At 56.7% G+C, this 57671-nt stretch carries 45 protein-coding genes, 2 tRNA genes and 4 rRNA genes (1 of these 51 only partly in view); 23 read left to right on the forward strand and 28 right to left on the reverse strand.

The features are described 5' to 3' along the window. Positions 1–167 precede the first annotated feature (167 nt). The 7 genes from RHM55_RS15330 to RHM55_RS15360 all read left to right on the forward strand — a co-directional run bounded on the left by RHM55_RS15330 (position 168) and on the right by RHM55_RS15360 (position 7539). Complete coding sequence (locus tag RHM55_RS15330) at positions 168–458, forward strand: c-type cytochrome (protein WP_322177187.1); 291 nt, start codon at positions 168–170, stop codon at positions 456–458. Positions 459–504: 46 nt separating this feature from the next. Next, the gene (locus tag RHM55_RS15335; RefSeq protein ID WP_322177188.1) at positions 505–1131 is read left to right on the forward strand and encodes a c-type cytochrome; all 627 of its coding nucleotides are present in this window, start codon (positions 505–507) and stop codon (positions 1129–1131) included. Positions 1132–1328: 197 nt separating this feature from the next. Then, positions 1329–1970: a thiol:disulfide interchange protein DsbA gene (gene dsbA / locus RHM55_RS15340; RefSeq protein WP_322177189.1), complete on the forward strand. Its 642-nt coding sequence runs from the start codon at positions 1329–1331 to the stop codon at positions 1968–1970. A 12-nt stretch (positions 1971–1982) separates the two neighbouring features. Further along, positions 1983–2861 (forward strand): endonuclease/exonuclease/phosphatase family protein, encoded by an 879-nt coding sequence (locus RHM55_RS15345; protein ID WP_322177190.1) that lies wholly within the window; start codon positions 1983–1985, stop codon positions 2859–2861. Next, the gene (locus RHM55_RS15350; RefSeq protein ID WP_322177191.1) at positions 2858–4948 is read left to right on the forward strand and encodes a diguanylate cyclase; all 2091 of its coding nucleotides are present in this window, start codon (positions 2858–2860) and stop codon (positions 4946–4948) included. The genes RHM55_RS15345 and RHM55_RS15350 overlap by 4 nt, the downstream gene beginning before the upstream one ends. A gap of 113 nt (positions 4949–5061) precedes the next feature. Beyond that, positions 5062–5838 (forward strand): N-acetylmuramoyl-L-alanine amidase, encoded by a 777-nt coding sequence (locus RHM55_RS15355; RefSeq protein ID WP_322177192.1) that lies wholly within the window; start codon positions 5062–5064, stop codon positions 5836–5838. Positions 5839–5925: 87 nt separating this feature from the next. Next, positions 5926–7539, forward strand: a complete 1614-nt coding sequence (locus tag RHM55_RS15360) for an EAL domain-containing protein (protein WP_407074611.1) — start codon at positions 5926–5928, stop codon at positions 7537–7539. A gap of 10 nt (positions 7540–7549) precedes the next feature. Here the strand turns inward: RHM55_RS15360 and RHM55_RS15365 are convergent, their stop codons facing one another. Together RHM55_RS15365 and algB are read right to left on the reverse strand one after the other, a co-directional pair. Then, positions 7550–9337 carry a KinB sensor domain-containing domain gene (locus tag RHM55_RS15365; protein ID WP_322177193.1) on the reverse strand — a complete coding sequence of 596 codons (1788 nt, stop codon included), beginning with the start codon at positions 9335–9337 and terminating at the stop codon, positions 7550–7552. A gap of 10 nt (positions 9338–9347) precedes the next feature. Continuing rightward, on the reverse strand, positions 9348–10694 hold the full coding sequence (gene algB / locus RHM55_RS15370) for a sigma-54-dependent response regulator transcription factor AlgB (protein ID WP_322177194.1): 1347 nt from the start codon (positions 10692–10694) through the stop codon (positions 9348–9350). 229 nt (positions 10695–10923) lie between these two features. Between algB and RHM55_RS15375 the strand changes: the two genes are divergently transcribed. The 5 genes from RHM55_RS15375 (at position 10924) to RHM55_RS15395 (ending at position 15753) form a co-directional block, all read left to right on the forward strand. Further along, entirely contained in the window at positions 10924–11772 is an 849-nt protein-coding gene (locus RHM55_RS15375) for a BON domain-containing protein (protein ID WP_322177195.1), read from the forward strand. A gap of 208 nt (positions 11773–11980) precedes the next feature. Continuing rightward, positions 11981–12262, forward strand: a complete 282-nt coding sequence (locus RHM55_RS15380; protein WP_322177196.1) for a hypothetical protein — start codon at positions 11981–11983, stop codon at positions 12260–12262. A gap of 61 nt (positions 12263–12323) precedes the next feature. Then, a complete protein-coding gene (locus tag RHM55_RS15385) occupies positions 12324–12488 on the forward strand; it encodes a DUF1328 domain-containing protein (RefSeq protein WP_322177197.1) in 165 nt (54 codons plus the stop codon). Between the two features lie 556 nt (positions 12489–13044). Continuing rightward, positions 13045–14376 carry a glutamate/aspartate:proton symporter GltP gene (gene gltP / locus RHM55_RS15390; protein ID WP_219063277.1) on the forward strand — a complete coding sequence of 444 codons (1332 nt, stop codon included), beginning with the start codon at positions 13045–13047 and terminating at the stop codon, positions 14374–14376. A 138-nt stretch (positions 14377–14514) separates the two neighbouring features. Continuing rightward, the gene (locus tag RHM55_RS15395; RefSeq protein ID WP_322177198.1) at positions 14515–15753 is read left to right on the forward strand and encodes a nucleoside recognition domain-containing protein; all 1239 of its coding nucleotides are present in this window, start codon (positions 14515–14517) and stop codon (positions 15751–15753) included. Here RHM55_RS15395 and RHM55_RS15400 read toward each other — a convergent pair. The 9 genes from RHM55_RS15400 to RHM55_RS15440 form a co-directional block, all read right to left on the reverse strand. Further along, positions 15726–16370, reverse strand: coding sequence for an ABC-type transport auxiliary lipoprotein family protein (locus RHM55_RS15400; protein WP_322177199.1), 645 nt, complete (start codon positions 16368–16370; stop codon positions 15726–15728). The two genes, RHM55_RS15395 and RHM55_RS15400, sit on opposite strands and share 28 nt — an antisense overlap. Next, on the reverse strand, positions 16367–17305 hold the full coding sequence (locus RHM55_RS15405) for an MlaD family protein (protein WP_322177200.1): 939 nt from the start codon (positions 17303–17305) through the stop codon (positions 16367–16369). Before RHM55_RS15405 ends, RHM55_RS15400 begins: the two co-directional genes overlap by 4 nt. A gap of 2 nt (positions 17306–17307) precedes the next feature. Beyond that, positions 17308–18126, reverse strand: a complete 819-nt coding sequence (locus RHM55_RS15410; RefSeq protein WP_322182967.1) for an ABC transporter ATP-binding protein — start codon at positions 18124–18126, stop codon at positions 17308–17310. A gap of 5 nt (positions 18127–18131) precedes the next feature. Beyond that, positions 18132–19298, reverse strand: coding sequence for an ABC transporter permease (locus tag RHM55_RS15415; RefSeq protein WP_322177201.1), 1167 nt, complete (start codon positions 19296–19298; stop codon positions 18132–18134). A gap of 11 nt (positions 19299–19309) precedes the next feature. Continuing rightward, a complete protein-coding gene (locus tag RHM55_RS15420) occupies positions 19310–20419 on the reverse strand; it encodes a DUF5924 family protein (RefSeq protein ID WP_322177202.1) in 1110 nt (369 codons plus the stop codon). Positions 20420–20536: 117 nt separating this feature from the next. Next, positions 20537–21922 carry a M16 family metallopeptidase gene (locus RHM55_RS15425; RefSeq protein WP_322177203.1) on the reverse strand — a complete coding sequence of 462 codons (1386 nt, stop codon included), beginning with the start codon at positions 21920–21922 and terminating at the stop codon, positions 20537–20539. A 57-nt stretch (positions 21923–21979) separates the two neighbouring features. After that, entirely contained in the window at positions 21980–23632 is a 1653-nt protein-coding gene (locus RHM55_RS15430) for a Na/Pi cotransporter family protein (RefSeq protein WP_322177204.1), read from the reverse strand. 237 nt (positions 23633–23869) lie between these two features. Continuing rightward, entirely contained in the window at positions 23870–24637 is a 768-nt protein-coding gene (locus RHM55_RS15435; protein ID WP_322177205.1) for a TerC family protein, read from the reverse strand. A 93-nt stretch (positions 24638–24730) separates the two neighbouring features. Continuing rightward, positions 24731–26038, reverse strand: coding sequence for a CitMHS family transporter (locus tag RHM55_RS15440; RefSeq protein WP_322177206.1), 1308 nt, complete (start codon positions 26036–26038; stop codon positions 24731–24733). Between the two features lie 348 nt (positions 26039–26386). Here RHM55_RS15440 and RHM55_RS15445 point away from each other — a divergent pair, with 348 nt between their 5' ends. Continuing rightward, positions 26387–26788: a GFA family protein gene (locus tag RHM55_RS15445; protein WP_322177207.1), complete on the forward strand. Its 402-nt coding sequence runs from the start codon at positions 26387–26389 to the stop codon at positions 26786–26788. Between the two features lie 22 nt (positions 26789–26810). Here the strand turns inward: RHM55_RS15445 and RHM55_RS15450 are convergent, their stop codons facing one another. The 10 genes from RHM55_RS15450 to RHM55_RS15495 form a co-directional block, all read right to left on the reverse strand. Then, positions 26811–28772, reverse strand: a complete 1962-nt coding sequence (locus RHM55_RS15450; protein WP_322177208.1) for a DUF4105 domain-containing protein — start codon at positions 28770–28772, stop codon at positions 26811–26813. Continuing rightward, positions 28769–29089, reverse strand: coding sequence for a DUF2388 domain-containing protein (locus RHM55_RS15455; protein WP_322177209.1), 321 nt, complete (start codon positions 29087–29089; stop codon positions 28769–28771). Before RHM55_RS15455 ends, RHM55_RS15450 begins: the two co-directional genes overlap by 4 nt. A gap of 34 nt (positions 29090–29123) precedes the next feature. Beyond that, complete coding sequence (locus RHM55_RS15460; protein WP_322177210.1) at positions 29124–29429, reverse strand: DUF2388 domain-containing protein; 306 nt, start codon at positions 29427–29429, stop codon at positions 29124–29126. Between the two features lie 104 nt (positions 29430–29533). Then, complete coding sequence (locus tag RHM55_RS15465) at positions 29534–29851, reverse strand: DUF2388 domain-containing protein (protein ID WP_322177211.1); 318 nt, start codon at positions 29849–29851, stop codon at positions 29534–29536. 339 nt (positions 29852–30190) lie between these two features. Continuing rightward, positions 30191–30406: a DUF1127 domain-containing protein gene (locus tag RHM55_RS15470; protein WP_219063263.1), complete on the reverse strand. Its 216-nt coding sequence runs from the start codon at positions 30404–30406 to the stop codon at positions 30191–30193. A gap of 318 nt (positions 30407–30724) precedes the next feature. Beyond that, positions 30725–32218 (reverse strand): acetyl-CoA hydrolase/transferase family protein, encoded by a 1494-nt coding sequence (locus RHM55_RS15475; protein WP_322177212.1) that lies wholly within the window; start codon positions 32216–32218, stop codon positions 30725–30727. Between the two features lie 203 nt (positions 32219–32421). Further along, complete coding sequence (locus RHM55_RS15480) at positions 32422–33858, reverse strand: NAD(P)(+) transhydrogenase (Re/Si-specific) subunit beta (protein WP_322177213.1); 1437 nt, start codon at positions 33856–33858, stop codon at positions 32422–32424. After that, a complete protein-coding gene (locus RHM55_RS15485) occupies positions 33855–34178 on the reverse strand; it encodes an NAD(P) transhydrogenase subunit alpha (protein ID WP_322177214.1) in 324 nt (107 codons plus the stop codon). Before RHM55_RS15485 ends, RHM55_RS15480 begins: the two co-directional genes overlap by 4 nt. 11 nt (positions 34179–34189) lie before the next feature. Next, complete coding sequence (locus RHM55_RS15490; RefSeq protein ID WP_322177215.1) at positions 34190–35311, reverse strand: Re/Si-specific NAD(P)(+) transhydrogenase subunit alpha; 1122 nt, start codon at positions 35309–35311, stop codon at positions 34190–34192. Positions 35312–35736: 425 nt separating this feature from the next. Further along, the gene (locus tag RHM55_RS15495) at positions 35737–36657 is read right to left on the reverse strand and encodes a LysR family transcriptional regulator (protein ID WP_322177216.1); all 921 of its coding nucleotides are present in this window, start codon (positions 36655–36657) and stop codon (positions 35737–35739) included. A 161-nt stretch (positions 36658–36818) separates the two neighbouring features. Here RHM55_RS15495 and RHM55_RS15500 point away from each other — a divergent pair, with 161 nt between their 5' ends. The 8 genes from RHM55_RS15500 to rrf (RHM55_RS15535) all read left to right on the forward strand — a co-directional run bounded on the left by RHM55_RS15500 (position 36819) and on the right by rrf (RHM55_RS15535) (position 45264). Continuing rightward, complete coding sequence (locus RHM55_RS15500) at positions 36819–38000, forward strand: acyl-CoA dehydrogenase (RefSeq protein ID WP_322177217.1); 1182 nt, start codon at positions 36819–36821, stop codon at positions 37998–38000. Positions 38001–38046: 46 nt separating this feature from the next. Continuing rightward, a complete protein-coding gene (locus tag RHM55_RS15505) occupies positions 38047–39267 on the forward strand; it encodes a CaiB/BaiF CoA-transferase family protein (protein WP_322177218.1) in 1221 nt (406 codons plus the stop codon). A 579-nt stretch (positions 39268–39846) separates the two neighbouring features. Continuing rightward, positions 39847–41385: ribosomal RNA gene (locus RHM55_RS15510) — 16S ribosomal RNA — on the forward strand. An 83-nt stretch (positions 41386–41468) separates the two neighbouring features. Beyond that, a tRNA-Ile gene (locus RHM55_RS15515) sits at positions 41469–41545 on the forward strand. A 30-nt stretch (positions 41546–41575) separates the two neighbouring features. After that, positions 41576–41651: transfer RNA gene (locus tag RHM55_RS15520), tRNA-Ala, on the forward strand. Between the two features lie 236 nt (positions 41652–41887). Then, positions 41888–44778: ribosomal RNA gene (locus RHM55_RS15525) — 23S ribosomal RNA — on the forward strand. Between the two features lie 146 nt (positions 44779–44924). Further along, a 5S ribosomal RNA gene (rrf, locus tag RHM55_RS15530) occupies positions 44925–45040 on the forward strand. 108 nt (positions 45041–45148) lie between these two features. After that, positions 45149–45264 (forward strand): 5S ribosomal RNA (gene rrf / locus RHM55_RS15535). The 16S, 23S and 5S rRNA genes sit together here with 2 tRNA genes alongside, the layout of an rRNA operon. A 71-nt stretch (positions 45265–45335) precedes the next feature. Here rrf (RHM55_RS15535) and RHM55_RS15540 read toward each other — a convergent pair. From RHM55_RS15540 to RHM55_RS15560, 5 genes are all read right to left on the reverse strand, one after another. Next, complete coding sequence (locus tag RHM55_RS15540; protein WP_322177219.1) at positions 45336–45821, reverse strand: SRPBCC family protein; 486 nt, start codon at positions 45819–45821, stop codon at positions 45336–45338. A 21-nt stretch (positions 45822–45842) separates the two neighbouring features. After that, positions 45843–49316: a non-ribosomal peptide synthetase gene (locus tag RHM55_RS15545; protein ID WP_322177220.1), complete on the reverse strand. Its 3474-nt coding sequence runs from the start codon at positions 49314–49316 to the stop codon at positions 45843–45845. Further along, entirely contained in the window at positions 49313–50269 is a 957-nt protein-coding gene (locus RHM55_RS15550) for a diiron oxygenase (RefSeq protein WP_322177221.1), read from the reverse strand. Before RHM55_RS15550 ends, RHM55_RS15545 begins: the two co-directional genes overlap by 4 nt. Further along, a complete protein-coding gene (locus RHM55_RS15555) occupies positions 50266–51042 on the reverse strand; it encodes a DUF3050 domain-containing protein (protein WP_322177222.1) in 777 nt (258 codons plus the stop codon). Before RHM55_RS15555 ends, RHM55_RS15550 begins: the two co-directional genes overlap by 4 nt. Positions 51043–51753: 711 nt before the next feature. Then, positions 51754–52527: a GntR family transcriptional regulator gene (locus RHM55_RS15560; RefSeq protein WP_322177223.1), complete on the reverse strand. Its 774-nt coding sequence runs from the start codon at positions 52525–52527 to the stop codon at positions 51754–51756. 310 nt (positions 52528–52837) lie between these two features. Between RHM55_RS15560 and lapG the strand changes: the two genes are divergently transcribed. Beyond that, positions 52838–53548, forward strand: a complete 711-nt coding sequence (gene lapG, locus RHM55_RS15565) for a cysteine protease LapG (protein WP_369124889.1) — start codon at positions 52838–52840, stop codon at positions 53546–53548. Between the two features lie 8 nt (positions 53549–53556). Next, on the forward strand, positions 53557–55503 hold the full coding sequence (gene lapD, locus RHM55_RS15570; RefSeq protein WP_322177225.1) for a cyclic di-GMP receptor LapD: 1947 nt from the start codon (positions 53557–53559) through the stop codon (positions 55501–55503). A gap of 58 nt (positions 55504–55561) precedes the next feature. Here the strand turns inward: lapD and RHM55_RS15575 are convergent, their stop codons facing one another. Both RHM55_RS15575 and RHM55_RS15580 read right to left on the reverse strand, forming a co-directional pair. Further along, complete coding sequence (locus RHM55_RS15575) at positions 55562–55900, reverse strand: tryptophan synthase subunit beta (RefSeq protein ID WP_322177226.1); 339 nt, start codon at positions 55898–55900, stop codon at positions 55562–55564. A gap of 98 nt (positions 55901–55998) precedes the next feature. Continuing rightward, a protein-coding gene (locus RHM55_RS15580; protein ID WP_322177227.1) for a retention module-containing protein crosses the window boundary here: on the reverse strand, positions 55999–57671 show its 3' portion. Its footprint extends 5170 nt past the window's final position; 1673 of the gene's 6843 nt are visible here — the last part of the coding sequence; its start codon lies beyond the right edge, outside the window; it ends in the stop codon at positions 55999–56001.

Raw genomic sequence — 57671 nt, forward strand, 5'->3', positions numbered from 1 at the left:
CGGCAAGAGCGCGGCAAGCAGTGTCGTTTCCGTTTCAGTAGCGCCAGTATATAATGCCGCAGATTTTGTGTGCGCTTTGTCCCACCGTAGGATGAAGTTCACGGGAACGAGTGGTTTGAATTGCGCATTAGAACGCAGCACGTTCCCAACCCTGAAAAGGTCGTTTTATGAAGAAATGGCTGCTAGCTGCCGGTGTCTTGATGCCGTTTTTCAGCGCTCAGGCTACACAGGATCCGGAAGCTATGTACAACCGTGCTTGCGTGGCTTGTCATGCCGGTCAACTGCCAATGGCGCCGAAACCTGGCGACCGGGCAGTTTGGGCGCCTAGACTGTTGCAGGGTATGGATACGCTGGTGCAACACGTTACCCAGGGTTTCAAGGCAATGCCGCCGCGTGGATTGTGCATGGACTGCAGTAGCGAGGATTACCGCGCAATCATCCAGTGGATGAGCGAGTAACCCCGATACATAACTCTTTCACCCTTAGCCGTAGTTGGATTAGCTGATGAACAAATTAATCGTGAGTCTGCTGTTGACCTTGGGCATCTCTGGTATGGCCCAGGCCGCCGGTGCTGTTACCGGTGTTGTTGGCGACGCTGCTGCCGGTCAGGCAAAAGCGGCTGTGTGTGGCGCTTGTCATGGCCCGGACGGCAATAGTATGGCGCCTAACTTTCCGAAATTGGCAGGTCAGGGGCAGCGCTATCTGCTCAAGCAAATGCATGACATCAAGGATGGTAAGCGTACGGTCCTGGAAATGACCGGTCTGCTGACCAACCTGCAAGACCAGGACCTGGCTGATATTTCAGCTTACTTCTCCAGCCAGAAAGGCAGCGTAGGTGCTGCTGATCCGAAGTTGGTTGCTGCAGGCGAAGCGTTGTTCCGTGGCGGTAAACTGGAACAGGGCATGCCTGCCTGCCTCGGTTGCCACTCACCCAATGGTGCAGGTAACGTGGCTGCCGGCTTCCCGCACCTGGGTGGTCAGCACGCTACTTACGTGGCAAAACAGCTGACCTCGTTCCGTGAAGGTGATCGCACCAACGACGGCGATACCATGGTAATGCGTACCATTGCTTCGAAGCTGAGCAACAAGGACATCGCAGCGCTGTCGGCCTACATTCAAGGTCTGCATTGATCGCGGCCTGATCAGTCTGCGAACGGCTTACACTTTTCGCAATGATTTGAGGCTCTCCTGCATGGACGCAGGGTCAAAAAGGGTGGCTACGGCTGCCCTTTTTCGTGGCTGCCAGCGTTACACTAGCGAACTCAAGCCTGTCCGCCCGGTCCAACACTGGTCGCGCCAAGGCGACTTTATTTGCCCAGGAGTAAAGCATGCGTAATTTGATTCTCAGCGCCGCTCTCGTTACCGCCAGCCTGTTCGGGATGACCGCTCAGGCTGCCGAGCCTATCGAAGCCGGTAAACAGTATGTCGAGCTGAGCAGCGCTGTTCCTGTTTCCGAGCCTGGCAAGATCGAAGTAGTTGAAATGTTCTGGTACGGCTGTCCACACTGCTATGCCTTCGAGCCGACCATCAACCCATGGGCAGAAAAACTGCCTGCCGATGTGCACTTCGTGCGTCTCCCCGCCATGTTCGGCGGCCCGTGGGACGCTCACGGCCAATTGTTTTTGACCCTGCAGTCCATGGGCGTTGAAAACAAGGTTCACTCTGCCGTGTTCAATGCCATCCAGAAAGAACACAAAAAACTGACCACTCCAGACGAAATGGCTGAATTCGTCGCGACTCAAGGCGTTGACAAGGACAAGTTCCTGGCCACATTCAACTCCTTCGCGATCAAGGGCCAAATCGCAGCAGCAAAAGAACTGGCCAAGAAGTATGAAATTACTGGCGTTCCAACCCTGATCGTCAACGGCAAATACCGCTTTGACCTGGGTTCTGCTGGCGGTCCTGAGCAAACATTGCAAGTCGCCGACCAGTTGATCGCCAAAGAGCGCGCTGCTGTTGCTGGCAAATAAGAGGCGTTAGCCATGCGACGCTGGGGAACAGAACGCGTTGTTGGCAGGCACGATGCGCATGTCAACGAAGACCACCTGGAAACAAGCGGCTTGCCGGCCGATGGTCGGTTGCGCTTGCTCAGCTTCAACATTCAGGTCGGTATCAGCACCGAGCGGTACCGGCACTACCTGACGCGCGGGTGGCAGCATCTGCTGCCGCATACCGGGCGAGCAGGCAACCTGCAAAAGATCGGTGATCTGCTCGGCGACTTCGATCTGGTCGCGCTGCAGGAGGCCGATGGTGGCAGCCTGCGATCAGGTTATATCAATCAAGTCGAACACCTTGCCCAGCTCGGGGCCTTCCCGTACTGGTATCAGCAACTCAATCGTAACCTCGGGCGTTTTGGCCAGCACAGCAACGGTGTGCTCAGCCGTTTGCGGCCGTGGGCGATAGAAGATCACCCGTTGCCAGGTCCTGCCGGGCGCGGGGCCATCCTGGTCCGTTTTGGCGAAGGTCCGGAAGCATTGATCGTGGTGATGATGCACCTGGCACTGGGCGCACGCGTTCGCACCCGGCAACTGGCTTACATTCGCGAGTTGATTGGTGATTATCGCCACCAGGTGTTGATGGGCGACATGAACACTCATGCCACCGACTTGCTGGAAAACTCACCGCTTCGGGACTTGGGCCTGTTGGCGCCGCAGATCGAAGCGACGTTCCCCAGTTGGCGCCCTCAGCGCTGTCTTGATCATATTTTGCTCAGCCCCAGCCTGACGCTGGAGCGAGTGCAGGTCCTGGCTCAACCCATCTCCGACCATTTGCCCGTTGCCGTGGAGATCCGCCTGCCTGCATCGTTAACGGGTGATTCGCTGCCTGTGGCCAGCACGCCTCTTCGTGGAACCCTTGGATGAGCGAAGAAGCAGAACGCTGGAAAGAAAAGTACCTGAAAAGTCTCGAACAACAGGAAAAGCTTGAAAATCGCTGGAATGCGCGACTCGATCTGCTGCGGCGTGGCCTGGTGCGCAGCAGCCTGGCCGCTGAAGGCAGTGATCGCGCCGTTGATCACTGCATGAAAGAAATGCGTGAGGTCGTTCGCAAGGATGACATGGATGCCGCCCTCGCCGCGCTTCTCCCCCGGCTGGAAAAAGCCGTGCTCGATTCGGAGCAGCGCCGCGAAACCAGAGTCGGGCAGATGGGCACGGCCTTGAACTCATTAGTTGCCCAGTTGCAGAGTCTGCCCTTGCCTCGAGAGGTGAGTCGCCCGCTCAAGAGTTTTGCCAAGCAGTTGGATGAGCGCGTTTCTCAGGCGCGTGAACTGCCACTGTTGCTCGCCGAATTGAGCGCGTTGCAGGGCAAAGCGTTGACCCTGCTGGAAAACTCTGAAGAGACAAACTCACGGCCGGGACTCCTGCAGCGGTTGTTTGGTGGTCGCGAGGCTGCCAATACCGGCACGGAGCCGATGCCCGAGGCTGCGATGGGCTCGGTATTGGCGTCTGTCGAGTCGGTGATGCTGCCTGCCGAAACGCGGATTGAAAGCACAAAGGTCCCTGAGCACGCTCAAGTGGTGCAGGTCGCCTCACCCGTGCCTGCCGCTCCTGCAACCGGTCAGCGTGTTGATGACCCGGTAGAAGAGGCGCCTGAGCCTGCCGCGATAACGGTGCCAGTGCCTGCGGCTGTCAGCTCGACGCCAACGGTCGCGGCGCCTGCAGTCCTTGATGCCCGTGCGCCAACCGAGGCGCCAGTTGCCGCAGAGGTTGCGCTCGTTGTCGAAGAGGTGTTTGTCGCACCGGAGCTGATTGAGCAATTGCCAGTCGCGCTGCCTGAGCGCCTTCCAGACGCCGTCGATAGCGGCGCGCTGGCCGCTGAGCCGGTGGCTGAGAGCGTGCCGCAGCTCGATCAAGAGAATGTCGAGCAAGACGTCACCTACGACCTCCCGGCTACTCCAGAGCCAACTTACAGCTCTGTGGCGACACATATTGAAGAAACACTGCTGGGCCTGCTTGACGACCTGACCTTGCCGGAGCGTCACCAGCCTCAAGCACAGTCGATGCGAGAACGTTTGGCCAAGGGCCTGAACTGGTACGAATTGTTGCCGCTTCTAGATGACCTGGTCGTGCTGATGTTGGCGATCACGGACAGCGGACAGCATGAGTTCGAGGTGTACCTCAAGCAACTCAACGAGCGGCTTGAGTCATTTCAGAGCAGCTTGCAGGCCGCCAGTGAGGGCCAGGCCGACAGCTGCTCTGTTGCCCGCGACATGCAAAGTGAGCTGCGTGAACAGGTCGATGGCCTGCAAAGCAGCGTGCAGGACGCAGCCGACCTGAACAGCCTCAAGCAGGTCCTAGAGAATCGTCTGGAGGGCCTGCTGGGCACGATGGATCAGCATCAGCAGCAGCATGACGAGCGGGAGCAGGAAGTCGCTGCACGGCTGCAAGGCCTGGCGAACCGGGTCGCGACCATGGAACAAGAGGCTCAGGGCTTTCGCGTGCACCTTGAGGAGCAGCGGCAGAAAGCCTTGGTCGATCCGCTGACGGGCCTGCCCAATCGTGCCGCCTGGAGTGAACGGCTGGAGCAGGAGGTCGGTCTTCGGCAAAAAAATGGCAATGAGCTGCTGCTGGGGATGATTGATCTCGATTACTTCAAAAGGATCAATGACAACTACGGCCACCTGGCGGGCGACAAGGTGCTGAAGATCATCGCCACAGAACTGCGCAAACGTCTGCGGCCCGGCGACTTTATCGCCCGTTTTGGCGGTGAAGAGTTTGTTCTATTGATCCCGCATACCCCCATGCCTGATGGTGTGGCGTTGATGGACAAGCTGCGCAGGGCCATCGAGGCCTGCCCGTTTCACTTCAAGGGCGAGCCGGTAACGGTCACCATTTCTGTGGGGATCACTGCTTTTGGGGTGGGTGAGCGTAGCGAGTTTGTGTTGAAGAGAGCGGACGAAGCGTTATACCGCGCCAAGGATGAAGGCAGAAACCGCATCGAATGCGGCTGACAGGCCCCGTGTCGAGTAATGACTAAATATTGCGTAACGCTGCTTTACTAAAGCGTTTTGTCAGCATTACGTTATGCTATTGCATTACTTGCCTATGCGTGTTCCGACCTTCCATGAAATTGCTCACCGCTTTGGTTTTGTTCATCTTCCTGACCGCGTGCACCAGCAGTGGTCCGAAGCTCGACACCAGTCACCCCTCCGCCAACCATGACAGTCGGGTCCAGTTCGTCATCGTGCACTACACCAATGCGTCGTTGGAGCGTTCCTTGGCGCTATTGACCCATGGCGAGGTCAGCAGCCATTACCTGATCGGCGATCAGTCGCGCCCCACGGTCTACAAACTGGTCGATGAAAACCTTCGCGCCTGGCATGCCGGCGAAAGCGAGTGGCAGGGCCGAACCTGGCTCAACTCCAGCTCCATCGGAATCGAAATAGTCAACCCGGGTTTCCGCGATACGCCCACTGGCAGGCTTTGGTACCCCTATACAGAGGGCCAGGTCCAGGCGTTGATCGTATTGCTCAAAGACATCGTCAAACGCAATAACATCGATCCTCGACACATCATTGGACACAGCGACATCGCTCCTCTGCGCAAGCTCGATCCGGGCCCATTGTTTCCATGGAAGCGTCTTGCGGATGAAGGGCTGGGTATCTGGCCGGATGCACAGAGGGTGGCTCAGCGCCAGGCGTCGATGATGGACAACCTGCCGAGCGTTACCTGGTTTCAGCAGCAGTTGGCGCAGCTGGGTTATGTGACTCCCCAAACGGGCGAGCTGGATGTGGCTACACGTCACGTGTTAGCGGCGTTCCAGATGCACTATCGGCCGGAGCGATTCGATGGTCAGCCGGATGTGCAGAGTGCAGCTATCCTGCAAGTGCTCAATCATTAACGCTAAAAACAGCCGGCCCGTCTGATAGGGCAGGTTATTTTCTGAGTTGTTGCTATACCTCAGTGATATTCATTTGGATAGACATTGATGTCGATGGCTGCTGCACGCACTCTGATCTTTCGTCCCTGGCTGCTGGCCTTACTGGCGGCATTGATCAGTGCTGTCTTGTTGTTAGTCGGCAGCTTTGGCTTGGTCATGCATCAAGCCAGGCAGGATGAAAGAGAACAGATGAATGCTCAGGGCGAGCGCTTTTTGGTGCGTCTGGAGCAAATGTTCGGCCAATTGCGCGAAGGTCTCGATCAGCTGGAGGCCCAGCCTTTGCGCAGCTGTAGCCCGCAAATGCTGGAACTGCTGCGTCAGGTCAGCGTCAGCTATCGGTTCGTGTATGACGCCTCGTTTGTCGGTGGGTCGCAGCCGTGTTCGAGTCGGGGGGGGCAAAACCTGGTCGATTCCCCGCGCGCTCCGGATATTCGCGGGCCTACCTATGACTATTGGCTCAATACGTCTGCCCAGCCCGATGACAATCTGGCTGCGTTGATGCTGGGACGAGGCGATTTCCGGGTGTTGACCTCTCGGGGGCACCTCACCGATGTGGTTGATCTGCCCGTCGATGGCAGTCTGTTGGTGGTGCTTGATAAAGGCGCCAGGGCCATACCGGTGTTGGGGCCTGCGCAGGCATGGCCACCGACACCGGACTGGTCGGCCGACACCCTGCAAACCTTGGTCACCACCCCCACTCAGCTTATTTACCGGATGCCCACGCAGAGCCCGGAATACCAGCTTGTACTCATCACTTCGCGCACAGGGCTACAGCCGCAAACGAGGGGTGCCTGGTGGTTGCTGATCCCGGCCAGTCTCCTGATTGCGCTGTGCATCGGTGGATTGGTGTTGCAATTGGTGCGTCAGCGCCAGTCGTTGGGCGGCGAGCTTCATGGCGCGTTGCGTCGGGGCGAATTGCAGGTGCTTTATCAGCCAATATTCGATCTCAACAGTCGCCGCTGCGTCGGTGCCGAGGCTTTGGTGCGCTGGCGTCGGCCGGATGGCAGTTTGACCAGCCCGGATCTGTTCATTCCACTGGCGGAGAACACCGGGCAGATTCGGCAAATCACCGACTTTGTTCTTCAACAATTACTGGAACAGTTAGGCCAGTTATTGCGCGCGAATCCGCATTTGTACATCTCGGTGAACCTGGCCGCATGTGATGTCATGGCCCCACGCATTGGTCGGGTAGCGGCCAGATTGCTGACGCTGCATCGGGTGGCCGCGCGTCAGATTGCGTTCGAGGTGACCGAGCGCGGGTTGATTGATGTCGTGGTGGCACGCGATCACCTGCAAGCACTGCGCGACGTCGGCCATCAGGTATTGATCGACGATTTTGGCACCGGTTATTGCAGCCTTGCGTACCTGCAAACCCTGCCTGTGGATTGCCTGAAAATCGACAAGGCATTCATCGACGCGCTAGGGCACGATGCGGCGAGCAGCGGTGTCGCGCCGCACATCATTCGCATGGCTCACGCCCTGCAGTTGCGCGTGATCGCCGAAGGGATAGAGTCAGAAGCGCAGGCCGTGCTGCTCAGCAGTGAAGGCGTGAGCTATGGCCAGGGCTGGCTGTTTGCGCGGCCATTGAGCGCAGCCAAATTTTCCGAACTGGTTACCGGCGGGCGGCGAACACTCTCCCGCCGCAACGATGATGAGGCCTGAGACCTCACGCCTAGATCGGCAATGCCATGTAGAACTGAGTGCCCTGCCCCGGTCGCGAATAGACGCCCATCCGGCCACCGTGCAATTGCACGATTTCCTTGCACAGTGCGAGACCTAGCCCTGCCCCGCCTTTCTTGCGCCCGACCTGAACGAAGGGTTCGAAAATCCGCCCTTGCTGCCCATAAGCGATGCCTTCACCGTTGTCCTCGATGCTGACGATGACACGCTCGCCGTGGCGCCGTGCCTGCAGGCGAATCAGCCCGTTCTGCGGGGTATGGCGTAGCGCGTTATCCAACAGGTTATCCAGTACGCGCTCAAGCTGCGTCTTGTCGGCGTTCACGCGTGGGAGCGGCTCCTGAATCTCGACCAGCAACGCGATATTCTGCTCATCGGCTTGTTCGGCGAAACGCTGGCGCGCCAGCTCGAGCAGATCATCAAGGGCGCAGGGGGCGAGGCTGAGTTTTTGCAGACCATTCTGGTAACGCGAGAAATTCAGTAGATCGTTGATTAACTGCATCAAACGCTGCATTTCTTCATTGACCGTATTAAGCAGGTCGGCTTCACGCGAGTCCGCGGCAAAGTGCACGCGCTCTTGAAGCAGGCCGAACGCCATGTGCATGCCGGTCACGGGGGTGCGCAATTCATGGGAAGCGCGCAGTACGAACTCGCTGCGTACCCGCTCGAATGCACGTTGTTCGGTCACGTCGCGCAGCACCATCACCGCGCCAAGGATATGGCCCTTGGTATGGCTGACGGGCGTCAAACTGTAGGTCAGCAGCCGTGACTCGCCATCGACCTCAATGGCCAGGTCGTCGGGGACACGATCCAGACTTCCGCCGCGCAGCGTCAGGTACAGCTGTTCGTCCAGCTCAGGGCGCTGCAAGGCCTCGCCCAACCCTTGACCGAGTCGGTTTTCGTCCCAGCCCAGTTGGCGTTGGGCTACTGGATTAAGGTGCTCCAGACGGCCTTGCCGGTCAATCATGAGCAACCCGTCATCGATGCTGTCAAGCACTGCTTGCAGGCGCTGCTGACCCGCGAGCAGCTCATCGATATTCGTCGCCTGATGCTGGCGCAAGGCTTCGGCCATGATCCCGAAACGTCGAGTCAGCAGGTTCATTTCCGCCGCCGAAGAAATCGGCAGCGTGACCTCGAAATTGCCTTGGCCGATATTGTCGGCGGCCTTGGCCAGTGCCTCGATAGGTGCGCCGAAACGCTGAGCAATACCGTGGGCGGTAATAAAACCGATACACAAGACGGCAATGCCCACCAATCCCAGCAGGGCGGCAATCCAGAGAGCCCTTTCTCGGGCCGTACTCTGGGTTTGATTGATGTTTTCCAGTGCTTGCCTATGGGCGTCGATCAACCCGTTGCGCAGGACATCGAAACTGTTAGTCAGCGCCACATTATCGCGGACCTCGGCGGGTTGACGTTGCGATTGCTCGAAATCCTGAATAAACCGCTGATAATCGATGCGGGCCTGAGTAAAACCGTTTTGCAGATTGCTTTGCGCTTCGTTTTCGATGCCTTGGGCCAACAGCGCTTGAAACTGCTGGCGAGCCTGCAAGACGGCGGCTCTATCGGACTGTCCTTTGAGCATCATGACCAATTGATCGCCGAGGTTCTTGCGCAACTTCAGGCCCAAGTCGAGGGTGATGAAGTTTTGCTGGACCAGCGACTCCTGGGCTTTTGCCATCTGCATCACGCTGACGAGCCCGAGCAGCAGTCCCAGCAGCGCGACCGTGATCAACGCCGAAATGCTCAGGAACAACCGGGTACGCAACTTCATCGTGAACTTCATGAATTGAGATTCATAGCGTGTACTGCTTGCGTTTGCGGTACAGCGTCGAGGCATCGATACCCAGGGTTTTAGCGGCTTGGTCAAGCGTGTCGCTGGTCGCCAGAACGGCGCCGATGTGGGCTTTCTCCAATTCGTCCAGGCTCAGCGCAGCGCCGATCCGTGGTGCGTTATTGGTCGGCTGCTCGGCCATCCCCAAATGACTCACCTCCACGCGTTCTTGAGGGCAAATGATGCTGGCCCGTTCGACCACGTTACGCAGTTCCCGAATGTTGCCGGGCCAACGATAATTGAGCAGGGCTGCCCGCGCCTCTTCGCTGAAACCGCGTCCGGGACGGGCGTACTCCTTGACGAAGCGGGCAAGAAACCGGTCGGCGAGGGCCAGAATATCTTCGCTACGTTCACGCAGCGGCGGCAGATTCAGGGTAATGACGTTTAAGCGATACAACAGGTCTTCGCGAAAACGGCCATCGCGCACCATGTCTTCAAGGTTGAGGTTGGTTGCCGCCAGAATTCGCACATCGGCTCGACGCGTGACCGGGTCGCCAACGCGCTCGTACTCTTTGTCCTGGATGAAACGCAGTAGTTTAGGTTGCAGCGTCAGCGGGAAATCGCCGATCTCGTCGAGGAACAGGGTGCCGCCATCGGCCTGGTTGACCCGGCCCAATGTGCTTTCGCTGGCGCCGGTAAATGCACCACGGCTATGGCCGAACAGCTCGCTTTCCATCAGTTCGGCGGTCAGCGAGGGGCAGTTGATCGTGATGCAGGACTTCTTCGCCCGTTTGCTCCATGCGTGAATCGCACGCGCCAGCTCGCCTTTTCCAGTGCCGGACTCGCCGAGAATCAGGATGTTCGCATCCGTATTCGCGACCTGACGCGCGGTTTCCAATACGGCCATCATCGACGGGCTGTGAGAGTCCAGGCCGTCCTTGGGCTTGCGCACTTCACCTTCCAGCGCTTCGAGCCGCGCGGACAGTTGACGGATTTCAAGTTGCTTGGCGGTGGCCAGTCGCAGTTGATCCGGGCTGCAAGGTTTTACTAGGTAGTCGGCCGCGCCCGCCTGAATCGCATCGACGGCGGTATCGACGGCTGAGTGGGCGGTGACGATCACCACGCGCATCCACGGCGCCTGGATGCGCATTTGCGCCAGCACGTCCAAGCCATTGTCTTCACCCAGGCGCAGGTCCAGAAAGCACAGGTCGAATACCTGGCGCTGAAGCAACGCCTCTGCCTGGGCCGCGCTGTTGGCGGTGGCGACGGTATAGCCTTCATCTTCAAGGCAATAGCGAAAGGTGCGAAGGATCGCGGACTCGTCATCCACTAAAAGAATACGGCCTTGATGCTCAGTGGCTGTGTCCATATTCCTACGCTCCTTTAAGACTGTTCTTAGTTAGTCCCGGAAAAATCGGGCAAGTTGCATGGTTAATTCTGCTTGATTCGGCGGTCTGCATGGTAGCTATCTGTTAGTGATGTCGTCATCGGCCTGATTTATATGCGTTTTAGCGTCTCAAACGTGCTGGCACGAGGCTTGCGACACTCCCGCGACTATCGTCACAAACAACCTGCGCAGACATTGATGGAGAATCGTTATGCACCCGCTGAAGAAGATTGCCCTGGCCACCGCTACGACCGCAGTACTGGGGTTGACCCCTATGTTTGCGCAGGCCGCTCAGGAAGATCTGGCTACTCAGCTGACCCAGGCGCGGCAGGAAGGTTCGATCTGGACCGCGTTCGCTCTTAACCGCCATTTGAGCCCTTTCAAGATCGACGTCACGGTCGAGAAAGGGACTGCGGTGCTCAAGGGCAAGGTTGAAAATGACGTTGATCGTGAGTTGGCTGAACAGATAGCGCTCGACACCAAAGGCATAGACAAGGTCGATAACCAGCTGGAGGTAGACCCAAATGTCGCTGCTGAGCCAGGCACTAAAGCCAAAATCGCTCAGCGTTTTGAAGATGCAACACTCACCGCGACGGTGAAATCAAAACTGCTGTGGAACAGCGTGACCCAGGCGCTGAGTATTCAAGTGGATAGCAAAGACGGGGTGGTCACGCTTAAAGGCCAGGCCCAAAGCGCCGAAGCCAAGGAGCTGGCTGGCAGGCTGGCGAGCAACACCGATGGGGTGACAGAGGTTAATAACCTGATCAGCCTGAGTGCCAGTGACCCCTCGGTGCCCAAGGTCCAGCCTGGCGCAACTAACGCCGGCGAAGTGATCAGCGATCTCTGGATTACCAGCAAGGTTAAATCCAGTTTGATCTACAGCCGTAACCTTGATGGATTGAACATCAAAGTCGATACCAAGGATGGCATGGTCAGCCTGAGCGGTGTGGTCGCCAATTACGCCGAAAAACAACTGGCGGTCGAAATCGCGCGGAATATTCGTGGCGTACGCGGTGTTGATGCCGACGCGTTGAAAGTCATCACCCGGACGGCGGGTTAGTCCCATCGTGCAGAACGCACGATGCCCATGGGGCCGTCGTGCAGGATGCTTGCAAGTATGCGGCTGTTATTTATTTAAATACTTGATAAGTAAGGTTTTTTATAGATAAAGAAGCTGGCATGCAGGCTGCAGAAGGTTACGTAACAAAGGCTGAGCAGTACGCTCGCCCAACAAGATCGAACAGCCACTCAGGTGGAGGAGTTTCAGGATGAACAGCCCGCGTATCGCTCAACTGCGTATTTCGCCTCTGCCTATTCAGCAGGGTTTGTTTGTCAGCCTGGCGCTGCTCGTCACTTTGATTGTCGGACAACAATTTGAGCGTTGGGACAGTCACCGGAATGTGCATCAGATCAAACAGCCTTTCATGACCGGCAGCACCTACACCAACGTGAGCGCCGCAGCCCCGAAAGACGTTGCCCTGAGCTTGCAACCGGTCGAGGGGGAAGCCTCTGTCAGTGAACGACCTCATCCACAAAGCTGGGTGTTCTAGGCATGTTGTCCTGGAAGCCTGAAATATACGCAAGAAAAAACGCAACGTAAGGAGAATCACCATGTTGAGTTGGGCAATCACGTTCTTGATCATTGCTATCGTCGCTGCCGTATTGGGCTTCGGTGGTATCGCTGGCACCGCTACGGGTATCGCGAAGATTCTCTTTATCGTGTTCCTGGTGCTTTTTGTCGCTTCGTTCTTCTTCGGTCGTCGCGGTCGAGGTTGACGCGCTTTTTCACGCCTGTATGCCGCGACACAATCAGGGTCTAATCAGGAGAGCGCTGTGATGCAAGTCCGTGATTTTCATTCAGAAATGAATTTCGCGGACTTGCCGAGCGCTTTATTTTTCGACCATCGATCTAAAAATTTCCAGCAGAAAACTCCCCCGCTTTAATACCGAATTACCTTTTTATTCGCTCATGCCCCGGGTTGGATTTTTAAATCTCTTTTCGCTACAGGCGACGCTTTAGCCAGTCTGGCGCCGAAAAACGGTATTTATTCCCGCCGCGTAAATGACCTTGTTCAATCTGAAACCTGGGTTTCATTTGACGTACCTCATGCCGATTCGGCATGAGGTAGGCGTTTACGGCATTAGACGTCGCGTCTTGTCCTCGGAATAGTTGCGCCCTTTTTCGCCTGCTAAAGAGCTGGGACGCCCAACTGCGGAAACCTTCTACTGGACAGCCCTCAAGCCATCTTTGTCCTCGATGCGGCCTTCAAAAAAAGCCAAGTCAAATGCCTTGATGGGGGATGTCCACGCCACTTGATATAAGGGTAATGACATGAAGAAGGCAAAGCTGAGCCTCGCCTGGCAGATCCTCATCGGTCTGGTTCTGGGGATTGCAATCGGGGCACTGCTCAACCATTTCAGTGCTGAAAAAGCCTGGTGGATCAGCAACGTTCTGCAACCAGCGGGTGACATATTCATCCGCCTGATCAAGATGATCGTGATCCCGATTGTGGTGTCTTCACTGATCGTTGGTATCGCGGGTGTGGGTGATGCTAAAAAACTGGGACGCATCGGCCTCAAAACCATTCTCTATTTCGAAGTCGTCACTACCATCGCCATTCTGGTAGGCCTGGTGTTGGCCAATGTGTTCCATCCGGGCACAGGCATCGACATGAGTACCTTGGGCACCGTCGATATCTCCAAGTACCAGCAGACGGCCTCCGAGGTGCGGCACGAGCATGCGTTCATAGAGACCATCCTCAACCTGATCCCGTCGAACATCTTCGCCGCCATCGCTCGCGGTGACATGCTGCCGATCATCTTCTTCTCGGTATTGTTCGGCCTCGGCTTGTCCAGCCTGCAATCAGACCTGCGTGAGCCGCTGGTAAAGATGTTTCAGGGCGTCTCGGAAAGCATGTTCAAAGTTACCCATATGATCATGAGCTACGCCCCGATAGGTGTGTTTGCCTTGATCGCGGTCACGGTCGCTAACTTCGGTTTTGCGTCCCTGCTGCCGCTGGCCAAGCTGGTGATCCTGGTTTACTTCGCCATCGCTTTTTTTGCCTTCATGGTGCTGGGTCTGATTGCCCGCCTGTTCGGGTTCTCGGTGATCAAGCTGATGCGCATCTTTAAAGATGAGCTGGTCCTCGCCTACTCCACCGCCAGCTCCGAGACCGTGCTGCCGCGTGTGATCGAGAAGATGGAAGCCTACGGCGCACCCAAGGCTATTTGCAGCTTCGTGGTGCCAACCGGCTACTCGTTCAACCTTGATGGCTCGACCCTGTATCAGAGCATTGCGGCGATCTTCATTGCTCAGCTTTATGGCATTGACCTGTCGATAGGGCAGCAATTGATGCTGGTCTTGACCCTGATGGTCACGTCCAAAGGGATCGCGGGCGTGCCGGGCGTGTCCTTCGTGGTGTTGCTGGCAACGTTGGGTAGCGCGGGTATTCCGTTGGAAGGTCTGGCCTTTATCGCCGGTGTCGACCGGATCATGGACATGGCCCGTACGGCGCTGAACGTGATCGGCAATGCCTTGGCGGTGTTGGTGATCTCGCGCTGGGAAGGCATGTATGACGATGCCAAGGGCGAGCGCTACTGGAACTCCCTTCCGCACTGGCGCAGCAAAGAGCCGCTGCCAGCGGGTGAAACCGTCATTGACTGATCACTGACGCGCCGCACTGACAAACCCCGGATTTCCGGGGTTTTGTCTTTTTGACGTTCCTGCCGCAATACGGCCAGCCCCATTTGTTGTTAACCCCTGTCGCCGCTATCATCGCCGCATCTTCTGAGGGACTTACTGATGCTCAATGGCCTATGGCTTGGCTTTTTTGTGGTGGCGGCGGTCTCGGCGCTGGCGCAGTGGCTGATTGGCGGGAATGCCGGGATCTTTGCAGCGATGGTGGAAAGCATTTTCGCCATGGCCAAGTTGTCGGTCGATGTGATGATCCTGCTGTTCGGTACCCTCACCCTCTGGTTAGGGTTTCTGCGCATTGCGGAGAAGGCCGGGATCGTCGATTGGCTGGCCAAGGTACTGGGTCCGTTGTTCCGCCATCTGATGCCTGACGTCCCGCCTGGTCATCCGGCGCTGGGGCTGATCACCCTCAACTTCGCTGCCAATGGCTTGGGTCTGGACAACGCCGCCACACCTATTGGTCTCAAGGCCATGCGTGCGCTGCAAGAGCTGAACCCCAGCAAGACCACGGCCAGTAACGCGCAGATTCTGTTTCTTGTGCTCAACGCTTCGTCCCTGACCCTGATGCCGGTGACGATCTTTATGTACCGGGCTCAGCAAGGCGCGGTGGATCCGACGCTGGTGTTCTTGCCGATTTTGCTGGCGACCAGCGCCTCCAGCCTGGTCGGATTGCTGTCGGTAGCGTTCATGCAACGCTTGCGGTTGTGGGACCCGGTGGTCCTGGCGTATTTGATTCCCGGTGCACTGCTGCTGGGCGGTTTCATGACGCTGCTCGCCGGGCTGTCGGCTACCGCGTTGGCAAGCCTGTCGTCGATCCTCGGTAATTTGACGTTGTTTGGCCTGATCATGGTGTTTCTGCTCATTGCCGCGTTCAAGAAAGTGAAGGTGTACGAGGCCTTTGTCGAGGGCGCGAAAGAAGGCTTCGATGTCGCCAAGAACCTACTGCCCTATTTGGTAGCGATGCTCTGCGCGGTCGGTGTATTGCGTGCGTCAGGTGCGCTGGATTTCGGCCTTGATGGCATTCGGCATCTGGTGCAATGGGCGGGGATAGACTCCCGCTTCGTCGATGCCCTGCCCACTGCAATGGTCAAACCGTTCTCTGGCAGCGCCGCACGGGCGATGCTGATCGAGACCATGCAGACTCAGGGCGTCGACAGCTTTCCGGCGCTGGTGGCCGCGACGATTCAGGGCAGCACTGAAACCACCTTCTACGTGCTGGCGGTCTACTTCGGGTCTGTCGGTATCCAGCGTGCGCGGCATGCGGTGGGTTGCGCACTGCTGGCGGAACTGGCCGGGGTCGTTGCGGCCATCCTCGTTTGCTACTGGTTCTTCGGCGCCATGGCGTAATGCTTTTGACCCTGCTCAAGGGTCCATTGCACCAGTTGCGCCGCTAGCGTATCGCTGGCCTGACTGAAACCCGCCACCACCGAAGGTACCTGTTTGTCAGTGACGGGTTGGTGTACGTCGAAACGGCGGCTGGCGACGATACGTTTGTCCTCACTGACCAGTCGCGCATCGAGACGGACGACCACGTCGATGACCTGTCCATGGTATTCGCTCTGGAACGCCTGTAGCTCGCCGCTCAGCTCAAAATCCGCCTGCAGGTTACTGTCATCGGTGCTGAGCGACTGCACGCGGCCATCGCGCGTAAAGGCGTCAAGCAGTCGGTTACGCAGTGCCACCGGGGCCGGATCGCTCCAGCGCGCGCCCTTGTAATTACTGATCAGATCCCCCTGAGGCACGACGGCGATTCGCGGGCTGTCCAGCGCCTCGCTAGCTCTGGGCCGGGCCACCCGTAGCGACCAGGCAAGCGGTGCTCCGTGGGCGGCTTGCGGTGCTGATTGCGACGTGGTCAATCGGTAGACATCGGACGGTTCAGCTTGTGGCAGGATCGAGCACGCGCTCGACAGCAACAATGCTCCGGCAACGGCGAAACGACCGAGTGAGTGATGGGCAAGCCTCATGGCTCGAACTCCTTGTTCTTGTCGCGGCCCAGAAGGTAACCGCTCGGATTGGCTTCCAGGCGGCGGGAAATTAACCGGAACGAGGTCAGCGTGTCGCGCAATTCGCGCACGGCCGGGCCTAGTTCGCTGAGTCCTTGCATGCCGCTGTCGAGCGAATCATGGTTATTTTTGAGCAGGTTGCTGATGGTCAGGCTGCTTTGCTCGATGGATTTCATCGCCTGTTCGGCGCTGTTGAACATCTGTTTGCCGTCATTGTTGAGCAAGCCGTTAGCGTTGCGCATCAACAAGGCGGTTTGCTCCAGCGTTGCACTCGCTTGCTTACCGACCTGCGCCAGTTGGTTGAGGGCCTGGCGTATATCGTCGCGCTGCTCGGCGATGACGCCGGTGGTTTGTTCCAGATGCTGGAGGGTCAGGCTGAGGCTTTTCGCGTTGTCGGGCGAGAACATCTGGTTGGCGTTGTGCAGCAATTCATTAACGCCGCTCATCAGGTCGCCGGTGTCGTTCAGCAGTCGGGCGATGGGCGAGGGCTTGGCGAAAATAACAGGAAGTTTACCGTCGACGCCCCGCAATACATGGCTTTCTGGCGTGCCGCCACTGAGCTGGATGATCGAGGTGCCCGTAATCCCGGTCAGGGCCAGTTTGGCTTGAGTGTCTTCCTTGATCGGGGTTTCGCCCGCGATACGGATCCGCGCCAGCACTCGCCGCGGATCCTCGGGGTCCAGGCGCAACTGCGCCACGTCGCCGACCTTGATTCCGCTGTATTGCACGCCACTGCCGTTCGACAGGCCCGTCACGGCCTCGTTGAACACAACCTCATACTCTTTGAACTCGGTGTCGACACTGGATTTTGCCAGCCACAGGCTGAACAGCAGCGCTGCGGCGACCACTATCACGGTGAATAAGCCAATCAGCACATGATGGGCACGGGTTTCCATCGTTAGACCTCGTTCTGCTGTGTGGCGGCTGAAAAGGCCGCTCGGCCGCGCGGGCCATGGAAGTATTCATGAATCCAGGCATCGTTCGTGGCGGCGACTTTATCGATCTGATCGACCACTAATACACGCTTTTGCGCCAGCACCGCGACCCGATCAGTGATGGTGTAGAGGGTGTCCAGATCGTGTGTGACTAGAAATACGCTCAGGCCCAGCGCATCACGCAGGGTCAGGATCAATTGATCGAACGAGGCGGCGCCAATCGGATCGAGACCCGCAGTCGGCTCGTCGAGAAACAAAATGTCCGGGTCCAGGGCCAGAGCCCTGGCCAGCGCGGCGCGTTTGATCATGCCGCCAGACAACGTCGCCGGGTATTTGTGTGCGGCCGACAACGGCAGTCCGGCCAGCGCCAGTTTCACGCTCGCCAAGTGTTCCGCGTCATTGCGGCTCAGACCTGCGTTCTCGATCAGCGGCAACGCGACGTTCTCGGTCACCGTCAATGAAGAAAACAACGCGCCTTTCTGGAACAGTACACCGGAGCGTCGCTCGACCAGGGAGCGGTCTTTATCTGACAGGTGTCGCAGGTCTTGGCCAAATACCCGAATCGTGCCTTCGTTCGGCCGCCGCAGTCCGACAATGCTGCGCAGCAATACGGACTTGCCACTGCCCGAGCCTCCGACCACGGCCAGAATTTCGCCCCGCCGCAAGTCCAGGTCGAGATTCTCATGCACGATCTGGCTACCGAATCGGTTGCACAGGCCGCGCACCTCAATCACCACTTCGTGCGGCGTACTTGGGGTCGGGCTTGCAACAGGGTTTGTCATTGGGGTCACCAGCCCATCTCCATGAAGAACAGCGCGGCCACGGCATCCAGCACGATGACCACAAAGATCGACTGCACCACGCTGGATGTGGTGTGAGCCCCGACTGATTCGGCACTGCCACTGACCTTGAAGCCTTCCAGGCACCCAATGGAGGCGATCAGGAAGGCAAAGAATGGCGCCTTGACCATACCCACCAGGAAGTGCCGAACGCTAATGTCCGATTGCAGTAGCGAGAGGAACATCGCTGGCGATATATCCAGCGACACTGCACACACCACGGCACCGCCGATAATCCCGGAGAGCATCGCGAGAAAGGTCAGGATCGGCAGCGAAACCAATAGTGCTAATACGCGAGGGACCACCAGCAGCTCGACAGGGCTCAGACCGAGGGTACGGATAGCGTCTATTTCCTCGTTGGCTTTCATCGAACCGATTTGCGCGGTGAAGGCACTGGCCGTTCGCCCGGCCATCAGGATCGCAGTCAACAACACGCCGAACTCACGCAGGAAAGAGAACGCCACCAGATCCACGGTAAAGATGCTGGCACCGAATTTTTGCAGTACCGTCGCGCCAAGGAACGCCACCACGGCGCCGACCAGGAAGGTCAGCAGCGCCACGATAGGCGCGGCATCAAGGCCGGTCTGCTCGATGTGCGAGATCACCGAGGTCATCCGCCAGCGTTTTGGGCGAAATGAATTCAGCACCAGTGTCTCTAGAACCAGGCCAACAAAACCAAGCAGTTGCAGGGTGTCCAGCCAAACCGCATCCACCGCCTTGCCGATGCGCATGAGTAACTGAATGCCCACCGCCTCTTCCGGCTCTTTGGCAGGTATACAAAAATCATGCATCGAGGACTGAATGGTTTGCAGCAAGGCGCGGCTGGCGGTTGGCAGTTCCGGGGCGTCCACGGCCAGTTGTCCCAGCCGGTCTGCGCCCAGCAACTCCACCAACAACGAAGCGCCTGCGGTATCGAGGGCGCTCAGCAGAGTCAGGTCGACGGGGGTCGTGGCGTCGTACTGCCCGAACAGCGCGCTCGTCTGCTGCTTGAGGTCGCGGTAATGTGCCAGCGTCCAGTCGCCCGAGATTCGCAGGCTCGGGGGGCTGCTCGACGTGTCAACGAGGGCGATGCCAGCCGAAGACGGCGCACTGCCGGCCAGAGAGGGTGTGGTCATAAGCTCCGAGCTTAGTAGGTTTGCCCTGGATTGGATTGCGCTGGATCATCGGCTGAGGGTTTTATACCCAGAGGGTCGCCAGCCGAGTGCGTGACAGGTGCCTGCTCGGTGTCTGTGACGAGAAACCGCAGCACACCGATCATCTGACCATCTTCAGTCAGCACCCTCACCTGCCAGCGCCCGGTGGGGTCGGCCGGGAAATTCTGTTTGCGGGTCCAGGCACGATAGCCTTCCTTGCGCCCACCGTGGATATCCAGGGCGATTCGATCGACCTCTTTACCGTTTTGTCGCCAGACATGGTAAATCCGTTCATCCAGCCCGCGCGGTGCATTGATTGCGGTGTAGGCATACAACCCACTGTTGCGTACCTGGCGGGCGCTGACCTCTTTCAGGCTTTCACCCGGCGTCCGGTTCTGGTTATCAAAATCAGTGCTGACCGCGACTTCAGTCAACCACAAGGTCGCCGGTGGTACCCACGAACGCAGAAACCAGCCAGCGCCGCCGATAACCAGCGTCACTGCCAGTAATAACACGCCGCGCCGCCAATGGTTGATCGGGAAGCTCGACACCAGGCTGGGAAATGACAGCAGCATGGCGATACCCAATGACAGCTTGTAACTCTCGGCGGTGGTCAGGTGCAGAATGATCGGTAACGCGGTGAGCAGCGCGGCGAATAAGGTCAGCGTGTGCAGCGCAAGAAACAACCAGCGCTTGGGCGCCAGCCATTTGTAATACAGCGGGTCAGTGATCGAAATCAGTGCCGCCGCGCCCAGTAGACTGGTGAACACCAGCTGGCCGCTGTTCCAGGTGGTGGTAATGAAGAAAAACGGCAATACGAAAAACAGACTTTCCTGGTGGATCATCTGAGTGCCATAGCGCAACAGCGGCGGCGGAATTTCGCGTTTGAAGATTTTAGTGAACAGCTGCATCACGCTGTTCTCGAACATCAGCCACAGCCAGCTGACCAGCATGATGACCGCAATCCAGGTGGCCAGAGCTTCTTGACGATCTACCAAAATGAAGCTGCTGATACCTGAAGCAAAACCGAAGAGCGCAATCAACCCTGGATAGCGCTTCATCAAATCCAGTATTCGCGTTACGTAATGGTTCCAGTCAGGCATTCGGCAGTTCACTGTGTATGTAGGAAAAATCCTCGACAGGATACCAATGCTGTTCGGTTAGCGGTCATCCCCGTGCAGGCTGTGTGAAAACTCCAGGCTCAATCCCCGTCAGCGAATTCATTCGCGAGCGCGGACCGCCCGGTATCGCCACAACAACAGCATCAGGGTAAACAAAACAAGGGTCCCCGCCACCATCTCATACAATCCGTTGTAACCCAGCAACGGTTTTTCCACGCGGACATAGCCCGGCTGCGCGAGCAATTGACGCATCGCCCGGTTGGCGGTATCGAGACTGACGGCCCTGATCTGCTTTGCTGGGTCTGTCAGGTGCCCATCCTCGTAGTCGTTCAACGATCCCCAATAGTAATCGGCCAGCGCGCTATTGCCCTGGGCAGCCCACGCCTGTTTGTCGATGGCAGCCTGTTGCAGGCGGGAGAAGGTCGCGGGGTCGAGCCCGTCTTTTTGCAGGTGCTCGCTCAATTCACGCATTACGCGTTCTGCCTGATCGACATCATCACGGCCAAGGTCCGCGTTCAGGCTGAGAAAACCGGTGTCGCCGAAGACTTCCCGTTCGCTCCAGGGTCCGTAAGAAAGGCTGTGCTCGAGCCGCAACTGGCGGTAGAGCGCCCAATCCAGATAGCTTTTGACCAGCTCCCAGGTCTCATCGTGCTGCTGTTCAAGCTGCGGCTCAGGGAAAAACCAGTGCAGACGCGCGCCCTCACCCACCCAGCCTTTTATCAGGCTGCGTTCGGTTTCTGCGGTATGGCTGATGTGCGCGAGCGGGATGTGTTCGCTCGGTTCGGCTGCGATGAGTTGGCCGTAGGTGCGCACCAGATAGGCCGGCAGGAGCCGGTCCAGATCGCCGACGATAATCAGCGTCATGTTGTTCGCGGCATACCAACTGTTGCGTATTTTCTCGACCTGCTTGAGGGTCAGCGACTCGACATCGGGTCGTTCGGCACATTTGAGGCCCAACTCGACCGCCAGTTGTTTACTGGCGTTGTGACCGAGGTCTTGATGATCGAGCCAGCGTTGCAGGTGCGAGTAATGGCCGCCGTCCTCGCGCTCGACGATACGTTTGGCGGTGTTCAGGGCATTTTCATCGATGCGACTGCGGGTCAATACGGCCATCAACAAATCAAGAACCTTACGCTGGTTTCTCGCGGGCGCTTCGATCACAAAGGTCGTGTCGGCACTGCTGGTGAAAGCGTTCCACTCACCGCCCAGCGCCTGCATGCGCTCCTCAAGCCCCCCTTCCCCTTGATCATCAATACCGCTGAACAAAAGATGCTCAAGCAGGTGCGGTAATTCCTTGTTGGCGCAATTGAAGTCATCGAAGCCAATACCGACGACCAGTCGAATAGCGACATGGCCTTTTTCATTGCCCGGCTTGAGCAGTAATTGCAGGCCATTGGGCAGGTCGTAGCCTTCGACTTGATAACGGTCGAAGGCTATTGACGGGCTGGCAGTCAGAAGCAGGCAAACAAACAGCAGACAACGCATAAAACGAGCTTCCTTGCGGGCCGATATGTTTAACAGACTTCAATGAGCCGAGGTCGTTCACATTGGTTGGTCGGGCAAGGGTTCGCTGGACAGTGCACCCGTTTCCGCGGTTTCGAGGACGGCATAGGCGCTGCTGCAGAACAGCGAGTTGAGCCGTTTCATGTCGCCAATCATCTCCAGGTGCAGCGAGCTGGTTTCGATACTTTGCACCACTTTGCGTTGTAAGCGACTGACGTGGGCATGTGCCAGACGTCGCTCCTGAGCGCGGAAGCGGCGCTTCTCACGCAATAATTGGCGGGCGCTTTCGGGGTCGGCGCTGACGAAGACTGACAGGCCAAGGCGCAAGTTCAACAGCAATTGACTGTGCAGCCCCGTCAGTTCTTCCAGGCCTACCTCGGAGAACGAGCGGCGTTGCGAGGTCTTCTGTTGCTGGACCTTGCGCAGCATGCGTTCGATCAGATCGCTGGCCAGCTTGAGGTTGATCGCCAGCTCGATAATTTCTGCCCAGCGTCGGCTGTCCTGCTCGCCCAGGTCTTCCCGAGGCATCTGCGCCAGATAGAGTTTGATCGCGTTGTACAGCGCTTCGGCATCGTCGTTGAGGCGCCGCATTTCCAGGGTGACCGCCGTTTGCGTACCGCGCAGCACCCCGTGCATGGCGTCGAGCATGCTTTCGACCAGATCGCCCAGGCGTAGGGTCTCGCGCACGGCATTGGTCAGCGCCAGGCTTGGCGTTGCCAACGCCGTGGCGTCCAGATGCCGGGGTTTTGCCACGCCGTTGGTGTCGGGGCGTTCAGGCAATAGCCACGTGCACACCCGGGCCATGGGGCTGACGCTGGGTAACATCAGCAGGCAGCGCAGGGTGTTGTAGGTCAGGTGGAAGCTGATCACCAGGCTCTGGGCGCTGAAGTTCAGCGTATCCATCCACTTCACCAGCGGGTCCAGTATGGGAATGATCAGCAGCAGGCCGATCAGCTTGTACAGCAAGCTGCCAAGCGCAACCTGGCGCCCGGCGACGTTTTGCATGCTGGTACTCAGGAATGCCAGCAGGCCGCTGCCGATATTTGCCCCGATCACCAAACCGATCGCGACTGGCAGGCTGATGATTTCCGCGCCAGCCAGGGTCGCAGTTAACAGCACGGCAGCAAGGCTGGAGTAGGAAATCAGCGCGAACATTGCCCCGATGAGGGCGTCGAGCAGGAGGTCTCCGGTCAATGAGGCGAACAGTACCTTCACGCCCGCTGCCTGGGTAATGGGCGACGCAGCCGTGACGATCAGTTGCAGGGCCAGAATGATCAGGCCAAGGCCGATACCCACCCGCCCGAGTTGCCCGGCTCGGGTTTGCTTGCGCGACAGAAAAAAGATCACGCCGAGGAAAATCAGCAGTGGCGACAACCAGGACAAATCGAGCGTCAGCACCCGCGCCATCAGCGCGGTGCCGACGTCCGCACCGAGCATGATTGCCAGTGCCGGGGTTAAGGCCATTAGCCCTTGGCCGACGAAGGAAGTGACAAGCATCGCCGTGGCGTTACTGCTTTGCACCAGCGCAGTGACGAGGATCCCGGCGACGAAAGCCAACGGGCGCCTGGACATGTTCTGGCTAAGTACGCGACGCAATTGGGAGCCGTATACGCGGAGGATGCCGGTACGGACGATGTGCGTGCCCCAGATCAGCAAGGCAACGGCAGAAAGCAAATTGAGCAGGGTTAGCATACAAAGGCCCCCTGAGGTCACCCAAGCCGGGTGAGGATTAAAAGTGCAGCGTGTAGCGAACGAAGCGATGTAACCGAAGCGTTTTAGCGCTCACCTAAGCTTTAGTCGGCTTATGGCCTTGGCGCCAGCATCGCATAGGCAATACGCGCCTTGAAACAAAACCGTCATAAATCAGTAGATTGAAAGTTCATAAAAAAACGGGGCACTCAATGCCCCGTTTGTTTTCAAGCGGTGCAGTTACTGACCAGGGATGTCCTTGCGCAGTTTGACCGGCTCGCTTTGTTTCTTCTTTTTCGCCATTTCGGTGCGCATCTTGATGTTGATGGCTTCTACCGCCAGCGAGAACGCCATGGCGAAATACACGTAGCCTTTAGGTACATGCACGCCGAACGATTCGGCAATCAGCACGGTACCGACCACCGTCAGGAAGGACAGCGCCAGCATCTTCAGTGATGGGTGCTTGTCTATGAAGTTACTGATGGCGCCTGCGCACGCCATCATCACCAGCACGGCGACGACGATGGCAGCAATCATGACGGGCACGTGAGAGACCATGCCGACCGCAGTGATCACCGAGTCCAGGGAGAACACGATGTCGATGATCGCGATCTGGATGATGGTGTAGAAGAACTGGCCGCCCTTGCCTTTGGGCTCGTCGACGACTTCGTCTTCACCTTCCAGGCCGTGGTAGATCTCTTGGGAGCTTTTCCACAGCAGGAACAGGCCACCGAAGAACAGGATCAGGTCACGGCCGGAAAAACCCTTGCCGAAGACCTCGAACAGATCTGCGGTAAGGCGCATGACCCAGGCAATCGACAGTAACAGCAGGATACGCGTGATCATGGCCAGCGCCAGGCCGAAAATTCGGGTGCGCGGCTGCATGGCTTTGGGCATGCGGCTGACCAGAATCGAGATCATGATGATGTTGTCGATGCCCAGGACGATCTCCAGGGCAGTCAGCGTGAAAAAGGCAACCCAGATTTCCGGGTTGGTCAGCCATTCCATAGGTATTCCTTTATGCGGTTAATACCCCTATGTTACCCCGCCTCACGGGCCAACCCCGGTGGTGAGGGGTAACAACGGGATGAATCGAGTGCGTTATAGACTGCTGAAGAGCGGGAAAATCCCCATCAGTAAGGCGGCAAACATTATGCACAGGCAGACCAGCACTGCCCACTTCAAGGTAAAGCGCTGATGGTCACCGAATTCGATGCCGGCCAGTGCCACTAACAAGTAGGTTGAAGGCACCAGCGGGCTGAGCAAATGCACGGGTTGGCCAACGATAGACGCACGGGCCATTTCCACTGGGCTAATGCCGTAATGGCTGGCTGCCTCAGCGAGAATCGGTAACACCCCGTAATAAAAAGCATCGTTTGACATGAAAAATGTGAACGGCATGCTGACCAGCGCGGTGATGACGGCCAGATAAGGGCCGAGGGCATCGGGGATGACGGCCAACAGGCTTTTGGACATGGCGTTGACCATGCCGGTGCCCGACAGAATACCGGTGAAGATGCCTGCCGCAAAAATCAGCCCAACCACCGCTAGAACGCTACCCGCGTGTGCGGCGATGCGGTCTTTCTGCGCTTGCAGGCAGGGGTAGTTGACGATCATGGCAATACTGAACGCGACCATGAACAACACAGGCAGGGGTAGCAGGCCGGCGATCAGGGCCGCCATCAGGGCCAGGGTCAGGGCGCCGTTGAACCAGATCAACTTGGGCCGGCGCGCTTCCGGGAACTGCGAAACGCTGATTTCGCTGTGGTCGACGTCATCGTCCGACAGGTGCAGTTCACCCAGGCGAGCGCGCTCGCGTTTACCGTAGGCATAAGCAATCAGCAGGATCGCCACCACACCTGCCAGCATGGCCGGGATCATTGGTACGAAGATATCCGAAGGGTCGACATGCAGCGCACTGGCAGCACGCGCGGTTGGGCCGCCCCACGGGGTCATGTTCATCACGCCGCCAGCCAGAATGATCAAGCCCGCCATGATGCGCGGGCTCATGCCCACGCGGGCGTACAGCGGCAGCATGGCGGCCACGCAGATCATGTATGTCGTCGCGCCATCACCGTCGAGGGACACCACCAGCGCCAGCACGGCGGTGCCCACCGAGACTTTGACCGGATCGCCCTTGACCAGTCTGAGGATCAGGCGCACTGCCGGGTCGAACAGGCCCGAGTCGATCATCAAGGCGAAATACAGGATGGCAAACATCAACATCACGCCGGTTGGCGCTAGCTTGGTGATGCCTTCGAGCATCATCGGGCCGATGCCGGTAGCGAAACCACCGAACAAGGCAAATGCGATAGGTACAAGGATCAGCGCAATCAGTGCTGACAGGCGTTTGCTCATGATCAGGTACATGAACGTGACGACCATGGCGAAGCCGAGGAAGGTCAACATAGAGATACTCCAGATGTAGCGCGACGTGAGGAAGGCGAACCGAGCGAATCAGCGCTGGGTGGGCGGCGCGTGGAGTACAAGGGGGAATGGTGCGAAGAGAGGGGTAGTAGAGGGCATGAGAATCACCATGGTTGTTAACGCTTATTGTTGTTTACTGGGCCGGGTGACGTTGAAAACGCATGCCCTGGCTGACCGGTCTGTTGCCGGTGGTGGTGCGATCCTAAAGGGGTAAGCTTTCAGCCAGCTTTCGTCGAACAAACATCTGACGCGTTGCCGTTTCGTTGAAGACGCAACCGTGGCGTGCCACAAGGGTTTCAATTTCATGTGATCTGAGAAGGAGCACGCTTGATGAGTCAGTCTCACACCGGTGGGTGCCATTGCGGCAGTCTGCGTTATCAGTTCAACGCCCCGCTGCAGGACATCGCCCACTGTCACTGTTCTATTTGCCGACGGGTTTCAGGTGGGCTGGTGACGACCTGGATTACGGTGCCGCTCACGTCGTTCGAGTGGCTGGTGGGCAGCCCGGCGTCTTACGACTCTGGTCCGACCTGTGTGCGTTATTTCTGCGCCAACTGCGGCGCACAGTTGGCGTTGTTCACCCGCAAAACGCCGGACAGCATGGACGTCACGGTCGCCACGCTGGATCACCCGGAGCAGGCCCCGGCAGCTCGGCATATCTGGACCGCCAATCGATTGCCGTGGTTGCATCTGGATGAGCATTTGCCCGAAGAGCGTGAGGAGTCGTTGTAGGTTTAACGCCTATGTTGCAGGACTAAGGCAGTTCCAGCCCACCTGCGGCCTTGTGCAACGTGCGCAGGTGGTCGCTGATCTGTTTGAGGTTGTCTTCGTTGGCGGCGATTTCTGCGGCGCGTTCGGGTTCAAGCAATGCGCGGACTTCTTTGTCCAGATCACCGGTCAAACGCTGCAATTGCTTCTGACGCTGGCTGCTTTCGTCTTCCAGGCGCTGCCATTCGCTGGCTTGGGGCAAGCCGTAGCCGCCGCTGTCGAGCAATTCTGCCGGGCGACTGAGGAAGCCGCTGCTGGCGAGAATTTCCCGCAAGGTGCCGGTCGCCTTGGAGACGCCGCCATCCTTCTGCTCCCTGGCACTGAGGTAGCGTTGCTTGACCTCCTCCTGGGCCAGTAACAGTTCTCGACGCAAGCTGGCTTGCTCCAGCAACAGCATCGCTGCGCTGGTGCGCAAATCGGCACTGGCAAACCACTCACGCCGCTCCTTGGAGGGCACCCCCAACCAGTCTTCTACCGTGGTCTGTTTGATCGGCAACTGTTTTTTGAGCACGTCGAACATCGCCTGATAGCGGTCGCGATAGGAATCGAAACGATACCCTAGGCGCAATGCCTCTCGCGGGTCTTTCAGTACGCTGGTGTCAGCCAATCCACGTGCATTGAGCACTTCCAGCAGCCCATTGGGGATAATGCTGTCCAGACCTTTGAGGCGTGGGTCATCGGTGCCACTGCGCAGCAGTTTCAGGGTTTCCACAGCGCAGTTGTTCGATATGAAGTAGTAGTTGCCGTCGTAACTCCAGTGCATCTCGGCCGCGTGCTCGACCAGGTCGTTGATTTGCGGCCGGGACAAATTCATCGGCACCGAGGCCAGGCTGCGCAGTTCGGTCTTGGTGTATTCGTCGATCACCTGGCCCAGCGGCAGGACGAACAAGCGCGACGGGTACACGCCGGTCAGACCGTCCCAACTGGAAAGCTGCACGTCGCCGACGAAGGCGCGGTAAGACAACACCAGGTGTTGATCCAGGTCCAGACGGCAATCCGGGCCACGAGGGCGTCCAGGTTTGCAGATCACCAGCCGCAACATGCTATGACCCCAGCGGCTGACCCAGTTCTGGTTGGCCTCGGCCAGCAGGTAGTCGACGGCGTACACACGCTCGGGGTCGATTGTGCCCAGAGGTTGACGGCCAAAGTCGCTGCCGGCGTTAAGGAACGGGAAGGACGTCCGGCACTCACTCCTGGCTGAGGGGGCCCAGTCGAAATGTTCTTTGTAGTACGCGTACAGCGCGGGACGACGGCAGGGGTAGTCCGGATCGAGGAGGAAATACTCCATGTTGACCGCGACGAACTCACGCGGGTTGCTGATTTCGTAGATGTCCGGACTACGGGCGACCTGGCGGTTGTGTTCCTCACGCTCGCCCCTGCGGCCGACGTATTGCTGCCAGCCGGCGAGGTCGAGCAGCCTCGGATCGTCGCTGAGGGTGAAGCGCCGGGCCGTTTGACCACGGCAGCGGTCGGGCAAACCAATCTTGCCCAGGCTATTGGCCTGACGCTGGCAATTGAGGATCAGCGAACGCTCGGCACCCGGCCATAGCGTGGCGCGATCATAGATATGGGTAAGTTCATGCAGCACAGTGGCGAGCATTTCCCGGCGCACGGTGCCGTGGGGGCGATTGGTTTTCTGGGTGGCCGCTGAGCCATCGGTCAGACCGGCCAGCAGATTGCTGTTCAAGTCGAGCTGATAGGGACCTGACGCTTGTCCGTATGCGTTGCTCGGCAGGTCTGCAGACCAACGAACGTCGATACGGCGGTCCAGTTGCTCGATAAAGCGCGGCGGCAAGGCCTGCAGGGCTTCATCGAGCAGTGTCTGGCTGGCTTGTTGCTGCGCCGGAGTGAGTCTGTCAGCGTTGAGCGACAGACTCAATGCGGCTGCGGCGCTGTTGCCGACCAGCAACAGCATTGAGGCCAGCAGCCAACCTGTGAGGCGCCTCACAGAGCAAGAATGGCTTCGGCCAGCGTTTGGTCACTGGCGTCTCGGGCTTCAGGCAGGCGAGCACGCAAGGTGTCGAACGCGGCCTCAAGCTGCACTCCGCGAATATCGCCTTTGCTGGCAACGTAGCTGGCAGCATCATCTTTGGCCTGGATCACGACTTTTGAGTCGCGGGTCGAGGTGGTGGTGTCAGAAGTGAAATCAATACTGCGGCCGAAGGCGCGGACGACAATGTTACTGGTTGCCTTCACAGTTTGAGCTTGAGCTACACCGGCCAACAACAAGAGGCCGAGGGCGGTAGCAATGAGCGGGGTACGCATGAAATGTCTCCGGAATACAAAAGATACAACATGATTATTGGACGAGGATTGCCTGCGCCAGTTCAAGATCACTGGCACGAAATTCTGGCTGGGTCTGACGGTGCTCTTCACGTAAAAAAGCCAACGCCGATTCAAGCTGTGCTCCTCGCAGTTGGCCATCACTGGCTATAAACGCTGCAGCATCATCCTGGGCGGCAAGTATCAGTTTATTGTCGAAGGGGGCGGAGGTCACTTTGCTGGTGACAAATCCGCTGGCGACCAGATTTTGTGTGGTCAGGTCAAACGCCTGGGCCTGGAGACTCCAAGTCAGGGCAACGAACAGAAGCAACAGAAAACGCATGGGTCGAAATAGCCAATAATTCGAGCGGCGAAGGCTAGCGTAATGCCCGGAGCAGAGCCAGCCCGACAGTTGCGGGCTAGCCGATTAGCCTCGAACGACGCTCGTTAGAGGGCCAGAATCGCTTGCGCCAGCTGAGTATCGGTGGCGCTGAGCTGAGGAGCCTGTTGGCGGATATGCGCCAGGGCGCCTTCCAGGTGTACACCACGGATGTCACCTTGGCTGGCGACAAAACTGGCCGCGTCGTCACGTGCCGCAAGAACGATTTTGTCATCCTTGAGCGACGACGAGACTTTGGACGTTGCATTGCTGGAGGCATCGAGCGCGCGGACTACAGCATCGGTGGTGACGACAAAACTCGAAGCGCTGGCGCCGGTAGCGACAGCCAGCAGGACTACAGCGCTAAGTAGGCGTAGGCGGGACATGATGAACTCCAATGACTGAAAGAGGTGAGCTAAGCACGCCCAAGCCTATCGCAGCGGCGCTGTACGCACCATCCTGCGTCAGCTCCAGTGCATAGTTAGCGACAATCGGCGCTTCTGTGGGGGTGTTATGTGGTTGAGAAGTAAGCAGAAAACAACTGTAGCGGTGGATTGAAGTGATTTGCAAACTGTACTTGTAGACTGTCTGGTCGTTCGTTTCTCAGCCTGATTCCGGATCTCTGAAATGACAAAACCCGTCGGCAGTTACCTGCGACGGGTCTTGTATGGAGCAATTCGGGTTGCTGGAGGGAGACCTATGGTCTGAGACCAGCGAGCGCTAGCTTAGCGCCAGAACGGCTTGCTCAACTCTTCGTAACGTTGCGATTCGCTAATCCCGGCGTCAGCCAGCAAACGTGCGTCCAGACGAGCCAGTTGGTGGCGGCTGGAGATGCGACGCTGCCAAAGCATCAGGTTGGCGAAAGCGCGAAGAGGCCATGCAGCTTTAGCGGTTGAAGCGGTATTTTCGTAGAACAGGTCGGAACTGAGTGTACGTTCCATGATGACTTCCTTCCGCTTGTGGCGGGTTTAGATAGTGGCTTGACTGGTGCCAATCTTCCTCCCTCTTGGCCAGTCCCTCCAGACACAGTTCACTTCAATTGTGCTGGTCCAGTTAACTGTTTATAGGGACTGTTTTGTTCGTATTTGGGGTAACTGTACTGGTCCGCACTTTAATGGCGCATTTTCGTGCTAATCAGGGGGTTTTTTCGATTTGAAAGCCTGGAAATGACCGGTACAGCAGTACAGTTTTCTGATTTAAGGGAAACATTGGGGTAGCTGACAGCACGAAAAAATCGTTGTCAGCTACCCACTCCAAAATCAGAGAGGCTGCATGCGCCCTGTTTCTTCCAGATTGATGTGCCAGCTGAGTGCTTCGCGCAGTACGTGTGGAGTGTGACCACCTATTTTGCAGGCTGCCGCGAAGTAGGCGTTGAGTGCTTCGCGATAATCCGGGTGCACACAGTTGTCGATAATCACCCGTGCGCGCTCCCGTGGTGCCAGGCCGCGCAAGTCAGCCAGGCCTTGCTCGGTCACCAGGATATCCACGTCATGTTCAGTGTGATCGACATGGCTGACCATCGGCACAACGCTGGAGATCGCACCGCCCTTGGCAATAGACTTGGTGACAAAAATCGCCAAGTGCGCGTTACGGGCAAAATCTCCCGAACCGCCAATGCCATTCATCATCCGCGTGCCGCAGACGTGGGTGGAGTTGACGTTGCCGTACAGGTCGAATTCCAGTGCGGTGTTGATGCCGATAATCCCCAGGCGGCGAATGACCTCAGGATGGTTTGAGATCTCCTGTGGACGCAGCACCAGCTGTGGCTTGTAGTGCTCCAGCTTGTTGAACACTTCGTCGTGCTTGGCGGCAGACAAGGTGATGGAGCTGCCAGATGCAAAGATCAGTTTGCCGGAGTCGAACAAGTCAAATGTCGAATCCTGAAGCACTTCGGAGTACATGGTCATGTCATGGAACGGTGAGTCCAGCAGACCGTGCATCACTGCGTTGGCGATGGTGCCAATGCCTGCCTGAAGTGGCATCAGGCTGTTGGTCAACCGATCTGCGCGCACTTCGCTTTTGAAAAACTCCACCAAGTGGCTGGCGATAGCCTGTGTTTCTTCGTCAGGTGGCAGGACTGTCGAGTGCGAGTCAGGTTGATTGCTGATCACAATGCCGATGATCTTCGCCGGGTCGATCTGCACGGCGTGGCTGCCGATGCGGCTGTCAGGCTTCAGTACCGGGATCGGCAGGCGGGTTGGACGGTAGCTTGGGATGTAGATGTCGTGCAGGCCTTCCAGCTCAAGTGGCTGAGCAAGGTTGATCTCGACGATCACTTCTTTGGCCAGAATGGCGAAGCTGGCTGAGTTGCCCACCGAAGTACTCAGGATCAGATGCCCTTCTTCGGTGATGGCCACGCATTCGATCACAGCCAGGTCAACGGCTTTGATCTGGCGGTTACGTAACTGCTCAACGGTGTCGGACAGATGCTGATCGATAAACATCACCGAGCCATCGTTGATTGCTTTGCGCAGGGTGCTGTCGACCTGAAACGGCATGCGACGGGACAGCACACCGGCTTCGGTCAATTGTTTATCGAGGTCATTGCCGAGGCTGGCGCCGGTCATCAGGCTGATTTTCAGCGGAGACACTTTGGCGCGCTCGGCCAGTGCCTGAGGCACAGCCTTGGCTTCGCCTGCACGGGTAAAGCCGCTCATACCGACGGTCATGCCGTCCTGGATCAGGGCTGCGGCATCTGCCGCGCTCATCACCTTGTTGAGCAGAGAAGGCAAGCGGATACGGTCACGGTACATGGATTTTCATCTCGGGCGGTGGAAGCAAGACCTGCAGTCTAGTGAGTTGAGCATTTTTCGTCCCGCTACCATGGTCGCATTCACGTGCTCTAATTATAGTGCGTGATGTAAAACACCGTTGTGACAGATGTAAAAATCCCCGGCGATTTCGGTGCCAGGGATTGTTTTGAAGCGTGCACTTGCAGCGTGCCAGTATCGAAGCGTTATTCGATGGCTTTGACCATGTCCTCAATCACTTTCTTGGCATCGCCGAACACCATCATGGTTTTGTCCAGGTAGAACAGTTCGTTGTCCAGGCCTGCATAGCCGCTGGCCATAGAGCGCTTGTTGACGATCACGGTCTTGGCTTTGTAAGCCTCAAGGATCGGCATCCCGGCAATTGGCGATTTAGGGTCATTCTTCGCTGCCGGGTTGACCACGTCGTTGGCGCCCAGCACCAGAACCACGTCAGCCTGGCCGAACTCGGAGTTGATGTCCTCCATCTCGAACACCTGGTCGTAAGGCACTTCTGCCTCGGCCAGCAGTACGTTCATGTGCCCCGGCATCCGCCCTGCAACCGGATGAATGGCGTACTTCACCGTGATGCCACGATGGGTGAGCTTCTCTGTGAGCTCCTTTAGTGCGTGTTGCGCCCGAGCCACTGCCAAGCCATAGCCTGGAACGATGATCACCGTGTCGGCGTTGCTCAGGAGGAAGGTGGCGTCATCTGCCGAACCGGATTTGACCGGCCGCGCTTCTTTGTCACCCGCTGGGCCCGCCGCGTCCGCATGACCGCCGAAGCCGCCGCCGATGACGTTGAAGAACGAGCGGTTCATCGCCTTGCACATGATGTACGAGAGGATTGCACCCGAAGAGCCCACCAGCGAACCGGCGATGATCAGCATCGAGTTGTTCAGCGAGAAACCGATCCCTGCCGCTGCCCAGCCCGAATAGCTGTTTAGCATCGACACCACGACCGGCATGTCTGCGCCGCCGATAGGGATGATCAGCAGCACGCCGAGAACGAACGCCAACGCCAGCATCAGGGCGAACGCATTCAGATTGCCGCTCACTATAAAGATGACGCCAAACGTCAGTGTCGCCAGGCCAATGGCCAGGTTAAGTTTATGCTGGCCGGCAAACTGTACGGGTGCGCCCTGGAACAGGCGGAATTTGTACTTGCCCGAGAGCTTGCCGAAAGCGATCACCGAACCGGAGAAGGTGATGGCGCCAATGGCGGCCCCGAGGAACAGTTCCAGACGGTTGCCCGCTGGAATGGCGTCACCCAGGTGCCGAACGATGCCCAGCGATTGCGGCTCGACGACGGCTGCGATGGCGATGAACACAGCTGCCAGGCCGATCATGCTGTGCATGAAGGCGACCAGTTCCGGCATCTTGGTCATTTCAACGCGCTTGGCCATGATCGAACCGGCCGTGCCGCCGACCAACAGGCCAAAGATGATGTAGCCAATGCCGGGGGCGGCCATCTCGGAGCCGAGTTTGTAGACCAGGCCAACGGTGGTGATCACTGCCAGCGCCATGCCGAGCATGCCGAACAGGTTGCCGCGTCGCGATGTGGTGGGGTGAGACAAGCCCTTGAGCGCCTGAATGAAGCAGATCGAGGCGATCAGGTACAGCGTAGTGACCAGATTCATGCTCATGGCTTCTGCACCTCAACCTTGGCTTTGGGTGCTTTCTTCTTGAACATTTCCAGCATGCGCCGGGTGACCAGGAAGCCACCGAACACATTCACGGCAGCCAGCATCACCGCCAGGGTGCCCATGGTCTTGCCCAGCGGCGTTACGGTCAGCGCGGCGGCCAACATGGCGCCGACGATGACAATGGCCGAGATGGCGTTAGTCACGGCCATCAGTGGCGTGTGCAGTGCAGGCGTTACGTTCCAGACCACGTGATAACCGACATAAATCGCCAGCACGAAGATGATCAGGTTGTAGATGCCAGGGGAGATCAGCTCTTCCATTATTTTTATCCTTAGCCGTTCTTGCGGATGACTTGGCCGTCGCGGCACATCAGGCACGCGGCGACGATGTCGTCTTCGAGATTGATCTGCAGCTGCCCTTCAGGGGTGAACAGCAGCTTCATGAAGTCCAACAGGTTGCGTGCGTAGAGCGCAGAGGCATCAGCCGCGACCATCGCAGGCAGGTTGGTATAGCCGACGATGGTCACGCCGTGTGCGCTGACTACTTGATCGGCCACGGTCAGTGGGCAGTTGCCGCCCTGAGCCGCCGCAAGATCAATGACGACCGAGCCTGGTTTCATCTGCGCGACGGTCTCGGCGCTGAGCAGCACAGGCGCCTTGCGACCCGGAATCAACGCGGTGGTGATCACGATGTCGGCCAGTTTGGCGCGCTCGTGGACCGCGACGGCCTGGCGTTGCATCCAGCTGGCCGGCATCGGCCGGGCGTAACCGCCGACGCCGACCGCGCATTCACGCTCTTCGTCAGTCTCGTAAGGCACGTCGACGAACTTGGCGCCGAGGGATTCGATTTGTTCCTTCACCGCAGGACGCACGTCGGATGCTTCGATCACCGCGCCCAGACGCTTGGCGGTGGCAATCGCCTGCAGCCCCGCTACACCGGCACCAAGGATCAGCACGCGGGCGGCCTTCACGGTACCTGCAGCAGTCATCAGCATCGGCATGAAGCGCGGATAGTGATGCGCGGCCACCAGCACGGCTTTATAGCCGGCGATGTTGGCTTGCGAGGACAGCACGTCGAGGCTTTGCGCGCGCGAGGTACGCGGCGCGGCTTCAAGGGCGAAGGCGGTAATGCCGCACTCTGCCATCTTGCCAATCGTTTCGTTGTTGAACGGATTGAGCATGCCCACGACGATCGTGCCGCTCTTGATGTGGGTCAGCTCGCTGTCGCTGGGTGCGACAACGTTGAGAATCAGCTCGGCACCGAAGGCATCCGTGGCGCTACCAATGGTGGCGCCCGCCGCTTCATAGGCACTGTCCGGAACACTGGCAGTGACGCCTGCGCCGCTTTGCACAGTGACCCGATGGCCTTGGCCGATCAGCTTCTTAATGGTTTCCGGGGTTGCGGCAACCCGCGTTTCACCCGCATGGGTTTCGAGAGGAATACCAATGTGCACGTTATATCTCCTGCGTAATCTTTTTATCTTGTTATCTATTTTAAATAGGCCAGCGCACTACGGATGGTGCTGCCGGGGCGTCAGATCAGCGCGATCCCGCCGTGAAAGGCGGGGGCGGCATTTTGCAGGCGAAGTTTGATCCCTTCAACAAGTTCTGAACTGTGACTGAATATTAACTACAAGTCACCCTGTGACTCAATGTCGCAAGGCCAGGGCTAACGCTCATGATTGCCGGGCCCGCAGGGACTTTTAATGAGGTTTAATAAAATTCAGGATTCGCAGTGTGAATAACCCTACGGTGCTTTAACTCAAGCTGCAGTCCGCGGTTTCAGGCTTTTTGAGCCATTACCGATGCCATCCGTACAGTTGATGTAAAAGCGACATATTCGTACATCTGTAGGCGTCTCTAGCAGCTGACTACAAGGTCAGTTAATGGCTGCGGGCCGCTCGGTGATTAGCGCATAGCTATGAGCCTGTCCCACGAGCCAGTCGCGAAATGCGCGTAAAGACGCTGATTCCACCTTTCGCTCCGGAATCATCAGGTAATAGGCCTTGATACTCGATAGCGCGTGGGTGTTGGCAATGACCAAGCGCTTCTCGGCCAGTTCGCGCTGGATCAGGAAGGGCGGAATCAAGGCAATCCCCATCTCGTGCATGGCGGCTTGGGCAAGCATGGAGAATAGCTCGTAACGCGGCCCTGTCATGTCGCGGGGAATATTCAGGTTCAGAGAGCCGAACCACTGGCGCCAGGCATAGGGGCGTGTGGTTTGTTGCAGCAAAGGTAATTCAGCAATTGCCTGTGCGCTCAGCGTGTCGAAATTGCCCAAAAGATTGGGGCTGCACACCGGCATCGGGTTTTCCCCCATCAGCCGATGTGACTCGGTACCGGACCAGTCCGCGTCACCAAAATAGATCGCTGCGTCGAAGTCGGTGTCGGCAAACAGAAATGGCCGCGTGCGGTTGGTGAGATTGACCGTTACGTCGGGATGGCATTGCTGGAAATCCTTGAGTCGCGGCAGCAACCACTGAGTGCCAAAGGTCGGCACAACCGCCAGCTCAATCACGTTAGCGCCCTGCTGACCCATGACCGATAGCGTGTCACGCTCGACCGCATCCAGTTGTGTTGCCACGCGACGACTATAAGAAAGCCCGGCTTCGGTCAGTTTCACGCCGCGGCGTGAGCGTCGGAAGAGTTCGACATTAAGGAACTCTTCCAAACCGGCGATCTGTCGGCAAATGGCGCCTTGAGTGAGGGAAAGCTCTTGCGCCGCCTTGGTAAAGCTCTCGTGTCGGGCTGCCGCCTCGAAGCTGATGAGTGCGGTTGTGCTGGGGATCTTTCTGCGCATGTACCTCTACCTCACTAGTCGATCACCGGAAAAAGCCTTTTTTGATCGTCACGGAGTGAGAAATTAGCACAACAGCATGCAAAATCCTCGTTTGCCGTATTCCTTAAGCCAGCCTAGGATCAGTCCCACGACTTTTGACCAATCTTCACGAGGACTCGCTCATGGGCGGCAAAGCAAGCTTCAACTGGATCGACCCGCTGTTGCTGGATCAACAGCTCACTGAAGAAGAGCGCATGGTGCGTGACAGCGCTGAACAGTTTGCCCGTGACAAGCTGGCACCGCGTGTTCTTGAAGCCTTTCGCCATGAACATACTGATCCTGCCATTTTTCGCGAAATGGGTGAAATAGGTCTGTTGGGCGCGACCATCCCTGAGCAATACGGCGGCAGCGGTCTGAATTACGTGTGCTACGGCTTGATCGCTCGCGAAGTTGAGCGCGTCGACTCCGGCTATCGCTCCATGATGAGTGTTCAGTCCTCTCTGGTGATGGTGCCAATCAACGAATTCGGTACCGAAGCACAGAAACAGAAATACCTGCCCAAGCTGGCCACCGGCGAATGGATTGGTTGTTTCGGTCTTACCGAGCCTAACCACGGCTCCGATCCGGGCGCGATGATTACCCGTGCCAAGAAGGTTGACGGCGGCTATCGCCTGTCTGGCAGCAAAATGTGGATCACTAACAGCCCGATTGCGGATGTATTCGTTGTCTGGGGTAAAGACGATGCGGGCGACATTCGCGGTTTCGTTCTGGAAAAAGGCTGGGCGGGCCTGACTGCGCCGGCTATCCACGGCAAGGTGGGTCTGCGTGCCTCGATCACTGGCGAGATCGTGATGGACAACGTGTTCGTGCCCGAAGAAAACATCTTCCCGGACGTCCGTGGCTTGAAAGGTCCTTTCACCTGTCTTAACTCGGCACGTTACGGGATTTCGTGGGGCGCGTTGGGGGCTGCCGAGTTCTGCTGGCACACCGCACGTCAATACACCCTGGATCGTCATCAGTTCGGGCGCCCGTTGGCGGCGACTCAGCTCATCCAGAAGAAGCTGGCTGACATGCAGACTGAAATCACCTTGGCCTTGCAGGGATGCTTGCGCTTGGGTCGGATGAAAGACGAAGGCACTGCTGCGGTCGAAATCACCTCGATGATGAAGCGCAACTCATGCGGCAAGTCTCTGGACATTGCACGGATGGCGCGGGACATGTTGGGCGGCAATGGCATCTCCGACGAGTTCGGTGTTGCCCGTCATTTGGTCAACCTGGAAGTCGTGAATACCTATGAAGGTACCCATGACGTCCATGCGCTGATCCTGGGTCGTGCACAGACTGGCATTCAAGCCTTCTATTAAGTAGCGGCTTTCAGCTTTCTATCTATAAAGGAAAAGGAGTCAGCCGATGGGCGCGCTTTCACATCTACGGGTCCTCGACTTGTCGCGGGTTCTTGCTGGACCTTGGGCCGGACAGATTCTTGCTGACCTCGGTGCCGAGGTGATCAAGGTCGAACGCCCAGGCAATGGCGATGACACTCGCGCCTGGGGCCCTCCGTTCCTTAAGGACGCCGAGGGCGAGAACACCAGTGAAGCGGCGTATTACCTGTCGGCCAACAGGAACAAGCAGTCAGTCACCATAGACTTCACCCGGCCTGAGGGTCAGAAGTTGGTGCGGGAGCTGGCTGCCAAGTCCGACATCGTCATCGAGAACTTCAAGGTCGGTGGGTTGGCGGCATATGGCTTGGACTATGAGACGCTAAAAGCCATCAATCCCAAGCTTATCTATTGCTCGATCACCGGGTTTGGCCAAAGCGGTCCTTATGCCAAGCGGGCCGGCTACGATTTCATGATTCAAGGCCTTGGTGGTTTGATGAGCCTTACGGGGCGTCCGGAGGGTGATGAGGGCGCCGGGCCGGTCAAGGTCGGTGTGGCGCTGACGGACATTCTTACCGGGCTCTATTCGACGGTTGCGATTCTGGCGGCTCTCGCTCACCGGGATCAGGGCGGTGTTGGTCAGCATATCGATATGGCTTTGCTTGATGTGCAAGTGGCTTGTCTGGCCAATCAGGCGATGAACTACCTGACGACCGGGGTGGCGCCACGCAGGTTGGGCAACGCTCATCCCAATATCGTGCCTTACCAGGATTTTCCCACTGCTGATGGCAACTTCATCCTTACGGTAGGTAATGACGGTCAGTTCAGAAAGTTCGCCGAGGTTGCCGGGCAACCGCAGTGGGCTGAAGATCCGCGCTTCCTGACTAATAACCTGCGCGTTGCCCATAGGGCCGAACTGATCCCTCTCATCCGCCAGGCGACGGTTTTCAAGACCACCGCTGAATGGGTGACTGCGCTCGAGCGTGCCGGCGTGCCGTGTGGGCCGATTAACGACCTGGCACAGGTGTTTGCTGATCCACAGGTTCAGGCGCGCGGGCTGGCTATTACTATGCCGCACGCGCTGGCCGGAAGTGTGCCTCAGGTCGCCAGCCCTATCCGGTTGTCTGAGACGCCGGTTGAGTATCGTTTTGCCCCGCCGCTATTGGGTGAACATACGTTGGAGGTATTAGAGCGTGTCCTGGGTCTGGATGCCGACGCTGTAGATGTTCTGCGCCAGGCAGGTGTGCTGTAGCCATATAGCTATATATAGAGGGCTGATTTAAGGCTATCCATTAGCGTTTACTGGCATGTTTTACCAAAGTGACAGGTTTATGAAATTAGGTGTTGACGCCCCAGCTAATCTCTCTATAATTCGCACCTCTTCCGGAGCAGGCGAAACGGAAAACTCCTTGTAAATCAAAGAGTTATCCAGAGTAAGCGGCGAGGAAGGGGTTTTGATCTTCTGGATCGAAAGCGGTAAAAAAGAGGTGTTGACAGCAGCGTGTAACGCTGTAGAATTCGCCTCCCGCTAACGAGAGACGTGAAGTTGATCGAAGCGCAAGTGGTTGAAGTTGCAAAGGAAACTTTGAAACTTGTTAAAATAACCGCTTGACAGCAACAAGGGCTGCTGTAGAATGCGCGCCTCGGCTGAGACGAAAGATCTCAACCACCCGCTCTTTAACAACTGAATCAAGCAATTCGTGTGGGTGCTTGTGTTGTAAGACTGAAGTCAACTGATTATCAGCATCACAAGTTACTCCGCGAGAAATCAAAGATGTAACCAACGATTGCTGAGCTAAGTTTAGGGTTTTGTCAAAACCCAAAGATGTTTGAACTGAAGAGTTTGATCATGGCTCAGATTGAACGCTGGCGGCAGGCCTAACACATGCAAGTCGAGCGGCAGCACGGGTACTTGTACCTGGTGGCGAGCGGCGGACGGGTGAGTAATACCTAGGAATCTGCCTGGTAGTGGGGGATAACGTTCGGAAACGGACGCTAATACCGCATACGTCCTACGGGAGAAAGCAGGGGACCTTCGGGCCTTGCGCTATCAGATGAGCCTAGGTCGGATTAGCTAGTTGGTGAGGTAATGGCTCACCAAGGCTACGATCCGTAACTGGTCTGAGAGGATGATCAGTCACACTGGAACTGAGACACGGTCCAGACTCCTACGGGAGGCAGCAGTGGGGAATATTGGACAATGGGCGAAAGCCTGATCCAGCCATGCCGCGTGTGTGAAGAAGGTCTTCGGATTGTAAAGCACTTTAAGTTGGGAGGAAGGGCATTAACCTAATACGTTAGTGTTTTGACGTTACCGACAGAATAAGCACCGGCTAACTCTGTGCCAGCAGCCGCGGTAATACAGAGGGTGCAAGCGTTAATCGGAATTACTGGGCGTAAAGCGCGCGTAGGTGGTTCGTTAAGTTGGATGTGAAATCCCCGGGCTCAACCTGGGAACTGCATTCAAAACTGTCGAGCTAGAGTATGGTAGAGGGTGGTGGAATTTCCTGTGTAGCGGTGAAATGCGTAGATATAGGAAGGAACACCAGTGGCGAAGGCGACCACCTGGACTGATACTGACACTGAGGTGCGAAAGCGTGGGGAGCAAACAGGATTAGATACCCTGGTAGTCCACGCCGTAAACGATGTCAACTAGCCGTTGGGAGCCTTGAGCTCTTAGTGGCGCAGCTAACGCATTAAGTTGACCGCCTGGGGAGTACGGCCGCAAGGTTAAAACTCAAATGAATTGACGGGGGCCCGCACAAGCGGTGGAGCATGTGGTTTAATTCGAAGCAACGCGAAGAACCTTACCAGGCCTTGACATCCAATGAATCTGCTAGAGATAGCGGAGTGCCTTCGGGAGCATTGAGACAGGTGCTGCATGGCTGTCGTCAGCTCGTGTCGTGAGATGTTGGGTTAAGTCCCGTAACGAGCGCAACCCTTGTCCTTAGTTACCAGCGCGTAATGGCGGGCACTCTAAGGAGACTGCCGGTGACAAACCGGAGGAAGGTGGGGATGACGTCAAGTCATCATGGCCCTTACGGCCTGGGCTACACACGTGCTACAATGGTCGGTACAGAGGGTCGCCAAGCCGCGAGGTGGAGCTAATCCCAGAAAACCGATCGTAGTCCGGATCGCAGTCTGCAACTCGACTGCGTGAAGTCGGAATCGCTAGTAATCGCGAATCAGAATGTCGCGGTGAATACGTTCCCGGGCCTTGTACACACCGCCCGTCACACCATGGGAGTGGGTTGCACCAGAAGTAGCTAGTCTAACCTTCGGGAGGACGGTTACCACGGTGTGATTCATGACTGGGGTGAAGTCGTAACAAGGTAGCCGTAGGGGAACCTGCGGCTGGATCACCTCCTTAATCGAAGACATCAGCTTCTTCATAAGTTCCCACACGAATTGCTTGATTCATTGAAAAAGACGATTTAGAAGCAGCCCGAAATTGGGTCTGTAGCTCAGTTGGTTAGAGCGCACCCCTGATAAGGGTGAGGTCGGCAGTTCGAATCTGCCCAGACCCACCAATTTTGTGTGGGAAACGCCTGTAGAGATACGGGGCCATAGCTCAGCTGGGAGAGCGCCTGCCTTGCACGCAGGAGGTCAACGGTTCGATCCCGTTTGGCTCCACCACTTACTGCTTCTGTATTGTAGAGTTTAGAAATGAGCATTCCATCGGTTCGATGGTGAATGTTGATTTCTAGTCTTTGATTAGATCGTTCTTTAAAAATTTGGGTATGTGATAGAAAGTTAGACCGGACAGCACTTTCACTGGTGGTGTTACGGGCTAAGGTAAAATTTGTGAGTTAAATTGCGAATTTTCGGCGAATGTCGTCTTCATAGTATAACCAGATTGCTTGGGGTTATATGGTCAAGTGAAGAAGCGCATACGGTGGATGCCTTGGCAGTCAGAGGCGATGAAAGACGTGGTAGCCTGCGAAAAGCTTCGGGGAGTCGGCAAACAGACTTTGATCCGGAGATGTCTGAATGGGGGAACCCAGCGGTCATAAGACCGTTACCTTACACTGAATACATAGGTGTATGGAGCGAACCAGGGGAACTGAAACATCTAAGTACCCTGAGGAAAAGAAATCAACCGAGATTCCCTTAGTAGTGGCGAGCGAACGGGGACCAGCCCTTAAGCTGTATTGAGATTAGCGGAACGTTCTGGAAAGGACGGCCATAGTGGGTGATAGCCCTGTACGCGAAAATCTCTTTGCAGTGAAATCGAGTAGGACGGAGCACGAGAAACTTTGTCTGAATATGGGGGGACCATCCTCCAAGGCTAAATACTACTGACTGACCGATAGTGAACTAGTACCGTGAGGGAAAGGCGAAAAGAACCCCGGAGAGGGGAGTGAAATAGATCCTGAAACCGTATGCGTACAAGCAGTGGGAGCCCACTTTGTTGGGTGACTGCGTACCTTTTGTATAATGGGTCAGCGACTTATTTTCAGTGGCGAGCTTAACCGAATAGGGGAGGCGTAGCGAAAGCGAGTCTTAATAGGGCGTCTAGTCGCTGGGAATAGACCCGAAACCGGGCGATCTATCCATGGGCAGGTTGAAGGTTGGGTAACACTAACTGGAGGACCGAACCGACTACCGTTGAAAAGTTAGCGGATGACCTGTGGATCGGAGTGAAAGGCTAATCAAGCTCGGAGATAGCTGGTTCTCCTCGAAAGCTATTTAGGTAGCGCCTCATGTATCACTGTAGGGGGTAGAGCACTGTTTCGGCTAGGGGATCATCCCGATTTACCAACCCGATGCAAACTCCGAATACCTACAAGTGCCGAGCATGGGAGACACACGGCGGGTGCTAACGTCCGTCGTGAAAAGGGAAACAACCCAGACCGTCAGCTAAGGTCCCAAAGTTATGGTTAAGTGGGAAACGATGTGGGAAGGCTTAGACAGCTAGGAGGTTGGCTTAGAAGCAGCCACCCTTTAAAGAAAGCGTAATAGCTCACTAGTCGAGTCGGCCTGCGCGGAAGATGTAACGGGGCTCAAACCATACACCGAAGCTACGGGTATCACTTAGGTGATGCGGTAGAGGAGCGTTCTGTAAGCCTGTGAAGGTGAGTTGAGAAGCTTGCTGGAGGTATCAGAAGTGCGAATGCTGACATGAGTAACGATAATGGGTGTGAAAAACACCCACGCCGAAAGACCAAGGTTTCCTGCGCAACGTTAATCGACGCAGGGTTAGTCGGTCCCTAAGGCGAGGCTGAAAAGCGTAGTCGATGGAAAACAGGTTAATATTCCTGTACTTCTGGTTATTGCGATGGAGGGACGGAGAAGGCTAGGCCAGCTTGGCGTTGGTTGTCCAAGTTTAAGGTGGTAGGCTGAGATCTTAGGTAAATCCGGGATCTTAAGGCCGAGAGCTGATGACGAGTGTGCTTAGGCACACGAAGTGGTTGATGCCATGCTTCCAAGAAAAGCTTCTAAGCTTCAGGTAACCAGGAACCGTACCCCAAACCGACACAGGTGGTTGGGTAGAGAATACCAAGGCGCTTGAGAGAACTCGGGTGAAGGAACTAGGCAAAATGGCACCGTAACTTCGGGAGAAGGTGCGCCGGTGAGGGTGAAGCATTTACTGCGTAAGCCCATGCCGGTCGAAGATACCAGGCCGCTGCGACTGTTTATTAAAAACACAGCACTCTGCAAACACGAAAGTGGACGTATAGGGTGTGACGCCTGCCCGGTGCCGGAAGGTTAATTGATGGGGTTAGCTAACGCGAAGCTCTTGATCGAAGCCCCGGTAAACGGCGGCCGTAACTATAACGGTCCTAAGGTAGCGAAATTCCTTGTCGGGTAAGTTCCGACCTGCACGAATGGCGTAACGATGGCGGCGCTGTCTCCACCCGAGACTCAGTGAAATTGAAATCGCTGTGAAGATGCAGTGTATCCGCGGCTAGACGGAAAGACCCCGTGAACCTTTACTATAGCTTTGCACTGGACTTTGAATTTGCTTGTGTAGGATAGGTGGGAGGCTTTGAAGCGTGGACGCCAGTCTGCGTGGAGCCAACCTTGAAATACCACCCTGGCAACTTTGAGGTTCTAACTCAGGTCCGTTATCCGGATCGAGGACAGTGTATGGTGGGTAGTTTGACTGGGGCGGTCTCCTCCTAAAGAGTAACGGAGGAGTACGAAGGTGCGCTCAGACCGGTCGGAAATCGGTCGTAGAGTATAAAGGCAAAAGCGCGCTTGACTGCGAGACAGACACGTCGAGCAGGTACGAAAGTAGGTCTTAGTGATCCGGTGGTTCTGTATGGAAGGGCCATCGCTCAACGGATAAAAGGTACTCCGGGGATAACAGGCTGATACCGCCCAAGAGTTCATATCGACGGCGGTGTTTGGCACCTCGATGTCGGCTCATCACATCCTGGGGCTGAAGCCGGTCCCAAGGGTATGGCTGTTCGCCATTTAAAGTGGTACGCGAGCTGGGTTTAGAACGTCGTGAGACAGTTCGGTCCCTATCTGCCGTGGACGTTTGAGATTTGAGAGGGGCTGCTCCTAGTACGAGAGGACCGGAGTGGACGAACCTCTGGTGTTCCGGTTGTCACGCCAGTGGCATTGCCGGGTAGCTACGTTCGGAATAGATAACCGCTGAAAGCATCTAAGCGGGAAACTAGCCTCAAGATGAGATCTCACTGGGACCTTGAGTCCCCTGAAGGGCCGTCGAAGACTACGACGTTGATAGGTTGGGTGTGTAAGCGCTGTGAGGCGTTGAGCTAACCAATACTAATTGCCCGTGAGGCTTGACCATATAACACCCAAGCAATTTGCGTCGAAAGAGCAGATTGCGGTGTGTGAAGACGACACAAACCGAAAATTGGCAACAACCCACAGATCTATCACATCCCCATTAGTTGGCCCGTTGCGCGCAAGCACGACGATCCGGCAGCCGAATTTCTTGACGACCATAGAGCATTGGAACCACCTGATCCCATCCCGAACTCAGCAGTGAAACGATGCATCGCCGATGGTAGTGTGGGGTTTCCCCATGTGAGAGTAGGTCATCGTCAAGATTGAATTCCGAAACCCCTGTTTGCTTACGCAAACAGGGGTTTTGTTTTAGTGAGAGTTACCGAAATTAGCTGGCACGTTACCCCTGTAACGGATCGGCATCAGAATTTCTTGACGACCATAGAGCATTGGAACCACCTGATCCCATCCCGAACTCAGCAGTGAAACGATGCATCGCCGATGGTAGTGTGGGGTTTCCCCATGTGAGAGTAGGTCATCGTCAAGATTGAATTCCAGAACCCCTGTCTGCTGATGCAGACAGGGGTTTTGTTTTTGCGGCTTACTAAAGCGTAGATGTCAGGCGAACATAGTGCGCACGTTGTTCATCGCATCGTCGGCAAAAGCCTGCAGGAATGCTTGAAACGCTGGCAATGAGTCCGGCCAGTCTGAAGACGGCTCACCGACGATTGTCCACGTCGCGCGGCACTGATCATCACCTTGCTCTGCTACGGTCATGGATGCCCATAGATTGCCGATAGGCAGGGTGGTGTATATCAGCGACCAGGTCATATAACGCGCGTCATCGTCGCGAGAGTTAAGCTGTTCGACCACTACGTTGCCATCCTTGAACAGCTTTTTGCGTATCGAACGCACGCCACTTCCGGTCATCTCGCAGGCGTCCAGCGCCGGAATGAACGCCGGAAAACCAGCGAAATTACCGACGATACCCCACACGCTTCGCGCATGACTTGCTACTTCTACCGCAGAGACCACACGGCAACTTTCAGGGTTTCTGATCAGGGTGTCCGGTTGCAGATTTTCCAATGTGTTGAGGGTATTCATGATGTTCTCCAGCGGGTTGGTTTAGATAAAGTCGATTTCTTTCAGGTACTCGCAACCTTTGTGCAGCAGTGCCTCTGTTTTTAGCGGATAGCACTCGCCCATACGCCGCACACCGGCTCGGGCGTTGTCGTGCTGGATCATTGAGATATCGCCGATGTCTTCTTCAAAGCCATCGAGATAGAACCCCAGCACCCCGAATAGCGCGTTCTGGTTGTCGACTCGGCTGAGTTGTTTTTGCCAGTGTGCAGTGCTGACCATCTCGAACTCCCGCCCCGCCTCACGGAACGCAGCCACGTAGTCAGTCCAGCTCAGCAGTTCGGGGTTGTGCAGGTTGAATACCGCATGACTGGCTTGATAACGGCTGGCATGAAAGCCAATGAAACGGGCGAGGAAGTCGACGGGCATCAGATCAAAGTTCATGGCGAACTCGGGCACCTGGCCCAATTGCATAGAGCCCTTGAGCATCAGCATCAATCGGTTCTTGTGGGGTTGGCAGACGCCGGTGACACTGTTGAACGCGATGTTGCCGGGTCGGTAGATGTTTACCCATACGCCCTGATCACTGGCGCGTTGCAGGATGCGCTCGGCAACCCACTTGGAGAGGTTGTAACCATTCTTGATATAGATCGGTGGGGATGCGGCGGCCGGTTGCTCCAGCACGTTGCCGGCGGCATCAATGGTGCTGCAGGCCGATAGCGTAGAAACGAAATTAAAGATTTTCTTGCTACGACCTTCACACAGACGCAGGCATTCGAAAATGGGTTCGACGTTATCCTTGATCAGCGTTTCGTAATCCTGAACATGGTTAACATTGGCTGCGTTGTGCACCAGTACGCCGAACTCACGGTCGATGTATTCGTACACTTCGGCGCTGAGGCCCAGTTGCGGTTGAGTGATGTCTGCGGGGTAAACCGTCACCCTGCTCAGGTCCAGATGCTCGAGACGGTTTTCTCGCAGTGATTGAGCGAAGCGCGCTTGTGCACTTTGTCCGCCACCTTCACGAACCAGACAAACAATCTCACTGGCACCCCAATCAAGAAGGGCTTGAACAATATGCACGCCCAGAAAGCCATTGGCGCCAGTGACAACCACCTTATGCACATCTCCCAACTGGTTGATAGGCAATACCGCCATGTCCAGCTGAGGATTGGCATCAAGCAGTGCTTGCGCGCTGACGGTGCACGCGGACGATTGTGCTCCGTCGTTATCGATCAGTGTCGCAAGCGTGCGCAGTGTCGGGGCTTCGATGAAGCGGTTGATCGGGATGCCTCGCCCGAACTGTTCACGAATCCCCAATAGCATCTGTGAGAGCAGGATTGAGTGGCCACCGAGATTGAAGAAGCTTTCCTCCGTGGAGATATCGGCAGACGGCATCTCAAGTAACTCTGCCCAGAGAGTGAGTAGCTGCTGCTCTACAGCTGTTTCCGGCAGGCGTCGCAACTGCACGTCGAGGAAGGAGACCGGCAGCTCCAGCAACGCCTTACGATCGACCTTGCCATTGCTGGCGAAGGGCATACTCACCAACTCGGTGTACGTGGCGGGGCGCATATAATCGGGCAACATTCGCTCGGCATGAGCCCTCAGCGCCTGACGAGCTACGCTGGGTTGGTCCTGCAGTGGCTGGGCAACAAACGCCATAATCCGCCGTTGCGCATCGACGACCACCGCCACCTGCCGATACAACTGGCTGCCACGCAGGCAATGTTCTATTTCCTCGGGCTCGACGCGAAAGCCGCGAATTTTCACTTGGTTATCGCGTCGGCCACAGATCTCGATGCCGCTGTCGGTCCATTTGCCGATATCGCCCGTGCGGTAGACCCGTAGGCTTCGGCCTCCAGGCAATTGCAGGTTCAGGTAACGTTCTGCAGTCTGTGTCGGGTTGTTCAGGTAACCCAGGCATACGCCCGGTCCGGCGATATACAGCTCGCCGGGCGTCTGCTCGGGCACGGGTTGAAATTGCTCGTCGAGGATCAGCACCTGGCTATTGGCAATGGGCAGACCCAGATTGCGATTGCTGCTGTCCGCGTGGAACATCCCACAGGTGACCAGCACCGTCGCCTCGGTCGGGCCATAAAGGTTGTAGAAACGGCATTGCCCGGCCAGCCGCTCGATGACGTACGGCTCGCAGACATCGCCACCGGTCATCAGATGGTCAAGCCCCAGTGGCCGTTCGAGCGGCAGGATGCTCAACAGTGCGGGTGGCAGAAACGCGTGGCTGATGTGTTGACCAAGCAGCTCAACCAGCAGCAGAGGATCGCGGCGCTGTTCTTCACTGGGCACCACCAGTTCCGCGCCGCTGAGCAATGTCGGGAAGATGTCGATCACTGAAGAGTCGAAGCTAAGCGTCGAGAAATGAAGCACGCGGCTGTGCTCGGACAGGCTCACCTGCTCGGCGTACCAGGCCGTGAAATGGCTGAGGTTGCGCTGGCTGAGCAATACACCTTTAGGGTGACCCGTGGTGCCCGATGTGTAGAGCGCCATGCACGGCGCCTCACGGGTGGGACGCTGGCGCATCAGTGAGCGCATGGGGTCGCGCTCATCCGCGCCCACATGGCTGATGTCTAGCCCCGGCCATTGCTCACCGAGCGGATGTTGTCCGTTATGGAGTAGCAGCACGGCACCGGCGTTTTCCAGAATGTACTGCTGACGCTGGATTGGCTGGCTCGGGTCCAGCGGCAAATACACAGCACCGCAACCAAGAATGGCGAGGATCGCGGCAAACAGGGCGACTGATTTCGGCATGCAGATACCGATCACCGGCGGGCCATCATCCGGCCCGGTCCCCTGTTCTGCCAGCACGCTCAGCAACCGTTTCTGGATCGCCAGGCTGTGCGCATGCAGAGCCTCATAGCTGATCTGCTTGCCGCCGATGTTCAGCGCAGTCCGCTCGGCAAACCGCAACAGACTCTGATCCAGGCGCACAATCATCGGTATCTCGGCGAGCGCTAGCAGATGTGGCTGAACGGTGCGGTTGAATCGGTGTTCGAACGCCAGTTGTTCGAGTATGCCCAGCCCTTTTTGCTGCGCCGCGTGAGGGGGCTCGACAGTGGGTGCTTGAAGAAAATACTCGGCATCGCGAGATAGACGGCTGACGTGCAGCGCGACGGTCTCCACCAGCGTCGCAATCGCGGAGTCGCGTAATACCCGACCATTGCCCGAGGTGTCGGCGACCAGTAATTGACGCGATATCAGGCGTTGCCCGGAGGCAGTACCGAACCAACAGAGCAACTCCAGTTGTGGCAGGCCATGATCCGTAACGGGACCGAGCCCGACGCGCAAACCCAAACGGGGGCGCGCGCCAAAGGCTTTCTCCTGCTGTGCGGTCAATGTCAGGCTGCCATCCTCGATCAGCATGCACGCGTCGGTACAGAGGCACAGGTCCAGCGCCCGGGGATCTGTCAAACGATGCAACTGATGACCATGCTCCTCCAGCTCCGCAATCAGTGTGTTCAAGGCCAGGCTCTGGCCAATCAGCACAATCTCAAGACGTTTCATCGCAGTGATCCTTGGCTGATAGAGCCGGGCAGATAGTCAGCCAGCGCACGCTGTACACAGGGGGATTCGAGCACCGAGCTGCTGTTGAAAAAGCGCACGATGTTGCCCACCAGCGGGTGATGACGATTGATCGGGAAGGTCACGGCCAAGGCTTCGTCCTTGAGCGCTTGTTTGACTGACTCGGCGACCGCCAGATGATCGATTAGCGTGAAGTCGAAACCCTTCTGGATCTCGTGGGTCAGGTACTGGCGGATGAATACCGGCATGATCCGCGCGATGCTTTCGCGGTCCGACTCGGGCGCGGTATGCCAGTAGATACGCACCAGCCGCGCCCAAAACCCGGAGTGCCGTCCCTCATCAAGCAGGTGGTCGGCCATCATCCCCTTGATCGATTGTTTGACCGACTCGTCCTTGGCGAACGCGGCGACATCGTTAGTCACCGTGTTCTCGGCGATGGCCACGCAAATCAGTTCAACCGCACTGCGCAGATGCTCGGGGGCCAAGGTCAGGGCGGCGGGTATCGCCCGGCTCAGCTCGATTTCTCGGGGTAGCTCGATGGGCTCGATGCCAGTCAGGGCGATGGTCTGTTGCATGAAATCCATCGCGACCAGGGCGTGGTAATCCTCATCAACGACGATGGTCATGGCGTCGTAACGACAGGCAAAGGGGAAGCGAATCGCAAAGTGGTTTTTGGCGATCCCACGCGCCGTTTTGTCGACGATTTCTGTCTCGAAAATCACCACGTCATTGATGAATTTGTAGAGGCTTTGCGTCAGGGCGAAATCGCGCAAGTGTGCGCACTCACGGGTGAACGTTTCACTGAGGACCAAGGGCTGGCGGCTGAGTGGATAGATGAGCTTTTCATCGTTTTCGATGATCCGGCGCGGGCGCGTGCGAATCGTCGCACGACCCTCCCAGGCATCGGCGAAGGACTGATAGTCATCGGCAATCATACGTGGGACTCCATCTGTTCAGCCCGCATGCTCAGGCGCAGTTTGTCCCAGAGGGTCATCCGGCTTTCGATGGCTGCAATGGCAGCTTCATAAACGTCGCGCTGACGCTGTTCGTCGCCATTGACCAGTCGTGCCAGAAGCTCTTGAGCTGCAGGGCCGTGATCTTCGGAGTCGACCTCAATGTGGCGTTGCAGGTAATAGTGAAAGGTGGGCGCTTGCTCAACGGTGATGCCCCAATCGTCGAGGATGCGCTGGAACATCAGCGGGATGACGCTTTCCCGTCCGTGCAGAAATGCTGCTGCCACACGATGAGCGGGTGCATGCAGCGCGGTGTCGAGAGTGTGTTTGACGAAACAATAAGCAGCCTGTCCAGCACCGACATTCTGCAGCGCGGTTTCATAGCTAACGCCTTCTTTTTGCAGTGCGACGAAGCGCTCGATGGGCAGCGTATTGGCGCCGACTTCGCGCATGGCATCCAGGTACAGCTCGAAATGGCTGTAATGACCGTGGCTCAATTTGGCGTCCGACTCCTCACCCAATACGATTTCATTGATCAGGCGCGCAGCCTTGGGGTCTCTGGGGGGGAGCCACGGAAGCTGGGTGCAGGTCAATTCTTGCTGTAAGCGCTTGGTCAGGGACATAAAGTCCCATACGGCAAATACATGGGTTTCCATGAAACGTCGCAGCACCTGAATTGAATCGATTTCAGAAAATATGGGGTGATTGCTGAGTGCTGCTTTTTTACGATCAAGCCTAAGTTCGAAGTTGTTCATGGGGAGCACCTTAGTGGGGACTTTCAATCAACGGTCAGTGGGTTAACTCAGTGGGTGAACATTGTCGGCGCACGGGGTGTGGCTCTTTAATTTAGACGAATAGAAGCCTCGAAGTTGAATGCGTGAATAAGCAGTTATCTGCCGTCGGTGGTTGTGTCCATTGGGCTGCAGGGTCAGGCCCGGCAGGGCTTCAGGCGGAGCACGATTGAATGGTCAGTGGCGACGAAGGAAAAGTTAAAGCACTTCAAAAGTGTCAGGCAAGTTATTTTTATATTATTTGTGGTGGCGTCTTTTTTAAGTAATACCGTGCCAGCTAAAAACCATGGGCTAGGTTTTAGTTGGCAGCAAGTAACCCTTCCGGCCTATTAAAGTCAGAATATTTACTAACGAGTGAATGCCTCACTCAGGGTCACTCAATAGTGGAGAAGTTATATTTTCGTTTTTTTAGGCAGCGCTGGAATTCCTTCCAGTGGGTCCTTGCCCGTTCGACAAACTCCTTGGACAGCGCTAGGGGTTTTGAAGGTTTCTACTCTGATGCCGAAGCAAAGTCTGCGATAGACGCGGCAATGAAGAGAAGACGAACGCGACCGCAAGCCGGTCGCGCTTGTAGAAGCAGGTCAGCGCGAGGCGCTAGAGGGGAGGGCGTTGCGAAAAAGGTCGCCCGGAATACGTGGAGGAGATCCGGTGTCGGGGACCTTAATCAAGCTTGTTTCACAACGGTTGTAGCGGATCCTTCAGCGGGTCTGATCTGCCTGCAATCGCTCGACGTGCCTTGGCACTGCGTGGCGCGGTGGGTGAACGACTGCCCAAGTATCGGGTGACGGCTTCAACACCCCGGTTAAGGTGGTGTTCGAGCATCGCCACGGCTTTATCAATGGCTTTGTCGCGGGCGGCATTGAGCAGCGCCCAGTGATCATCCTGCGAGAGCTTACCCAGGCCCATTTCCGAGAGATTGAAGCGCAGGAAGCGCTCTTCTTCATTGAGCCCGTCTTCAACCAGGCGCAGCAATCTTTTATTGGGCGCTTTGGTGTAAAGCGCCATATGGAACATGCGGTTTAGCATACCGATTTCGGCGTAATCGGTTTCGCTTTCCAGCCTTTCAATACAGTGATGGGCTGTTGCTATATCGCTTTCGTCCAAATGAGGAATCGATAGGCGCAACGCCTCCGACTCCAACAGGATGCGCAGGGCGTAGGCATCGGCCGCATCCTCCGCAATCAGTGGCGCAACCACTGCACCTTTATGTGTCTCGACCCTTAGCAGGGATTGAGCTTCCAGTTGGCGTAACGCTTCGCGCACCGGCATACGACTGACGCCAAACAGGGTTGCCAGTTCTTGCTGACGCAACGCCGTACCACTGGGTAAGCGTCCGTCGAGGATGGCATTGCGCAGTTTTTCTTCGATGACGGCTCTGGCCAAGTGGGAAGGCAGTTGTTCACGTCCCAGGACGCCGCTCAAAAAGCTTTCGTTGTCGGTTTTTGACATGCGCGCGCTTCTATAGATTTGAATTGTTTTTTGGATCCAGCCCACAATAAAGACAGCCAGAAAACGTGTAGACCTTTGAAAGAAAGTAATCTGAACGCCCTGAAATACCCGTTGCGCTTGGCTTTCCGCAGTTTAGGACAGAAATGGATTTAATGTCGCCAGGGTTGCAGAGCAAGCGTGCGCATCATCTTCTCAGTGCTGCAGGATGAGCCGATTCTCCGCTGTAAGTGATCGCACGATGCCATTGTTTTTTCCTGATTGAACCCGCACCATCGACCGGTTCTCGGATGACCGCACGGATTAACTTCAATTGGCGGCACGTTTTGCATTTTATCGGCGAGAGCCTTGTCATCGACTAGGGCGATGGCTCTCTTTTGCGTTGCTCTTGGCCAGTGTGTTGGTGGGCGGCCTGCATGCCGATTGGGATTTTTCCTTGATCAGCCGTCGGGCCGAGGCTTTGTATGGTCCGTTGGGCGAGGGCCGTCAGCGGATTGATGCCTGGCAGCACCTGTTGTCGACCGAGAAACAAATCAGCGAAAGGGAAAAGCTGGAAGTAGTCAATCAGTTCTTCAACCGCCAAATTCGTTATGTAGAAGACATAGATAACTGGCATGAAATCGACTATTGGGCGACGCCCATCGAATCACTATGGAAGGGGGCTGGCGATTGCGAGGATTACGCTATCGCTAAATATTTTAGCCTCAGGCGGCTGGGCGTTCCGAGCGAAAAACTGTTGATCACTTACGTCAAAGCCTTGCGCCTGAATCGTGCGCACATGGTGCTGACCTACTACTCAAGCCCGAATGCTGAACCCTTGGTGCTCGACAGCCTGATTGATGCAATCAAACCCGCCAGCCAACGAACGGACCTGTTGCCGGTGTATGCATTCAATGGTGAAGGGTTGTGGTTGCCTGGCGCCAAAGGCAATAAGAGAGTGAGCGACACAAAACGATTGTCACGCTGGCAGGATGTGTTGAGAAAAATGCAAGCCGAAGGCTTCCCGGCTGAGCCCGAGTTTTAGGAGTTCCGATGTCTCTGTTCAAACAGTTGTTGATCGCTATTTGTGTGTTCCTGGTTGTCGCCTTTAGCGGCAGCTTCATAGTCAGCCTGGAAAGTTCGCGCACGCAATACGTCAATCAATTGCGCTCCCATGCACAAGATGCGGCGACCTCTCTCGCGCTGTCGTTGACGTCCAATATCGATGACCCGACGATGGTCGAGCTGATGGTCAGTTCAATCTTCGACAGTGGCTATTATTCGAGCATCCGCGTCATCGATCTGGCCACCGACAAGATCATTGTCGAGCGTTCTGGCGTCCCCGATAGCAGCACCGTACCGGCCTGGTTCGTTAAACTGATCGGCCTGGAAGCTGCTGGTGGCGATGCGATTGTCAGCCGTGGCTGGCAGCAGGCTGCACGGGTCGAAGTGGTCAGCCATCCGATGTTCGCATTGGCCAAGCTCTGGCAAAGCGCGCTAGGCAGCCTCGCCTGGTTGCTGATCTGCGGTCTGGTCAGCGCAGTTCTGGGTGCTTTGCTGCTGCGTCGGCAGTTGCGGCCTCTTGATTATATGGTGGCGCAATCCCACGCTATCGGCCGCCGCGAATTCCTCAGCCTGCCCGAACTGCCGCGTACCCCGGAGCTGCGTCGCGTGGTCCAGGCTATGAACCAGATGGTCGAGAAGCTCAAAGCCCTGTTTCAGGAAAACACTGAACGCAGTGAAAAGCTGCGGGTCGAGTCATATCAGGACAGCCTTACCGGCCTGGCCAACCGTCGTTATTTCGACATGCAGCTCAACGCCAGGGTCAGCAACCTGGAAGAGGCCAGTTCGGGCTATCTGCTGTTGCTGCGGGTCAAGGATTTGGTCGGGTTGAACCAGCGTCTGGGCGGCAAGCGCACAGATGAACTGCTGCGCGCGGTGGGCGAGCAATTGGTTCGGCAATGCGCGCATTATCCGGAAACCAATAACCTCATCACCCGCAGCCGTGGCGGCGAATTTGCCGTGCTGGCGCCAAAAATGCTGCGCGCCGAAGCGCTGCAACTTGCTCAAAATCTGGAAAGCGCGCTGCTCAGCCTGCAAGCCACTGGGGCGTCGGATGTGACGCCTGTAGCGTACATCGGCCTGGCACCCTACAGCCCCGGCGACTCGCCGCAAACCTTGCTCGGCCTTGCCGACCAGGCGTTGTCTCAGGCTGAAAGCGAGGGCGAGCGTAGCTGGAGCTGTATTGAGCACAGCGCCGCCATCAGCTTGGGCGACGATCACCACGCCTGGAACAACCTGCTGGACCAGGCACTGACCCAGCGTCGCTTCCAGCTGTTCTTTCAGCCGGTAGTGGACAGTCGTAATCCTCAACACGTATTGCATTACAAGGTGCTTTCCCGCTTGCTTGATGAGCAGGGACAGACCATTGCTGCGGGGCGTTTCCTGCCTTGGCTCGAACGATTCGGCTGGTCGACGCGGCTGGACCAACTGATGCTTGAGTTGGTCCTGCAACAGATGGCCCAGCATGATCAAGCGCTGGCCTTGAACCTCTCTGCGGCCACGCTTGCCGATCCAAAAGCCTTGAATAAAGTCTTCGAGACCCTGAAACAGCAAGCACGACTCGGGCCTCGATTGACCCTGGAAATCGGTGAAGAGCAACTGCCGGAACAGCGTGTCCTAGAGCAATTGACCCGACGCCTGCGAGAACTGGGGTTCACCTTGGCAGTGCAACACTTCGGCGGCCGTTTCAGCATGATCGGCAACCTGGCGCACTTGGGGTTGGCGTACTTGAAAATCGATGGCAGTTACATTCGGACCATCGATAAGGAAAGCCATAAACGCCTGTTTATCGAAGCCATCCAACGCGCAGCGCACAGCATCGATTTGCCGTTGATTGCCGAGCGTGTGGAAACCGACGCTGAGCTGCAGATTATTTGCGAGATGGGTATCGAAGGTGTGCAAGGTCAGCTGTTTGGTGATCCGGCGCCCTGGAAGTAAGGATGACCAATCGGGCCTGATCGCGCGTCGGCGATAGGCCCTCAAGCCATAAACAGAATCAGATCAAACCCGTCTCGTCATCATTGATCAAATGGTTCAACCCGCCCAGCGTTTCCCGTGCCTGGGTACGGTCCATCAACTTGGCCTGCGCCGCAGGCGGCAGATCGGTCACCCGGATCACGCCCTTGCTGATCAGTACCTGAATCAGGTCGTCAAGCACCCGAATCATCTCAAAGTCGCTCTGCTTGAGCTGCTTGAGGCTGTTCTCGATCACATCGTTCGCATACCAGGCTTGAATCTCGTGGTTGTCTGGAGGAAGTGTTTCAGTCGCTTCCACGTAAGGAACGCCCTCCACGCGGACCAGCTCCCCCTGTTGATCACGTTGCACGTAGAACATGGGTAAAACCTCGAAATGTAAGTCCCGCCCGAAACAACAGAAGGGCGCTGCCCGCGATGATGTTAGTTCAGACTCTACATCATCGCGGGCGGGCTTAATCAGCTGTGGTCATACTTGATGGTTGTGTCGGTACCGGCCACCAGAGACTTGATCATATCGTTGTTCCAAGTCACCCCTTCAACCTTGATATGCACGTCGGCGTTGGCGACGCCGCCAGTAGCGTTCAGCTTGCCAGCGCTACTGATGTCCAACGTTGTATTGGTACCGTCGTTGGTGATTTTCAGGAAGTTCGTCAGGGTCGCATCAGTCTCTCCCTGCAGCAGATCGCGCAGGTCAAGTTTGTCGCCTTGTGCAGTACTGAAATCCTTGATCACGTCGACACCGGTACCGGTATTGGTATCACCCTTGAGCCAGACAAAGGTATCTGCGCCAGCGCCACCAATCAATATGTCGTTACCCTTGCCGCCGGTCAGGGTGTCGTTGCCGCCCTGGCCGAACAAGATATCGTTACCGGCACCGCCGAGTAGAGTGTCGCTGCCATCTGCCAAACCTGTAGTGTTCGAGCTATTTGCCAGTGCGGTGACATCGTTCAGGTGCCCGGTAATGTACTGATGCAGAGCTTGATCATCCGCGATGACAGCGCCTTTGCTCTCGGCAAATGCTTTGAGCGCGGCAGTACCTTGCGCAGTGCCGAAGGTGATCATGTCGCCGAACAGGATGTCATTGCCATCGCCGCCATTAATAACGTCATTACCTGGCGCGATAGCTGAGGTAGTTGCAGCAATCTTGGCGGAAAGGTCTGCTGCATCAATCGAGGTATGCGCCGTGTTGTCGGAGTCATAACTGTTTAGGGCGCTAGTGATACCGTTGGTTATACCAATGGCTTCGACCACTGAAACCTTGGCTAATGCCGCATAGCTGGCCATCGAATCGGTGTTGGTTGCGTAATCGGTCGAGTCGCCAGCCCCCGCGACAGCTTCGTATATCAGATGACCCGTGCTATCAGTGCTGTGCAGCACACCAATGGTGTCCTGAGTCCACGTGTTGCCGCTTTTCGACCAGCTGAAAACTTCGCCTGTGGCGCTGATCAGCGTACGACTCACGCCACCGACGTCCGCCATGATTGCAGTACCGGTGTGAAAACTCGTCATTGTGTCGGCAAGGCTGACAGAGTTGTTGTTGCTATTGTTGTGCACCAAGAAAGTGTTAGCGGCGTCGCCAGTCACAAGGTGATAGGTAGGCTGCCCATCGGTGATGAAGAAGGTAAGGTTTTGAGCACTGGCGTTACTTTTCGCCATATCGCTGGCGAACCACTGGGTGGTCAGCTTGAACACGTCCTCATAGTTAGTAGCACCGCCACTGCTAATGGAGTCGATCACCGTTTGCAGCTGCTTGAGAGCACCCGGGTCTGCAAGGTTCACCGAGACGTAGTTGTGGACGGTGCTGTCAAAATCGGCCAGGAATATCTTGACGACCCCGTTGCTGCCGCCGACCTTGCTTTGCAAGTCATTGAACAGGGAGGTCAGAGCAGTCTTCGCGTTCGTGATAGCTGTGCTGCTCATGCTGCCCGAGCTGTCGAGCATGATGGCAATGTTGTAGTTCTGCCCAGCAACGATTTTGGTGCCGCTGATATCACCGACGATGACATCGTTGGCAACCGTACCATTGATTGTGTCGGTCCCTGCATGGCCGGTGGTGCTTTTGTAATCCCCCTTATCCACAGTAACGGAGATATTCACGACGTCGGTCTTGGTGTCCAGGTTGGCAGTTT

This window comes from Pseudomonas sp. MH9.2 (genome assembly GCF_034353875.1).
In the GTDB taxonomy this organism is placed as follows: Bacteria; Pseudomonadota; Gammaproteobacteria; order Pseudomonadales; family Pseudomonadaceae; genus Aquipseudomonas.

Excerpts from the sequence above, each read along its gene's own strand:
- RHM55_RS15380 (WP_322177196.1), top strand. The coding sequence starts at position 11,981 with ATGAACAGCCCGCGTATCGCTCAACTGCGTATTTCGCCTCTGCCTATT.
- RHM55_RS15330 (WP_322177187.1), top strand. The coding sequence starts at position 168 with ATGAAGAAATGGCTGCTAGCTGCCGGTGTCTTGATGCCGTTTTTCAGC.
- RHM55_RS15395 (WP_322177198.1), top strand. The coding sequence starts at position 14,515 with ATGCTCAATGGCCTATGGCTTGGCTTTTTTGTGGTGGCGGCGGTCTCG.
- RHM55_RS15440 (WP_322177206.1), bottom strand. The coding sequence starts at position 26,038 with ATGTTGACCTTCCTCGGCTTCGCCATGGTCGTCACGTTCATGTACCTG.
- RHM55_RS15480 (WP_322177213.1), bottom strand. The coding sequence starts at position 33,858 with ATGAGCATGAATCTGGTCACTACGCTGTACCTGATCGCCTCGATCTGC.
- lapD (WP_322177225.1), top strand. The coding sequence starts at position 53,557 with ATGTCTCTGTTCAAACAGTTGTTGATCGCTATTTGTGTGTTCCTGGTT.
- RHM55_RS15500 (WP_322177217.1), top strand. The coding sequence starts at position 36,819 with ATGGGCGGCAAAGCAAGCTTCAACTGGATCGACCCGCTGTTGCTGGAT.
- RHM55_RS15350 (WP_322177191.1), top strand. The coding sequence starts at position 2,858 with ATGAGCGAAGAAGCAGAACGCTGGAAAGAAAAGTACCTGAAAAGTCTC.
- RHM55_RS15495 (WP_322177216.1), bottom strand. The coding sequence starts at position 36,657 with ATGCGCAGAAAGATCCCCAGCACAACCGCACTCATCAGCTTCGAGGCG.
- RHM55_RS15410 (WP_322182967.1), bottom strand. The coding sequence starts at position 18,126 with ATGACAAACCCTGTTGCAAGCCCGACCCCAAGTACGCCGCACGAAGTG.
- RHM55_RS15430 (WP_322177204.1), bottom strand. The coding sequence starts at position 23,632 with ATGCTAACCCTGCTCAATTTGCTTTCTGCCGTTGCCTTGCTGATCTGG.
- RHM55_RS15405 (WP_322177200.1), bottom strand. The coding sequence starts at position 17,305 with ATGGAAACCCGTGCCCATCATGTGCTGATTGGCTTATTCACCGTGATA.
- algB (WP_322177194.1), bottom strand. The coding sequence starts at position 10,694 with ATGGACACAGCCACTGAGCATCAAGGCCGTATTCTTTTAGTGGATGAC.
- RHM55_RS15540 (WP_322177219.1), bottom strand. The coding sequence starts at position 45,821 with ATGAATACCCTCAACACATTGGAAAATCTGCAACCGGACACCCTGATC.
- RHM55_RS15365 (WP_322177193.1), bottom strand. The coding sequence starts at position 9,337 with ATGAAGTTCACGATGAAGTTGCGTACCCGGTTGTTCCTGAGCATTTCG.
- dsbA (WP_322177189.1), top strand. The coding sequence starts at position 1,329 with ATGCGTAATTTGATTCTCAGCGCCGCTCTCGTTACCGCCAGCCTGTTC.
- RHM55_RS15420 (WP_322177202.1), bottom strand. The coding sequence starts at position 20,419 with ATGCCTGACTGGAACCATTACGTAACGCGAATACTGGATTTGATGAAG.
- RHM55_RS15425 (WP_322177203.1), bottom strand. The coding sequence starts at position 21,922 with ATGCGTTGTCTGCTGTTTGTTTGCCTGCTTCTGACTGCCAGCCCGTCA.
- RHM55_RS15550 (WP_322177221.1), bottom strand. The coding sequence starts at position 50,269 with ATGATTGCCGATGACTATCAGTCCTTCGCCGATGCCTGGGAGGGTCGT.
- RHM55_RS15470 (WP_219063263.1), bottom strand. The coding sequence starts at position 30,406 with ATGGAACGTACACTCAGTTCCGACCTGTTCTACGAAAATACCGCTTCA.
- RHM55_RS15485 (WP_322177214.1), bottom strand. The coding sequence starts at position 34,178 with ATGGAAGAGCTGATCTCCCCTGGCATCTACAACCTGATCATCTTCGTG.
- RHM55_RS15575 (WP_322177226.1), bottom strand. The coding sequence starts at position 55,900 with ATGTTCTACGTGCAACGTGATCAACAGGGGGAGCTGGTCCGCGTGGAG.
- RHM55_RS15400 (WP_322177199.1), bottom strand. The coding sequence starts at position 16,370 with ATGAGGCTTGCCCATCACTCACTCGGTCGTTTCGCCGTTGCCGGAGCA.
- RHM55_RS15455 (WP_322177209.1), bottom strand. The coding sequence starts at position 29,089 with ATGCGTACCCCGCTCATTGCTACCGCCCTCGGCCTCTTGTTGTTGGCC.
- RHM55_RS15360 (WP_407074611.1), top strand. The coding sequence starts at position 5,926 with ATGTCGATGGCTGCTGCACGCACTCTGATCTTTCGTCCCTGGCTGCTG.
- RHM55_RS15335 (WP_322177188.1), top strand. The coding sequence starts at position 505 with ATGAACAAATTAATCGTGAGTCTGCTGTTGACCTTGGGCATCTCTGGT.
- RHM55_RS15465 (WP_322177211.1), bottom strand. The coding sequence starts at position 29,851 with ATGTCCCGCCTACGCCTACTTAGCGCTGTAGTCCTGCTGGCTGTCGCT.
- RHM55_RS15545 (WP_322177220.1), bottom strand. The coding sequence starts at position 49,316 with ATGAAACGTCTTGAGATTGTGCTGATTGGCCAGAGCCTGGCCTTGAAC.
- RHM55_RS15560 (WP_322177223.1), bottom strand. The coding sequence starts at position 52,527 with ATGTCAAAAACCGACAACGAAAGCTTTTTGAGCGGCGTCCTGGGACGT.
- RHM55_RS15375 (WP_322177195.1), top strand. The coding sequence starts at position 10,924 with ATGCACCCGCTGAAGAAGATTGCCCTGGCCACCGCTACGACCGCAGTA.
- RHM55_RS15475 (WP_322177212.1), bottom strand. The coding sequence starts at position 32,218 with ATGTACCGTGACCGTATCCGCTTGCCTTCTCTGCTCAACAAGGTGATG.
- RHM55_RS15435 (WP_322177205.1), bottom strand. The coding sequence starts at position 24,637 with ATGGAATGGCTGACCAACCCGGAAATCTGGGTTGCCTTTTTCACGCTG.
- RHM55_RS15555 (WP_322177222.1), bottom strand. The coding sequence starts at position 51,042 with ATGAACAACTTCGAACTTAGGCTTGATCGTAAAAAAGCAGCACTCAGC.
- gltP (WP_219063277.1), top strand. The coding sequence starts at position 13,045 with ATGAAGAAGGCAAAGCTGAGCCTCGCCTGGCAGATCCTCATCGGTCTG.
- RHM55_RS15415 (WP_322177201.1), bottom strand. The coding sequence starts at position 19,298 with ATGACCACACCCTCTCTGGCCGGCAGTGCGCCGTCTTCGGCTGGCATC.
- RHM55_RS15355 (WP_322177192.1), top strand. The coding sequence starts at position 5,062 with ATGAAATTGCTCACCGCTTTGGTTTTGTTCATCTTCCTGACCGCGTGC.
- RHM55_RS15460 (WP_322177210.1), bottom strand. The coding sequence starts at position 29,429 with ATGCGTTTTCTGTTGCTTCTGTTCGTTGCCCTGACTTGGAGTCTCCAG.
- RHM55_RS15385 (WP_322177197.1), top strand. The coding sequence starts at position 12,324 with ATGTTGAGTTGGGCAATCACGTTCTTGATCATTGCTATCGTCGCTGCC.
- RHM55_RS15345 (WP_322177190.1), top strand. The coding sequence starts at position 1,983 with ATGCGACGCTGGGGAACAGAACGCGTTGTTGGCAGGCACGATGCGCAT.
- RHM55_RS15505 (WP_322177218.1), top strand. The coding sequence starts at position 38,047 with ATGGGCGCGCTTTCACATCTACGGGTCCTCGACTTGTCGCGGGTTCTT.
- RHM55_RS15445 (WP_322177207.1), top strand. The coding sequence starts at position 26,387 with ATGAGTCAGTCTCACACCGGTGGGTGCCATTGCGGCAGTCTGCGTTAT.